At 73.0% G+C, this 57,671-nt stretch carries 43 protein-coding genes and 1 tRNA gene (1 of these 44 cut by a window edge); 28 read left to right on the forward strand and 16 right to left on the reverse strand.

The genetic code is table 11. The features are described from left to right. From ACWEEU_RS05660 to ACWEEU_RS05670, 3 genes are all read left to right on the forward strand, one after another. Positions 1 to 1,620: the 3' portion of an MFS transporter gene (locus ACWEEU_RS05660; protein WP_385746477.1), read on the forward strand. 807 nt of this gene lie to the left of the window's left edge; 1,620 of the gene's 2,427 nt are visible here — the last part of the coding sequence; its start codon lies beyond the left edge, outside the window; its stop codon occupies positions 1,618 to 1,620. A gap of 214 nt (positions 1,621 to 1,834) precedes the next feature. After that, entirely contained in the window at positions 1,835 to 4,351 is a 2,517-nt protein-coding gene (locus ACWEEU_RS05665) for a SpoIIE family protein phosphatase (protein ID WP_451728824.1), read from the forward strand. Positions 4,352 to 4,473: 122 nt separating this feature from the next. Beyond that, positions 4,474 to 5,193, forward strand: a complete 720-nt coding sequence (locus ACWEEU_RS05670) for a class I SAM-dependent methyltransferase (RefSeq protein ID WP_451728827.1) — start codon at positions 4,474 to 4,476, stop codon at positions 5,191 to 5,193. Between the two features lie 75 nt (positions 5,194 to 5,268). Here the strand turns inward: ACWEEU_RS05670 and ACWEEU_RS05675 are convergent, their stop codons facing one another. Further along, positions 5,269 to 6,267, reverse strand: a complete 999-nt coding sequence (locus ACWEEU_RS05675) for an NAD-dependent epimerase/dehydratase family protein (protein ID WP_451728830.1) — start codon at positions 6,265 to 6,267, stop codon at positions 5,269 to 5,271. Between the two features lie 294 nt (positions 6,268 to 6,561). Between ACWEEU_RS05675 and ACWEEU_RS05680 the strand changes: the two genes are divergently transcribed. Genes ACWEEU_RS05680 through ACWEEU_RS05700 form a run of 5 tightly spaced genes read left to right on the forward strand, consistent with a single transcriptional unit; the run spans position 6,562 to position 12,211 of the window. Then, positions 6,562 to 7,395, forward strand: coding sequence for a M55 family metallopeptidase (locus ACWEEU_RS05680; RefSeq protein ID WP_385746468.1), 834 nt, complete (start codon positions 6,562 to 6,564; stop codon positions 7,393 to 7,395). Beyond that, entirely contained in the window at positions 7,388 to 8,692 is a 1,305-nt protein-coding gene (locus ACWEEU_RS05685; RefSeq protein ID WP_451728834.1) for a M20/M25/M40 family metallo-hydrolase, read from the forward strand. The genes ACWEEU_RS05680 and ACWEEU_RS05685 overlap by 8 nt, the downstream gene beginning before the upstream one ends. A 4-nt stretch (positions 8,693 to 8,696) precedes the next feature. Continuing rightward, the gene (locus ACWEEU_RS05690) at positions 8,697 to 10,661 is read left to right on the forward strand and encodes an LpqB family beta-propeller domain-containing protein (protein WP_451728837.1); all 1,965 of its coding nucleotides are present in this window, start codon (positions 8,697 to 8,699) and stop codon (positions 10,659 to 10,661) included. 30 nt (positions 10,662 to 10,691) lie between these two features. Further along, the gene (locus tag ACWEEU_RS05695; RefSeq protein ID WP_451728840.1) at positions 10,692 to 11,615 is read left to right on the forward strand and encodes a S66 peptidase family protein; all 924 of its coding nucleotides are present in this window, start codon (positions 10,692 to 10,694) and stop codon (positions 11,613 to 11,615) included. Between the two features lie 44 nt (positions 11,616 to 11,659). Then, a complete protein-coding gene (locus ACWEEU_RS05700) occupies positions 11,660 to 12,211 on the forward strand; it encodes a GNAT family N-acetyltransferase (RefSeq protein WP_385746462.1) in 552 nt (183 codons plus the stop codon). Between the two features lie 78 nt (positions 12,212 to 12,289). Here ACWEEU_RS05700 and ACWEEU_RS05705 read toward each other — a convergent pair whose 3' ends face one another. Next, positions 12,290 to 12,637: a VOC family protein gene (locus tag ACWEEU_RS05705; protein WP_199584449.1), complete on the reverse strand. Its 348-nt coding sequence runs from the start codon at positions 12,635 to 12,637 to the stop codon at positions 12,290 to 12,292. Positions 12,638 to 12,799: 162 nt separating this feature from the next. On the opposite strand from ACWEEU_RS05705, the gene ACWEEU_RS05710 reads away from it, so the two are divergent. Then, on the forward strand, positions 12,800 to 14,713 hold the full coding sequence (locus ACWEEU_RS05710) for a transketolase (RefSeq protein WP_451728845.1): 1,914 nt from the start codon (positions 12,800 to 12,802) through the stop codon (positions 14,711 to 14,713). A gap of 99 nt (positions 14,714 to 14,812) precedes the next feature. Here the strand turns inward: ACWEEU_RS05710 and ACWEEU_RS05715 are convergent, their stop codons facing one another. Together ACWEEU_RS05715 and ACWEEU_RS05720 are read right to left on the reverse strand one after the other, a co-directional pair. Then, positions 14,813 to 15,640, reverse strand: coding sequence for a class I SAM-dependent methyltransferase (locus ACWEEU_RS05715; RefSeq protein WP_451728848.1), 828 nt, complete (start codon positions 15,638 to 15,640; stop codon positions 14,813 to 14,815). 133 nt (positions 15,641 to 15,773) lie between these two features. Further along, entirely contained in the window at positions 15,774 to 17,270 is a 1,497-nt protein-coding gene (locus ACWEEU_RS05720) for a phosphatase PAP2 family protein (protein WP_451728851.1), read from the reverse strand. A 124-nt stretch (positions 17,271 to 17,394) separates the two neighbouring features. On the opposite strand from ACWEEU_RS05720, the gene ACWEEU_RS05725 reads away from it, so the two are divergent. The 5 genes from ACWEEU_RS05725 (at position 17,395) to ACWEEU_RS05745 (ending at position 22,831) form a co-directional block, all read left to right on the forward strand. Next, positions 17,395 to 19,014, forward strand: a complete 1,620-nt coding sequence (locus ACWEEU_RS05725) for an ATP-binding cassette domain-containing protein (protein WP_451728854.1) — start codon at positions 17,395 to 17,397, stop codon at positions 19,012 to 19,014. A gap of 34 nt (positions 19,015 to 19,048) precedes the next feature. Further along, positions 19,049 to 19,357: a DUF6158 family protein gene (locus ACWEEU_RS05730; protein ID WP_385746453.1), complete on the forward strand. Its 309-nt coding sequence runs from the start codon at positions 19,049 to 19,051 to the stop codon at positions 19,355 to 19,357. Positions 19,358 to 19,563: 206 nt separating this feature from the next. Then, the gene (locus ACWEEU_RS05735) at positions 19,564 to 20,340 is read left to right on the forward strand and encodes a hypothetical protein (protein ID WP_451728858.1); all 777 of its coding nucleotides are present in this window, start codon (positions 19,564 to 19,566) and stop codon (positions 20,338 to 20,340) included. Between the two features lie 146 nt (positions 20,341 to 20,486). Continuing rightward, complete coding sequence (locus tag ACWEEU_RS05740) at positions 20,487 to 21,740, forward strand: aminotransferase class I/II-fold pyridoxal phosphate-dependent enzyme (RefSeq protein WP_451728861.1); 1,254 nt, start codon at positions 20,487 to 20,489, stop codon at positions 21,738 to 21,740. Further along, entirely contained in the window at positions 21,737 to 22,831 is a 1,095-nt protein-coding gene (locus ACWEEU_RS05745) for an MBL fold metallo-hydrolase (RefSeq protein WP_451728864.1), read from the forward strand. The genes ACWEEU_RS05740 and ACWEEU_RS05745 overlap by 4 nt, the downstream gene beginning before the upstream one ends. Positions 22,832 to 22,862: 31 nt before the next feature. Here the strand turns inward: ACWEEU_RS05745 and ACWEEU_RS05750 are convergent, their stop codons facing one another. Both ACWEEU_RS05750 and ACWEEU_RS05755 read right to left on the reverse strand, forming a co-directional pair. Next, complete coding sequence (locus tag ACWEEU_RS05750) at positions 22,863 to 23,495, reverse strand: DedA family protein (RefSeq protein WP_451728867.1); 633 nt, start codon at positions 23,493 to 23,495, stop codon at positions 22,863 to 22,865. 14 nt (positions 23,496 to 23,509) lie between these two features. Next, positions 23,510 to 24,283 (reverse strand): MBL fold metallo-hydrolase, encoded by a 774-nt coding sequence (locus ACWEEU_RS05755; protein WP_451728869.1) that lies wholly within the window; start codon positions 24,281 to 24,283, stop codon positions 23,510 to 23,512. 112 nt (positions 24,284 to 24,395) lie between these two features. On the opposite strand from ACWEEU_RS05755, the gene ACWEEU_RS05760 reads away from it, so the two are divergent. The 3 genes from ACWEEU_RS05760 to ACWEEU_RS05770 all read left to right on the forward strand — a co-directional run bounded on the left by ACWEEU_RS05760 (position 24,396) and on the right by ACWEEU_RS05770 (position 27,566). Next, positions 24,396 to 24,797 (forward strand): hypothetical protein, encoded by a 402-nt coding sequence (locus tag ACWEEU_RS05760; RefSeq protein WP_385746491.1) that lies wholly within the window; start codon positions 24,396 to 24,398, stop codon positions 24,795 to 24,797. 144 nt (positions 24,798 to 24,941) lie between these two features. Continuing rightward, positions 24,942 to 27,047: a phage holin family protein gene (locus ACWEEU_RS05765; protein ID WP_451728872.1), complete on the forward strand. Its 2,106-nt coding sequence runs from the start codon at positions 24,942 to 24,944 to the stop codon at positions 27,045 to 27,047. A gap of 93 nt (positions 27,048 to 27,140) precedes the next feature. After that, entirely contained in the window at positions 27,141 to 27,566 is a 426-nt protein-coding gene (locus ACWEEU_RS05770; RefSeq protein WP_385746442.1) for an OsmC family protein, read from the forward strand. A 65-nt stretch (positions 27,567 to 27,631) separates the two neighbouring features. Here the strand turns inward: ACWEEU_RS05770 and ACWEEU_RS05775 are convergent, their stop codons facing one another. Continuing rightward, a complete protein-coding gene (locus tag ACWEEU_RS05775; protein WP_385746440.1) occupies positions 27,632 to 28,495 on the reverse strand; it encodes a helix-turn-helix domain-containing protein in 864 nt (287 codons plus the stop codon). Positions 28,496 to 28,661: 166 nt separating this feature from the next. On the opposite strand from ACWEEU_RS05775, the gene ACWEEU_RS05780 reads away from it, so the two are divergent. Next, positions 28,662 to 29,405, forward strand: coding sequence for a class I SAM-dependent methyltransferase (locus ACWEEU_RS05780; RefSeq protein ID WP_451728877.1), 744 nt, complete (start codon positions 28,662 to 28,664; stop codon positions 29,403 to 29,405). On the opposite strand, the gene ACWEEU_RS05785 is transcribed toward ACWEEU_RS05780, so the two are convergent. Next, entirely contained in the window at positions 29,374 to 30,174 is an 801-nt protein-coding gene (locus ACWEEU_RS05785) for a ferritin-like domain-containing protein (protein ID WP_451728880.1), read from the reverse strand. The genes ACWEEU_RS05780 and ACWEEU_RS05785 overlap by 32 nt on opposite strands. A 221-nt stretch (positions 30,175 to 30,395) precedes the next feature. On the opposite strand from ACWEEU_RS05785, the gene ACWEEU_RS05790 reads away from it, so the two are divergent. Beyond that, complete coding sequence (locus tag ACWEEU_RS05790; protein WP_451728883.1) at positions 30,396 to 31,286, forward strand: class I SAM-dependent methyltransferase; 891 nt, start codon at positions 30,396 to 30,398, stop codon at positions 31,284 to 31,286. A gap of 34 nt (positions 31,287 to 31,320) precedes the next feature. On the opposite strand, the gene ACWEEU_RS05795 is transcribed toward ACWEEU_RS05790, so the two are convergent. Continuing rightward, a complete protein-coding gene (locus ACWEEU_RS05795) occupies positions 31,321 to 31,929 on the reverse strand; it encodes a TetR/AcrR family transcriptional regulator (RefSeq protein ID WP_451728886.1) in 609 nt (202 codons plus the stop codon). A gap of 68 nt (positions 31,930 to 31,997) precedes the next feature. On the opposite strand from ACWEEU_RS05795, the gene ACWEEU_RS05800 reads away from it, so the two are divergent. Further along, positions 31,998 to 33,350 carry an alpha/beta hydrolase gene (locus tag ACWEEU_RS05800; RefSeq protein ID WP_451728889.1) on the forward strand — a complete coding sequence of 451 codons (1,353 nt, stop codon included), beginning with the start codon at positions 31,998 to 32,000 and terminating at the stop codon, positions 33,348 to 33,350. A gap of 18 nt (positions 33,351 to 33,368) precedes the next feature. Here ACWEEU_RS05800 and ACWEEU_RS05805 read toward each other — a convergent pair whose 3' ends face one another. From ACWEEU_RS05805 to ACWEEU_RS05820, 4 genes are all read right to left on the reverse strand, one after another. Further along, the gene (locus ACWEEU_RS05805) at positions 33,369 to 34,064 is read right to left on the reverse strand and encodes a glycoside hydrolase family 75 protein (protein ID WP_385746428.1); all 696 of its coding nucleotides are present in this window, start codon (positions 34,062 to 34,064) and stop codon (positions 33,369 to 33,371) included. A gap of 135 nt (positions 34,065 to 34,199) precedes the next feature. Continuing rightward, the gene (locus ACWEEU_RS05810) at positions 34,200 to 35,036 is read right to left on the reverse strand and encodes an aldo/keto reductase (protein WP_385742081.1); all 837 of its coding nucleotides are present in this window, start codon (positions 35,034 to 35,036) and stop codon (positions 34,200 to 34,202) included. Between the two features lie 115 nt (positions 35,037 to 35,151). Continuing rightward, complete coding sequence (locus ACWEEU_RS05815) at positions 35,152 to 36,987, reverse strand: AMP-dependent synthetase/ligase (RefSeq protein WP_385742079.1); 1,836 nt, start codon at positions 36,985 to 36,987, stop codon at positions 35,152 to 35,154. Positions 36,988 to 37,430: 443 nt separating this feature from the next. Continuing rightward, a complete protein-coding gene (locus tag ACWEEU_RS05820) occupies positions 37,431 to 38,936 on the reverse strand; it encodes an MFS transporter (protein WP_385742077.1) in 1,506 nt (501 codons plus the stop codon). Between the two features lie 126 nt (positions 38,937 to 39,062). Between ACWEEU_RS05820 and ACWEEU_RS05825 the strand changes: the two genes are divergently transcribed. Beyond that, positions 39,063 to 40,046: an Lrp/AsnC family transcriptional regulator gene (locus ACWEEU_RS05825; protein WP_385742075.1), complete on the forward strand. Its 984-nt coding sequence runs from the start codon at positions 39,063 to 39,065 to the stop codon at positions 40,044 to 40,046. Here ACWEEU_RS05825 and ACWEEU_RS05830 read toward each other — a convergent pair. Then, on the reverse strand, positions 40,015 to 41,835 hold the full coding sequence (locus tag ACWEEU_RS05830) for a stealth family protein (RefSeq protein ID WP_451728895.1): 1,821 nt from the start codon (positions 41,833 to 41,835) through the stop codon (positions 40,015 to 40,017). The genes ACWEEU_RS05825 and ACWEEU_RS05830 overlap by 32 nt on opposite strands. 284 nt (positions 41,836 to 42,119) lie before the next feature. On the opposite strand from ACWEEU_RS05830, the gene ACWEEU_RS05835 reads away from it, so the two are divergent. From ACWEEU_RS05835 to ACWEEU_RS05865, 7 genes are all read left to right on the forward strand, one after another. Further along, complete coding sequence (locus ACWEEU_RS05835) at positions 42,120 to 43,160, forward strand: bile acid:sodium symporter family protein (RefSeq protein ID WP_451728898.1); 1,041 nt, start codon at positions 42,120 to 42,122, stop codon at positions 43,158 to 43,160. A 129-nt stretch (positions 43,161 to 43,289) separates the two neighbouring features. Beyond that, complete coding sequence (locus tag ACWEEU_RS05840) at positions 43,290 to 43,820, forward strand: isochorismatase family protein (RefSeq protein ID WP_385742069.1); 531 nt, start codon at positions 43,290 to 43,292, stop codon at positions 43,818 to 43,820. 180 nt (positions 43,821 to 44,000) lie between these two features. Further along, positions 44,001 to 45,338, forward strand: coding sequence for an OFA family MFS transporter (locus ACWEEU_RS05845; RefSeq protein ID WP_385742067.1), 1,338 nt, complete (start codon positions 44,001 to 44,003; stop codon positions 45,336 to 45,338). After that, on the forward strand, positions 45,313 to 45,441 hold the full coding sequence (locus tag ACWEEU_RS05850) for an MFS transporter small subunit (RefSeq protein WP_385742065.1): 129 nt from the start codon (positions 45,313 to 45,315) through the stop codon (positions 45,439 to 45,441). The genes ACWEEU_RS05845 and ACWEEU_RS05850 overlap by 26 nt, the downstream gene beginning before the upstream one ends. A gap of 190 nt (positions 45,442 to 45,631) precedes the next feature. Continuing rightward, complete coding sequence (locus ACWEEU_RS05855; RefSeq protein WP_451728903.1) at positions 45,632 to 46,579, forward strand: beta-ketoacyl-ACP synthase III; 948 nt, start codon at positions 45,632 to 45,634, stop codon at positions 46,577 to 46,579. Positions 46,580 to 46,750: 171 nt separating this feature from the next. Next, positions 46,751 to 46,838: transfer RNA gene (locus ACWEEU_RS05860), tRNA-Leu, on the forward strand. Between the two features lie 71 nt (positions 46,839 to 46,909). Further along, on the forward strand, positions 46,910 to 47,854 hold the full coding sequence (locus ACWEEU_RS05865; protein ID WP_451728906.1) for a serine/threonine-protein kinase: 945 nt from the start codon (positions 46,910 to 46,912) through the stop codon (positions 47,852 to 47,854). Positions 47,855 to 47,888: 34 nt separating this feature from the next. Here the strand turns inward: ACWEEU_RS05865 and ACWEEU_RS05870 are convergent, their stop codons facing one another. Then, positions 47,889 to 50,138, reverse strand: coding sequence for a UvrD-helicase domain-containing protein (locus tag ACWEEU_RS05870; RefSeq protein ID WP_385742059.1), 2,250 nt, complete (start codon positions 50,136 to 50,138; stop codon positions 47,889 to 47,891). Next, positions 50,135 to 57,055 (reverse strand): DEAD/DEAH box helicase, encoded by a 6,921-nt coding sequence (locus ACWEEU_RS05875; protein ID WP_451728910.1) that lies wholly within the window; start codon positions 57,053 to 57,055, stop codon positions 50,135 to 50,137. Before ACWEEU_RS05875 ends, ACWEEU_RS05870 begins: the two co-directional genes overlap by 4 nt. Positions 57,056 to 57,671 lie beyond the last annotated feature (616 nt).

A 57,671-nucleotide genomic window follows, 5' to 3' on the forward strand; every position in this document is an offset into this window, starting at 1 on the left:
GGCGCGGGCGCCCTCGTCTCGATCGCGCTCTTCCTCGTCGCCGAGCGCTTCGCCGCCGAACCCCTCATCCCGCTCAGGCTGTTCAGGGACTCCGTCTTCAACGTCTCCGGACTCGTCGGTCTGGTGATCGGCGTCGCCCTCTTCGGCGCGGCCAGCTATCTGCCGACCTTCCTGCAGATGGTCGACGGCGCCAGCGCCACCGAGTCCGGGCTGCTGATGCTGCCCATGATGGCCGGGATCGTCGGCGCCTCCATCATCGGCGGCCAGCTCATCAGCCGCACCGGCCGCTACCGGCTCTACCCGCTGCTCGGCAGCGCGCTGGCCGCGCTCGGCATGTGGCTGCTCTCGCTGCTCGAAGTGGACACCTCCCGGCTGGCGTACAGCATCTGGATGGCCGTCCTCGGCACCGGCATCGGCCTGGTCATGCCCGTCCTCGTCCTCGCCGTGCAGAACTCCGTGCGCCCGGCCGACCTGGGCACCGCCACCAGCGCCAACAACTACTTCCGGCAGATCGGCGGCAGCGTCGGCGCCGCGATCTTCGGCACGCTCTTCGCGGGACGGCTCACCGACGCGCTGCGCGAGGACCTCCCGCCGGGCGCCGGGGCCAGGCTGCCGGACGCGCAGTCCATCACCCCACAGCTCGTCCACGCGCTGCCCCCGGGCCTGCGCGACGCCTACATCCGTGCCTACGCCGACGCGATGCCCCGGATCTTCCTCTATCTGGTCCCGGTGCTCGTCCTCGGTCTCGTCATCGCCTTCTTTCTCAAGGAGAAACCACTGGTGTCCCACAACGCCCCCACCGCCGAGCCGGAGACCTCCCCCATCAACTCCGGCGTGCCGCACGCCCGTTCGCCGTACGCGGCCGGAATTCCCGTGTGCGGCACGGTGCAGCACCCCGACGGCACCGTGGTGCCGCGCGCGGCGCTCACCCTGATCGACGTCGCCGGACAGCAGATCGGCCGGGGCGCGAGCGGCGACGACGGTCGCTACGCGCTCGCCACCCCGGGCGCGGGTTCGTACGTCCTCATCGCCGCCGCCGGAGGCCATCAGCCCCAGGCCGTGTCCGTCACCGTCGGCGAACGGCCCGTCGAACTCGACGTCGTGCTCGGCGGCGCCGGGCGCCTCGCCGGAAGCGTGGTCACCGCCGACGGCAGCCCCGTGCGTGACGCCATCGTCACCCTCACCAACGTCCACGGCGAGGTCGTCGCCACGACCCGCAGCGGGCGCGAGGGCGGCTACGTCATCACCGAACTCGTCGCGGGGGAGTACACCCTCGCCGCGAGCGCCCCCGCCTTCCGCCCCGCCGCGCTGCCGGTCTCCGTCCAGGCCGCGCGCGAGACCCGGCAGGACGTCGAACTCGCGGGCGGCGCCGTCCTCAAGGGCACCGTCCGGGCGACCGGCGGACGCGCCGTGGAGGACGCGCGGGTGACGCTGCTCGACGCCGCCGGGAACGTGGTCGACACGCTCACCACCGGCGCCGACGGAACCTTCCGGTTCGTGGACCTGTCCTCCGGGGAGTACACGGTGATCGCGGCGGGGTATCCGCCGGTGGCCACCGTGCTTCAGGTGGCGGGTGGCGGACGTACCGAGCGGGATCTTCAGCTGGGGCACGAGGACTGAGGGCCGGGGGCTGCCGCCGGGGCGGGACGGCGTGCGCACCCGGCCAGGGCGGGAGCGCACGCCGGGAGCGCGCCGGGGGCGCGGTCGGCGGGCCGGTCCGGGGCGGGGCGACCAATTCCAGGAATCTCCCCACATCGCGACCGGCCGCCCCCGTACGGTAGTGGCGGGCGGCACAGATCGTTTGCGGACAGCCGTGGGAGAAAGGGCCTGGGTCATGGACCGTGGCAGCGAACGGGACACACCTCCCGGCCGCGGCGCCGATGACACCGCGCCCGGCCGTATCCCGCTGGCCGTGGTGGTCGTCGACCGCGCCGGACTCGTCTCCCACTGGAGCAGCGGGGCGCGCAGACTGTTCGGGCCGGCCCGCGAGGAGGCCGTCGGCCGTCCGGCGGCCGATCTGCTGCCGGTCGCGGGCGCGCTGCCGGACGACCTGCCGGGCGCGGCACCGGCCGGAGACGGCACCCACGACGCGCACGCCGACGAGGTCCACGCCGGGCTCGGACCCGATCTGGAGGTCCTGCTCGAAGACGGGACGGGATATCCGAAGTCGGGGTGGGCGCGGCTGACACCCGCTTCCGCGCAGGGGGCGGGCTCCTCGACGGGTGAGGTAGATCCCGCCGGGGGAGAGACGCCCGGCGCCGAGCGGATCGACGTGCTCTGGTGGGCCTACCCGCTGATCGGACCCGGTCCCTCCCGGCTGCTGGTGCTCGCCGCCGACGCCACCAGGCTGCGCGCCGAGCGCGGCCGGGAGGACGGGCCCACCGAGCGCGTCGCGCCCGGCTTCGCCCGCCACACCGAACTCCCCGACCCCGACGGGCTGGCCCGCCGGCTGCCCGAGATCCTGCCCGGCATGGGCCCGGGGCTCAGCGCCCGCATCGTCTCCCAGGTGCTCGAACTCGGCTACCCCGTCCTGGAGTTCAGCCAGTCCGACCGGGTGCCGGTCACCCCGTACTGGGGCGTGCCGCGCAGGGCGGGCCGGGTGCGCCTCGACAGCGTTGTCCCCCGGCGGCCCAGCGCCCCCGTGATCCCCGTCGGCGCCGAGCACGACCTGGAGTACGCGGCCGTCCGCGAGCGCCTGGAGTTCCTCAACGAGGTCAGCTCGGCCATCGGCACCTCCCTCGACCTCGGCGCCACCATCCGCGAGGTCACCAGCGCCGCCGTGCCCCGCTTCGCGGACTTCGCCGGCACGCATCTGCGCGCCGCCGTGCTCGCGGGCGAGGGCTTCCCGGACGGCCCGCCCGACGCCACCACCGACATGCACCGCGTCTGGGTCGAGCACAACGACGAACCCGGCCGCTGGGACGACACCGTGCCGGTCGGCGAGTCCTTCGCCTTCCCCGAACACACCCCGTTCTACCAGTGCATGGTGACCGGCGAGCCGGTGCTCGTCCCGAGGGTCACCGACGAGCTGTCCGAGCGCATCTCCGGCGAGTTCGAGAAGCGCGACCTCCGGCCGCTCATCGGCGGCCGCTCCCTGCTCATCGTCCCGCTCAAGGCGCGCAACGTCGTCCTCGGTTTCATGGTGCTGATGCGCCGCCCGGACCGGCCCGCCTTCGACGACATGGACCGCACCACCGGCGCCGAACTCGCCGCCCGCGCAGGGCTCGTGCTCGACAACGCGCGCATGTACACCTACCAGGAGAACGTCGCCGACACCCTCCAGGACAGCATGTTGCCGCAGGTCACCCCGCGCATGGCCGGGTGTGACGTGGCCACCCGCTATCTCCCGGGCACCCGGCTCGGGCGGATCGGCGGCGACTGGTTCGACACCATCAAGCTGCCCGGCTCCCGCACCGCCCTCGTCGTGGGTGACGTGATGGGACACGGCCTCAACTCGGCCGCGATGATGGGCCAGTTGCGCACCGCCGTCCAGACCATGGCGGCGATGGCCATCCCGCCCGCCCAACTGCTGCGCAACCTGGACGACTTGGCCCGGCGCCTCGGCGAGAACTACCTCGCCACCTGTCTCTACGCCGTCTACGACCCGATCCGCGGCGAACTCCAGCTGGCCAACGCCGGACACATCCCGCCCGTCCTGGTTCGCGCCGAGGACGGCGGCAGCACCCTGCTCGACCTGCCCACCGGCGCGCCCATCGGCGTGGGCGGGGTGCCCTTCGAGGCCGACGTGATCAAGGTGGCGCCCGGCGACCGGCTGGTGCTGTGCACCGACGGCCTGGTCGAGGTGCGCGGCACCGACATCGGGGAGGGTCTCGCCGCGCTCTGCGAGTCCGCCGCGCACCCCGCCGCCTCGATGGACGCCGCCTGCGACACCATCATCCGCGCCCTCAACACCCGGGGCGGCCGCAAGGACGACGTGGCCCTGCTGATGGCCCGGCTCAACGGCATCCCCGACGACCACGTGGCCGAGTGGCGGTTGGAGGCGAACCCGCGCGAGGTGGCCCGCGCCCGGCGGCTGGTCGCCGACCGGCTGGTGGAGTGGGGGCTGCCGGAGGCCGTCGAGACCGCCCGGCTGCTGGTCAGCGAGGTCGTCACCAACGCCGTACGGCACGGCGGGGACGGCTCGGTCGGGCTGCGGGTGGTGCGCACCGACGTGTTGCTCTTCGAAGTCACCGATGCGGAACCGGAGTTGCCGCGACTGCTCGCCGCCGGGCCTGAGGACGAGGAGGGCCGGGGACTGCGTGTGGTCAGCCGGCTGGCCCGGGAGTGGGGCGCGAGCGGCAGCGGGCACCGGAAGACGGTGTGGTTCGAGCAGGGGCTGAACAGGCTTTGAGGAGCGGGTGGTTGACGGGTGGAGAACCGGTAGCCCATCCCGTAAAGGTGCCCTCCGGCCCCTTGCCCGGTTGAGGGCGGACGCGATATCCCGGGCACGCCGACGAACTTGGGGAGATCGCGATGAACGTGTCCGAGAACTACCGTTCCAATTGGGAGAGTTACTGGGCAGAGACGCCCGGCGAAGGTGGTTCCGCGATCTGGGACGCCGACCCGTCCCTCTCCGCCGGACCGCACAGCGAACTCCTGCTGCCGCACGCCGACTCCGGCCGCGTCATCGTGGACCTCGGCTGCGGCAACGGCACCCAGACCCGCTATCTCGCCACCCGGTTCGCCCGAGCCGTGGGCGTCGACCTCTCGCACGCCGCCGTCGAACACGCCCGCCGTGCCGCCAAGGACGACGCGGTGGAGTTCGAGCAGCTCGATCTCACGGACGCCGAGGCGGTGCGGGATCTGCACGCCCGGCTCGGCGACAGCAACGTCTACATGCGGGCCGTCATCCACCAGAGCGAGCCGGAGGCGCGGCCCGCCGTCGCCGCCGCCGTGGCCGAGCTGATCGGCAGCGCGGGGCGGGCCTTCGTGGTCGAGCTGACGTCGGAGTCGCGTGACGTGCTCCAGCGGGCGGCCGGCGGTCCGGAGGGGGCGCCGCCCAAGCTGCGCCGCGTCTTCCACCACCGCCTCAAGCCCGCCGACGCGCCGGACGAGGAGATCCCGCGGCTGCTCGGGGAGGCGGGGCTGGACATCCTGGCCACGGGGGAGACGGTCCTGCCGCAGACGGAGCACTTCCCGGACGGGACGCGGATCGACCTGCCCGCCCGGTGGTTCGTGCTGGCGGGGCGGTAGGACCGGCGGGGCCGGTGCGGCCGTGCGGACGGCGGCCGCACCGGCCCGGCGCCCTCGTGGCCGGAGTGCGCGAGGTCAGGCGAGTCCTCCGCCCAGTTTCTCCAGCAGTTCGCTCTCGCGCTCCGCGCTGAGCCCCGCGCGCCTGGGGCGGTCCAGGCCCTGTTCGCGTTCCCAGGCCAGCGTGTCGAGCAACAGCTCCGCGCGGTCGCGGTGACGCAGACCGGTGGCGTGGGCCGCCTTGCCGCTGCGGGTGGACCAGCCGTCGTGGCCGGGACTGGCCAGCCAGAGGGCCAGGGAGTCGGGGCCCATGTACTCGGCGACGCCGTTCGCGAGGAGCCAGTCCGAGCCGGCGGGCACCAAGGGGCCGACGTGACCGGCGGCGGTGCGCGAGAGCCGCAGCCACTCGGTGAAGGGGACGACGGGACCGACGGCGTTGTACGTGCCGGTGACGCCCGACTCGGCGGAGTCGAGAAGCCAGGCGACGAGGTCCCGTACGTCGATCACCTGGGTCGCCATGGCCGGGGTGTCGGGGACGAGAATCGGACCCTGCGGATCGCGGGCGGCGCGGGCCGCCCAGTAGCCGGAGCGTCCGCTGTGGTCGCCGGGGCCGCCGATCAGACCGGCGCGGGCGATGAGGAGACGGTCGCCCACGACGGCCGTCGACGCCTGCTCGCAGGCGACCTTCGCCTCGCCGTACGACGCGCGGTCCGCCTCGGCTCCCTCGGCCGGCGGCAGGAGGGGCGCGGACTCGTCCGCGTCCGGTACGTCGTGGGAGGCGTAGGCGCTGACGGAGGAGACGTACGTCCAGTGCCTGGCCCTGCCGCCCAGCGCGGCGAGCGCCTCCCGGACGAAGCCCGGCTGCCAGGAGACCTCGACCACCTCGTCCCACTCGCGGTCCGACAGCGCTTCGTACGCAGCCGGTTCGCTCCGGTCGGCGACCACCAGCTCCGCGCCCTCCGCGACGTCGCCGCTCTCGCCGCGCGCGAGACAGGTCACCCGATGCCCCCGCTCGATCGCCTGCCGCGACAACTCCCGGCCCACCCACGCCGTCCCGCCCAGCACCAAGATGTCCATACCGACAGCCAACCAGCCTGGGCGGCGCACGCCCAGCCGGGTTCGCCGACAGCGGAGCGCTGGGCGCGCCCTCCATGTGCGGAGCGCACATGTACCCGCCGTACATGGCAGCCGCGGACGGAGCGGGGGTCCCAGCCCCGTCTCACCCCGTGATCGATTCCCCGCATACACTCGCGCTGCTCTCCGGCCTCACCCGCCACGCTCGTGTGTTGCCGTCGCTCGGCGTGGTCGTTGTCGACAATGGGGGCAGAAGGGTGTGGTGGGCGTGGTGAGCGGGAGAGGGTGGAGCTGCGGGTGAAGATCCTCATCAGTGCGGACATGGAGGGGGCGACGGGTGTCACCTGGCCGGGGGACGTGTTGCCGGGGACGCCGCAGTGGGAGCGGTGCAGAGGGTTGTTCACGTCGGACGTGAACGCGGCGGCGGTGGGCTTCTTCGAGGGGGGTGCCGACGAGGTCCTCGTGAACGAGGCCCACTGGTCCATGCGGAACCTCCTGCTGGAGGACCTGGACGAGCGGGTCGAGATGCTCACCGGGCGGCACAAGTCGCTGTCCATGGTGGAGGGCGTGCAGCACGGGGACGTGGACGGGATCGCGTTCGTCGGGTACCACGCGGGAGCGGGGATGGAAGGCGTCCTCGCCCACACCTACCTCGCCAACCAGATCACCGGCGTCTGGCTGAACGACGTCCGCGCGAGCGAGGGGCTGCTGAACGCGCACGTCGCGGCCGAGTACGGCGTGCCCGTCGTGCTCGTCACCGGCGACGACCTGGCCTGCGAGGACGCGCTCGGTTACGCGCCCGAGGCGCTGAAGGTCGCCGTCAAGGACCATGTGTCGCGGTATGCGGCCGTGTGCCGGACGCCGAGCCGTACCGCCGCCGACATCCGTGCCGCCGCCCACGAGGCCGCACGGCTCGCGGTCCGTCAGGAGCCGCGGAACACCGGCCCGTACACCGTCGCCGTCGAGTTCGACGCCGAGCACCTGGCGATGGCCGTCACCGTCGTCCCCGGGGTCACGCGGATCGGCGAGCGGAAGGTGGCGTACACCGCCGACACCATGTACGAGGGCATTCGCACGTTCAAGGCGGTCACCACGATCGCCTCGTCCGCCGTGGAGGAGCAGTATGGCTGACCAGCAAGCCCTGGACGAGGTCGTCGAGTTCACCTCGGACCTCATCCGGATCGACACCACCAACCGGGGTGGCGGTGACTGCCGGGAGCGGCCTGCCGCCGAGTACGCCGCCGAGCGGCTCGCCGGAGCCGGTCTGGAGCCGGTGCTGCTGGAGCGGACGCCCGGGCGGGCCAACGTGGTCGCCCGGATCGCGGGCACCGACCCGGACGCCGACGCGCTCCTGCTCCACGGCCACCTCGACGTGGTGCCGGCCCAGGCCGCCGACTGGAGCGTGGACCCGTTCTCGGGCGAGGTCCGCGACGGCGTGGTGTGGGGGCGCGGCGCCGTCGACATGAAGAACATGGACGCGATGATCCTGTCGGTCGTGCGCTCCTGGGCCCGCGAGGGCGTACGGCCGCGCCGCGACATCGTGATCGCGTTCACCGCCGACGAGGAGGACAGCGCCGTCGACGGCGCCGGGTTCCTCGCCGACAGGCACCCGGACCTGTTCGAGGGCTGTACGGAGGCCGTCGGGGAGTCGGGTGCCTACACCTTCCACGACGGCACCGGGCGCGAGATCTACCCCGTCGCGGCGGGGGAGCGCGGAACCGGCTGGCTGCGGCTCACCGCGCGCGGCCGGGCCGGGCACGGCTCCAAGGTGAACCGGGAGAACGCGGTCACCCGCGTCGCCGCCGCCGTCACCCGCATCGGCGAGTACGAGTGGCCGCTGAGGATCACCCCGACCGTCCGCGCCGCGCTCGCCGAACTCGCCGCGCTCTACGGCCTGGAGGACGACCCGGACGACGCCGACCTGCTGCTCTCCAAGCTGGGGCCGGCCGCCAAGCTGGTCGAGGCGACCGTCCGCAACAGCTCCAACCCGACCATGCTGGACGCCGGTTACAAGGTCAACGTCATCCCCGGCGAGGCGACCGCCCACGTCGACGGGCGCTTCCTCCCCGGCACCGAGGAGGAGTTCCGCGCCACCCTCAACCGGCTCACCGGTCCCGACGTGGACTGGGACTTCGTCCACCACGGCGTCGCCCTCCAGGCACCGGTGGACGCGCCGATCTTCGCCGGAATGCGGTCCGCCGTCGAGGAGTTCGCGCCCGGCGCGCACGTCGTGCCGTACTGCATGTCCGGCGGCACCGACGCCAAGCAGTTCTCCCGGCTCGGCATCAAGGGCTACGGCTTCGCCCCGCTGCGACTGCCCGAGGACTTCGACTACCAGGCGCTCTTCCACGGCGTGGACGAGCGGGTGCCCGTGGACGCGCTGCACTTCGGCGTCCGCGTACTGGACCGCTTCCTGCGGACCGCCTGAACGGATGGGGGAGGACATGAGCGAGCAGACGTACGGCAGTTGGCCCTCGCCCGTCGACGCGGCCCTGGCCGCCGCGCACGACGGGCACCCGGAGTGGGCCGGATTCGTCGGTGACGAGGTGTGGTGGACCGAACCCCGGCCCGCCGAGGGAGGCCGCCGCACGCTCGTCAGGCGCGGGGCGGACGGCATCGAGGAGACGGTGCTGCCCGCGCCCTGGAACGTGCGCAACCGCGTCATCGAGTACGGCGGCCGCCCGTGGGACGCCGTACCCCAGGCCGGCCAACCCCTGCTCGTCTTCACCCACTTCGCCGACCAGCGGCTCTACATCCGTGAACCCGGCGCCGAGCCCCGCCCGTTGACCCCGCACTCCCCGGTCGGCGGCGGACTGCGCTGGGCAGAGCCGCGCATCGACCTCGCCCGGGGCGAAGTCTGGTGCGTCCTGGAGGAGTTCACCGGCGAGGGGCCGGGTGACCTGCGCCGCGTCCTGGCCGCCGTGCCGCTGGACGGCTCCGCCGCCGAGGACCGTACGGCCGTGTGCGAACTCGTCCCGGAACGGCACCGGTTCGTCACCGGACCGCGACTGTCGCCGGACGGGCGGCGGGCAGCGTGGCTCGGCTGGGACCACCCCCGGATGCCGTGGGAGGGCACCGAACTGCTCGTCGCCGAGGTCGGGGACGGCGGCACCCTGGGCGAGCCCGTCGTCGTCGCGGGCGGACCCGAGGAGTCCGTGACCCAGGCGGAGTGGTCCGCCGACGGGCGGCTGCTGTACGTCAGCGACCGCGACGGCTGGTGGAACCTCTACCGGGACGGCACAGCGCTGTGCCCGCGCGCCGAGGAGTTCGGCGGCCCGCTGTGGAAGCTGGGCCTGCGCTGGTTCGCGCCGCTGGACAGCGGACTCATCGCGGTCCTGCACGGGCGCGGTGCCGCCCGGCTCGGGATACTCGACCCCGAGTCCGGCGAGGTGGCCGACGCCGCCGGACCCTGGACCGAGTACGCCCCGACCCTGGCCGCGCACGGCGCCCGCGTCGTCGCGGTCGGCGCCGGTCCGCACCGCGGGTACGAGGTCGTCGAGCTGGACACGGTCACCGGACGCGCCCGCGCCGTCGGCGCCCGCCACCGGGACCCCGTGGACCCCGCCTACTACCCCGACCCGCAGGTCCGCGTCTTCCCCGGACCCGGCGGCCGCGAGGTGCACGCCCACGTGTATCCGCCGCACCACCCCGAACTCACATCCCCGCAAGGCGAGTTGCCGCCGTACGTGATCTGGGCGCACGGGGGTCCCACCAGCCGGGTGCCGCTCGTGCTCGACCTCGCCATCGCCTACTTCACCTCGCGCGGCATCGGGGTCGCCGAGGTCAACTACGGCGGCTCCACGGGCTATGGCCGCGCCTACCGCGAGCGGCTGCGCGAGCAGTGGGGCGTGGTCGACGTCGAGGACTGCGCCGCCGTCGCCCTCGGCCTCGCCGACGAGGGCACCGCCGACCGGAACCGGCTCGCCATCCGGGGCGGCAGCGCGGGCGGCTGGACCGCCGCCGCCTCCCTGACCGGCACCGACGTCTACGCCTGCGGCACGATCAGCTACCCCATTCTCGACCTCACCACCTGGGGCCCCGGCGACACCCACGACTTCGAGTCGCGCTACCTGGAGTCGCTGGTCGGGCCGCTCCAGGAGGTGCCCGAGCGGTACGCCGAGCGCTCGCCCGTCACCCACGCCGACCGGCTCACCGTGCCGTTCCTGCTGCTCCAGGGCCTGGACGACGTGATCTGCCCGCCCGTCCAGTGCGAGCACCTCCTCGCCAGGCTCGCGGGCCGGGGTGTCCCGCACGCCTACCTCACCTTCGAGGGCGAGGGCCACGGCTTCCGGCGCGCCGACACCCTCGTCCGCGCCCTGGAGGCCGAACTCTCCCTGTACGCCCAGGTGTTCGGACTGGACGTGACGGACGTGCCGAAGCTGGAGCTGGACGCATGAGAGAGCTGGACGCATGAGAGAACTGGACGCATGAGAGAACTGCTACGCCCCGCCCGACTCGCCCCCGGAGCCCGCGTCGCCGTGGTCGCGCCCAGCGGACCGGTCCCCGGCGAACGCCTGAGCGCGGGCCTCGACGTGCTGCGCGAGTGGGGTCTGGAACCGGTCGTCGCACCCCATGTCCTGGACCGGCATGGCGAGTTCGCCTATCTCGCGGGCACCGACGCCGACCGCGCCGCCGACTTCCAGCGGGCCTGGTGCGACCCGACCGTGGACGCCGTGCTCTGCGCACGCGGCGGATACGGCGTCCAGCGCATGGTCGACCTGCTCGACTGGGAGGCGATGCGGGCGGCCGGACCGAAGGTGTTCGTCGGGTTCAGCGACATCACCGCGCTGCACGAGGCCATCGCCACCCGTCTCGGCCTGGTCACCCTGCACGGCCCGATGGCGGCCGGGATCGACTTCATCGGCAGCGAGCGCGCCCGCGAACACCTGCGGCTCACCCTGCTCGCCCCGGACAAGGTCCAGGTCGTCGCCTCGGGCGGCGGTGCCCTGTTCCCCGGCCGGGCCAGGGGCGTCACCCTGGGCGGCTGCCTCTCCCTCCTCGCCGCCGACCTCGGCACCCCCCACGCCCGCCCCTCGGCCCACGGCGGCCTGCTCTGCCTGGAGGACGTGGGCGAGGAGACCTACCGCCTCGACCGCTACCTCACCCAACTCCTGCGCTCCGGCTGGCTGGAGGGCGTCCACGGCATCCTCCTCGGCTCCTGGTCCACCTGCGAGCCCTACGACCGCCTGCGCCCCATGCTCATCGACCGACTCGGCCCCCTCGGCGTGCCCGTCGCCGAGGAGTTCGGCTTCGGCCACTGCGCGGACGCGCTGACGATCCCGTTCGGAGTCACGGCGGAACTCGACGCCGGAGAGGGGACGTTGACGCTGGAGGAGCCCGCCCTGAGCTGAGTGCGCACGGCAGCGGCGTGATCGTCGCGTCGTACGCTGGGCGGATGCCGCACACCACGCACCACTATCTGACCGAGGGGCCGCGCGTGGCCCTGCGCCGCTTCACCCCGGAGGACGGACCCGAGTTCACCGCCCGGGCCAGGGAGAGCAAGGACCTGCACCTGCCGTGGCTGGTCGTGGCGGACAGCGAGGAGGCGTACGCCCGCTATGCCCGCCCGCTGATCGAGGAGCAGGGCCGCGTCGGATTCCTGGTCTGCGAGAAGGACTCCGGGGACATCGCCGGGTTCATCAACATCAACAACATCGTGCGGGGCGGGTTCCAGTGCGGGGCCCTCGGATACGGGGCGTTCGCGCACGCCGCCGGGCGGGGGCTGATGCGGGAGGGTCTCGAGCTGGTGATCGGATACGCCTTCGGGCCGCTCGGGCTGCACCGGCTGGAGATCAACGTGCAGCCCGGGAACACCGCGTCGATCGCGCTCGCGCGGGGCGCCGGCTTCCGGCTGGAGGGCTTCTCGCCGAAGATGATCCAGGTCGACGGCGAGTGGCGGGACCACGAGCGCTGGGCGCTGACGACCGAGATGCGCGACGGGGGCTGACACCGGCCCCGCACCTCTGCTGGGGCACCGCCCAGCCCGGTTCCCGGGCACCGCCGAGACCGGGTTCCCGGGCGCCGCTCAGCCCGGCTGGTCCACGTACTCGAAGACCGAGCCGTCCGGGTGCACCGCGAGCAGGTTCCGGCCCGCCGGGGTGGACAGCGGGCCCGCGACCACGCGAGCGCCCAGCTCGGTGAGCTGCCGGTGTGCCTCGTCCACGTCCTTCACCGCGATGGTCGCCGTGACCTTGCGCAGCACCTCCAGCTCCGCCTCCGGCCCGCTCATCAGCAGGAAGGAGCCGATCGCCGCCGCCTGCACCCCGCCACGCCCGAACCGGTGTGCCCGGGCGCCGGTCAGCCGCTCGTAGAACGGGATCGTGGTCTCGAGGTCGTCGACGCAGATGCGCAGTGTGGCGCCCAGAATCTCCATGCGGGCGAGCCTAGTTGGGAGGACCCGGCACGCACAGTCCGTCGCCTCGGGCGGCGCCGGGAGAGCGGCCGCCACCCGGATGGCCCGCGGGGCGTTTGCCCGCCGCGCCTCCGGATACGCGGAGGAGGTCGGACGGGCCGCACCACCCTGCGCTCACGCACGGTGACCGTAGGCGGCGGCCCAGGCTCCGGACGCCGTCCGACCGTCTCGGACCCCCACGGAAGGAGACTCATGAACACCGCAGAACTCGCCGAACTCGGACAGCAGTTGCGGGTGGACAGCGTACGGGCCGCACAGGCCGCGAACTCCGGTCACCCGACCTCCTCCATGTCCGCCGCGGACCTGATGGCCGTGCTGCTCGCCAACCACCTCCGCTACGACTTCGAGCGCCCGGACAACCCCGCCGGCGACCACCTCATCCTCTCCAAGGGCCACGCCTCCCCGCTGCTGTACTCCGCGTACAAGGCCGCGGGCGCCATCGACGACGGCGAGCTGCTCACCTTCCGCAAGCTCGGCAGCCGCCTGGAGGGCCACCCGACCCCGCGCCGCCTGCCCTGGGTGGAGACCGCCACCGGCTCGCTCGGCCAGGGCCTGCCCGTCGGCGTCGGCGTCGCCCTCGCGGCCAAGCGCCTGGACCACTCCGACAGCCGCGTGTGGGTGCTGTGCGGGGACAGCGAGATGGCCGAGGGCTCCGTGTGGGAGGCCGCCGAGGCCGCCGCGTACGAGAACCTGGACAACCTGATCGTCATCGTGGACGTGAACCGGCTCGGCCAGCGCGGCCCCACCCGGCACGGCCACGACCTGGACGCCTACGCCCGCCGTTTCCAGGGCTTCGGCTGGCACACGGTCGAGGTCGACGGCCACGACGTGGACGCCGTCGACCGCGCCTACGGCGAGGCCCTGTCGACCACCGGACAGCCCACCGCGATTCTCGCCCGCACCCTCAAGGGCAAGGGCGTCGCCGCCGTGGAAGACCGCGAGGGCCAGCACGGCAAGCCGCTGCCCGACGCCGACGAGGCCATCGAGGAGCTGGGCGGCCGCCGCGACGCGCGCGTCCACGTCGCCGAGCCGCCCGCCGGGACCCCGCGCCGTACCGCCACCGAGCCGCTGAGCCTCCCGCGCTGGGACGTGGGCGACGAGGTCGCCACCCGGGACGCCTTCGGCGGGGCCCTCGCCGCCCTCGGCAACGCCCGCGGCGAGGTGGTCGTCCTGGACGGCGAGGTGGGCGACTCCACCCGCACCGAGCAGTTCGGCAAGGAGCACCCCGACCGCTTCTTCGAGACCTACATCGCGGAACAGCAGTTGGTCGCCTCAGCCGTCGGCATCGCCTCGCGCGGCTGGCTGCCCTACGCCTCCACCTTCGCGGCCTTCCTCACCCGCGCCTACGACTTCGTGCGCATGGCCGCGGTCAGCGGCGCCGGAATCAACCTGGTCGGCTCGCACGCGGGCGTCGCCATCGGCGAGGACGGGCCCTCCCAGATGGGCCTGGAGGACCTGGCGATGTTCCGGTCGGTCTACGGCTCCACGGTGCTCTACCCGTGCGACGCCAACCAGACCGCCAAGCTCACCGCCGCCATGGCCGACCTGAAGGACATCCGCTATCTGCGCACCTCGCGCGGCAAGACCCCGGTGATCTACGGCCCCGACGAGGAGTTCCCCATCGGCGGCAGCAAGGTCCTGCGCTCCAGCGACGAGGACCGGCTGACCATCGTCGCCGCCGGGGTCACCGTCCCCGAGGCGCTGGCCGCGGCCGACCGGCTCGCGCGGGACGGCATCCGGGTGCGCGTCATCGACCTGTACTCGGTCAAGCCGGTCGACGTGGAGACCCTGCGCCGGGCCGCCGAGGACACCGGCTGCCTGGTGACCGTGGAGGACCACCACGAGGAGGGCGGCATCGGGGACGCGGTCGTGGAAGCCTTCACCGACGGCCGCCCGGTGCCCCGCCTGGTACGGCTCGCGGTGCGCGTGATGCCGGGCTCCGCCACGCCCGAGGAGCAGCTCCACGAGGCCGGCATCGACGCCGCGAACATCACGGCCACCGCGAAGCTGCTGGTGGAGGAGGCGATGGTGAGCTGAGGGCGCCGGGAGCGGGGGACGGCCGGTTCGCGCCCGAGAGGGGGGGGCGGCCGGTTCGTCTCGGACGGGGGCGGCCGGTTCGCCTCGGGGGAGCCCGGCTCAGTCCCGGCGTTCCTTCCGGCACAGGATCTCCCCGTGCAGGACCGCGAACCAGCCGTCCTCCTGCCGCCCCCACTCCCGCCACGCCTGCGACACCGCCCGCAGCTCCTCGGCGCTCGCGTGCCCGCCCCCGACGGCGCGGTCCGCGTACGCCGAGGCCAGTGTGCGGTCCGCCCACAGCCCGCTCCACCAGGCCCGTTCCTCGGCGGTGGCGAACGTCCAGGTGCCGGAGGTGGCGGTGACGTCCCGCAGTCCGGCCTCCAGCGCCCAGCTCTTCAGCCGCCGCCCGGCGTCCGGCTCGCCGCCGTTGTCCCGGGCGACCCGCTCGTACAGGTCCAGCCAGTCGTCCAGGCCGTCCACCGCCGGGTACCAGGTCATGGCCGCGTAGTCCGCGTCGCGCACCGCGACGATCCCGCCGGGCCGGGTCACCCGCGCCATCTCGCGCAGCGCCCGCACCGGATCGCCCACGTGCTGGAGCACCTGGTGGGCGTGGACCACGCAGAAGGTGTTGTCCGGGAAGTCCAGCGCGTGCACGTCGCCCACGGCGAAGTCGGTGTTGTTCAGGCCGCGTTCGGCCGCCGTCGCGCGAGCTTGCGCCAGAATTCCGGGTGCGCGGTCCAGCCCGGTCACCCGGCCCTCCGGGACCAGCGCGGCCAGGTCGGCGGTGATGGTGCCCGGACCGCAGCCGATGTCGAGGATCTTCATGTGCGGCTTGAGCGAACCCAGCAGATACGCCGCTGAGTTGGCGGCCGTCCGCCAGGTGTGCGAACGCAGCACGGACTCGTGGTGCCCGTGCGTGTAGACGGCGGTCTCCCGCGCTTTCGGCATGGCCGGATCTCCCTCACCGCTCGACGGACCGGCCACGGAGCCGCCAACGGACACCGTGGCCGTGCTGCACCGAACGCTACGCCCGGGCGCCGTATCGTGAGACCCGAGTTTCGCCATGCGGACTGACGGTACGTCAACTCGCCTTGGCGCCGGGGCTGTAGACCGTCAGGGCCCCGGGCAGCACCTCCAGGGTCATGTGGCCGCCGACCGGGGTCACCTCGCCGTCGTAGGCCAGCGGGGTGCCGGGGGCGATGCCTGAGAGGCGCAGCCGGCCGAGCTGGACGGCCGCGTGCGAGGGGGAGCGGGTGAGCGGGCCCGCGATGGCCGCCATGAGCAGCCGCAGCGCCGGGTGGCCGTTGCCGTTCACCACGCGCACGTCGAGGCGGCCGTCCGACAGGTCCGTACGGCGGCCCGCCCCGAGGCCCCGGCGGTGGTAGACGCCGTTGCCGACGAACAGCATCCACAGCGCCCGGCGCCGCCCGGCCGCCTCCACCTCCAGCGGATGGCAGTCCGCGCGCAGCACCCGCAGCGCGGCCAGCACCCCGGCGGCCCAGCCGCCGATGCGGGGCGACCAGTGCTCCCGCTCGCGCACCAGCTCGGGGTAGACGCCGAGGCTGAGGGTGTTGAGGAAGACGCCCGAGCCGGTCTCGGTGGTGAAGCGGCCCACGTCGACCCGGACCGCCTCGCCCTCGCGCAGCGCGTCGGCCAGGTCCCGTTCGTCCTCCACACCGAGGTCGTAGGCGAAGTGGTTGAGAGTGCCGCCGGGCAGCACCGCGAGGGGCAGCCCGCGCCGCAGGGCGATGCCCGCCGCCGCGTTCACCGTGCCGTCGCCGCCGCACACCCCGAGCACCCGGGCCCGGGTCGCCGCCTTCTCCAGCTCGGCGACCACGTCCTCCGGCGCGCACTCCACGATCTCGGCAGCCGGAAGCGCCGTGCGCAGCACGTTCACCCGGTCGGCGGTACCCGACGCCTCGTTGGCCACCATCACCAGACCCTCGCCCTCCGGCAGCGCCGGGGCGTCGACGGCCGGCCGGGCGGCGGGCCGCGCCTGTGCGCGGGTCTGCACCAGGCCCCGGACGGCGAAGGCGGCGCCCACACCGAGCGCCGCACCGGTCAGGACGTCACTGGGGAAATGGACGCCCGTGTAGACCCGGGACATCGCCACCGAGAAGGCGATCGGCGCCACCGCCGCACCCCAGGCCGGCGACTCCAGCGCGACACCGGTCGCGAAGGCGGCGGCCGAGGCGGCGTGGCCCGAGGGGAACGACGTGGTGATCGGCTGCCGCTTCAGTCGCCGTGCCATCGGCACCGGCGCGATCACCGGGCGCGGCCTGCGCACCGAGCGCTTGCCGAGGGTGTTGATGGTCAGCGAGGCCAGCCCGAGCGAGGCCATGCCGCGCACCGCGGCCCGGCGGGCGCGCGGGGTACGGGTCGCGGCGATGGCGGCGGCGGTGGCGAACCACAGCACCCCGTGGTTCGCGCTGCGGCTCAGCTTGGGTAGGACGCGCTCGGCACCGGGCCAGTTCCGTTCGGCGGCCACCTCGAACAGCCGGGCGTCGGCGGCGAGCAGTCGCCGCAGCAGCGAGCGGCCGGCGACGGGGACGGCGGTCAGGTCGACATCAGGGCTCATGGCGTGCGCCTACCCCGAAGCGGGGGTTCCTTGTCCGGGTTGTGGGCCGTCGGGGGCCCGGCCCGCGGGCGACCGCGGGAAACGGGTTTGCCCGCGCCTGTCGTGCCAGCGGAGAATGCGCCGCATGGGACACCTGGAAGCCGCGCATCTCGAGTACCACCTCCCCGACGGGAGGACGCTGCTCGGCGACGTCTCCTTCCGGGTCGGCGAGGGCGCCGTCGTGGCCCTGGTCGGTCCCAACGGCGCGGGCAAGACCACCCTGCTGCGGCTGATCTCCGGTGAGCTGAAGCCGCACGGCGGCACGGTCACCGTCGGCGGCGGCCTCGGCGTGATGCGCCAGTTCGTCGGCTCGGTACGGGACGAGACGACCGTGCGCGACCTGCTGGTCTCCGTCGCCCCACCCGGCATCCGCACGGCGGCGCGGGCGGTGGACAAGGCCGAGCACGCGATCATGACCGTGGACGACGAGGCCGCCCAGCTCGCCTACGCGCAGGCGCTCGCCGACTGGGCCGAGGTGCGCGGGTACGAGTCCGAGACCGTGTGGGACATGTGCACCATGGCCGCGCTCGGAATGCCGTACGACAAGGCCCAGTGGCGCCTGGTGCGCACCCTCTCCGGCGGCGAGCAGAAGCGGCTCGTCCTGGAGGCGCTGCTGCGCGGCCCCGACGAGGTGCTGCTGCTGGACGAGCCGGACAACTACCTCGACGTGCCCGGCAAGCGCTGGCTGGAGCAGCAGCTCAAGGAGACCCGCAAGACGGTCCTGTTCGTCTCCCACGACCGCGAACTCCTTGCCCGCGCCGCCGAGAAGATCGTCTCCGTCGAGCCGGGACCCGCCGGGGCCGACGCCTGGGTGCACGGTGACGGCTTCGCCACCTATCACGAGGCCAGGCGGGAACGCTTCGCCCGCTTCGAGGAGTTGCGCCGCCGCTGGGACGAGAAGCACGCCCAGCTCAAGAAGCTGGTCCTGAACCTCCGCCAGGCCGCCGCCGTCAGCCACGAGATGGCCTCGCGGTACGCGGCCGCGCAGACCCGGCTGCGCAAGTTCGAGGAGGCGGGACCGCCGCCGGAGCCGCCCCGCGAGCAGAACATCACCATGCGGCTGCGCGGAGGCCGCACGGGTGTACGCGCCGTCACCTGCGAGGGGCTCGAACTCACCGGTCTGATGCGGCCGTTCGACCTGGAGGTGTTCTACGGCGAACGCGTCGCGGTGCTCGGCTCCAACGGCTCGGGCAAGTCCCACTTCCTGCGCCTGCTCGCGGGCGAGGACGTGGCCCACACGGGCGCCTTCAAGCTCGGTGCCCGCGTCGTGCCCGGACACTTCGCGCAGACCCACGCCCACCCCGAGCTGCAGGGCCGCCCGCTTCTCGACATCCTCTGGAAGGAGCACGCCCAGGACCGGGGCGCGGCGATGTCCCGGCTGCGGCGCTACGAGCTGACCGCGCAGGCCGAGCAGTCCTTCGACCGGCTCTCCGGCGGCCAGCAGGCCCGCTTCCAGATCCTCCTGCTCGAACTCGCCGGAGTCACCGCCCTGCTGCTCGACGAGCCCACCGACAACCTCGACCTGGAGTCCGCCGAGGCGCTCCAGGAGGGCCTGGAGGCGTTCGAGGGCACCGTCCTCGCGGTCACCCACGACCGCTGGTTCGCCCGCTCCTTCGACCGGTTCCTGGTCTTCGGCACGGACGGCCGGGTCAGGGAGACCCCGGAGCCGGTGTGGGACGAGCGGCGGGTGGAGCGCGCCCGCTGAGCCCCGCTCCGGGCGCGGAGGCCGCCGGGTCCGGATGTTCGTACAGTGGTCGCAGGAACGCGGACACGACGAGCGGGGTACCACCATGACCGGAGTCGACCCCAGCCGGCTGGACGATCAGCAGCTCATGAAGGAGCTGGAGACCATCCACCGCACACGCCACGACACGCTCCTGTACGGCTCGAACGACGCGCTGCGCGCCCACAACGAACGCATGGCCCAGCTGGAGGGCGAGTACCTGCGCCGCAACCCGCGCCGCCTGGTCAGCGCGGGGCGCACCCGCGAGGGCGCCCGGGAGCGGAGCTGTGGCGAGACCGCCGCGCCGGGGACGCCCGGGACCTGAGGCGCGCCTCCCGAACCGCCGAGGTCACCCGGACGGGCGGTCGCGTCCCGCGAATGGGTCCGGCCGCGCGCGGTGCGGCGCGCGGCGGGCTGTGATGGCAGACGAGGGCACGAGAGCCGTGTCCCGCAGACGGGCCGACGACCGGCGCGGTACCGGTTGCCGACAGGCGTCGGCCGTCGCCGCCGCCCTGCCGAGGAGCCCTCGCCATGCACCGCACCGTCCGCGCCCTGACGGCCGCCACCGCGCTCGTCGTAACCGGTCCGACCGCGGCTTTCGCCTCCGGGTGGCACACGGATGCGCGTGCCACCGCCGCTTGTGACACCCCTGCCGTGCCGCGCGCGGAGATCCCCGAGGACGTTCCGGGGAACCTCCCCGGCGCCGCCGTGGGCGGGGACTGCGGTGCGGTGTCCCCCGCGGGGGACCTGCCGGACACGGCGGGCGCTCCCGACCAGCAGGCCGCGCCCGCGGTGCCGGAGCCGGCCCGGGACACCCCGGGTGCGGACTCTCGGACGGGCAGCGGTGCCGGCGCGGACCGCTCTCTGGCCCCCGGAACCGGTGCGGGCCTGTCCCAGACCCCCGGCACCGGCGAGCCTCGCTCCCCGGTGCCCGGCGACGCGGCCCCGGGCACCGGTCGGATTCCGGGACGGGACGGCGGCGGCGACACCGGGGAGCGCACCGGCACCGGCACCGGTACGGGCAGCGGCGATGGCCTCGGCACCGGTACGGGCAGCGGCGATGGCCTCGGCACCGGCGATGGCACCGGCAGCGGAGACCGCCCCGGCAACGGCACGGGCTACGACCCCGGCGGCCTCCCGCCCACCGTCCAGCACGGCGTCGACGCCGGGACCGGCGGATCGTTCGACGGCTCGGTCCCCCTGCTGGCAGCAGGCGCCGCGCTGATCGCCGCCGCGTGCGCCGCCGCCCTGCACCGGATCGGCGCGCCGTATCCGCCCCGCAGACGGCGGCGCTCCCCCGACGCCTGACGCCCCGCTGTGACCAGGGCAACCCGGACCGGCAGCCATGCCGGGCCGATCGCCGGGTACACACCACACCGAGGGCACCACCGGCACACGGGTCACACGGCACCAGGCGAGTGAGCGGCAACGGCACACCCAGCGCGGAGGCGACGATGCGACCGACGGAGATCGAGGGCCACGGCCCCGTCCGCTACGGCCCGTCCCTGCCCGGCGACGGTCTGCCGGTGCTGCCCGAACTCGCCGCCCGCCTCGCCGCCGCCGACCGTGCACCGGCCCAGCCCGTGGGGGGCGCCCCCGGCCTCCTCGAGGCCGCCTGCGGCTACTGGACCCGCCGCGCGCTGCCCACCGTCCCCGACCAGGTGGCCGCAGCCCCCGGCGCGCCCCCGTTGCTGCTCGCGATCACCGCCGCCCTCGCGGCCGACGGTGGCGACGTGCTCGTCCCCCGCCCGCACGCCGCCTGGTGGGAGCCCTGCGCCCGGCTGCTCGGCAGACGCGTCTTCCACGTGCCGGTGCCGCCCGAGAGCGGGGGCGTACCGGACTCGTACGCCCTGCTGGAGACCGTCCGCCGGGTACGTGCCGAGGGCGGCGAGCCCCGGCTGCTCGTGCTGTCCGTCGCGGACGACCCGACGGGCACCGTCACCCCGCCCGAGCCGCTGTACGAGACGGTCGAGGCGGCCGCGGCCGAGGGACTGCACCTGATCAGCGACGAGACCTGGCGCGACACTCTGCACGCCCCGCACGAGACCGTGCTGGTCAGCCCCGCCGAGATGCTGCCCGACCGGGTGACCGTCGTCAGTGACCTGGCCGGTGCCCTGCTCCCGACCGGCTGGCCGGCCGCCGTCGCCCGCTTCCCGGCCGGAGCGGCGGGGGAGTGGCTGCACGCGCGGGTGCTCGACGCGCTCACCGCGCTCGGCGCCCATGTGGCCGCACCCGTGGCGGAGGCCGCGCGCTACGCGCTTGACGAGCCCGAACCCGTCACCGCCCGCCGCGACGCCGCCGTACGCCTGCACGCCCACCTGGCTGCAGCCGTGCGGCACACGGTCGTCGCGGGCGGGGCGCTCGCCCGGCCGCCGCAGGCCGGGCGACAGTTGTACGCCGACCTCGGCCCGCTGCGCGAGGCGCTCGCCGCGCGGGGCGTCGGCGACTCCCAGGAACTGGAGGACTGCCTCACCGCCCGGCTCCCCATGCCCGCCCCGGGCGGCCACCGCTTCGGCGACGACCTCGGCGCGCTGCGGGTGCGGCTCGCCACCGGCCCCCTGACGGGCGCGACCGACGCGGAACGCACCGAAAGCCTCACCTCACCCACACCGACGGAACTGCCGCATGTGCAACGCGCGTTGATGTCCTTGGGGTCGGTTTTCGACGATCTCCGTGACGACGCTCAGCGATGGGAGCATCCTCGATGACGCAACAGACGCACGAGCCCGGGTCCACCGCCACGACCTCCGAAGCGACCAGCGCGACCGCCGCCACGACCACCGCCCTCCCCGTGACCGGGGTGCCCAAGTCGTCACCCCCCGCCGGGTTTCCCCCGCTCGCCGAGCCCCGCCCGCTCGGCGAGCGCCGGGTGTGGCCGCGCACGTTCCACGACCGGCTCACCGCGCCGCTGCCCGGCCTGAAGGCCATGGCCCGCTTCGCCCGCGAGGGCGCCATACGCCCCGACCCCGAGGGTCTGGTCGACATTCCCCGACTCCCTTACGAACCGGGCCCGGTGCCCCGCGTCGGTGCCGGTGCCGTCGCCGCTTCCTGGGCCGGGCACGCCAGTTGGGTCGTCCAGGTGGGAGGGCTGACCGTGCTCACCGACCCGGTGTGGTCGCGCCGCATCCTCGGCACGCCCGCCCGCGTCACCCCGGTGGGCGTCCCCTGGGAGGCGCTGCCCCCCGTGGACGCGGTGGTCGTCAGCCACAACCACTACGACCACCTCGACGCCCCCACCCTGCGGCGACTCCCGCGCGACACGCCGATGTTCGTGCCCGCCGCGCTCGGAAGCTGGTTCCGCAGAAGGCGGTTCACCCGCGTGACCGAGCTGGACTGGTGGGAGGGCGCCGAACTCGACGGCGTCCGCTTCGACTTCGTGCCCGCACACCACTGGTCCAAGCGCACCCTCACCGACACCTGCCACAGCCTGTGGGGCGGCTGGGTGCTCACCGCGCCCGACGGACAGCGCGTCTACTTCGCCGGCGACACCGGCTACGGTCACTGGTTCAGCCGTATCGGCCGCCGCTACCCCGGTATCGACCTGGCCCTGATGCCGATCGGCGCCTACGACCCGCGCTGGTGGCTCAGCGACGTGCACTGCGACCCCGAGGAGGCCGTCCGGGCCGTGGAGGATCTCGGTGCCCGGCGGATGGCGCCGATGCACTGGGGCACCTTCGTCCTCTCGGCGGAACCGGTCCTGGAACCGCTCACCCGGGTGCGTGCCGCCTGGGAGAAGGCCGGATTCGACCGCGAGGACCTGTGGGACCTGCCGATCGGGGCCTCACGGGTACTGGGGTGACCGCGCGCTCCGCCCCCCGGCTGGAGCCTCCTCAGCTCCCCCTGACCCGCCCCCGCAACCGCCGTACCACCCCGGGCACCGCGCTGATCAGCACCGTCAGCACGACCGCCGCCACCACGCCCTCCCAGGGCTCGGGGAACAGCGATCCCCCGAGGATGCCGATCAACTGGTACGTCACCGCCCACGCCAGACAGGCCGGCAGATTCCCCCGGGCGAAGCGTCTGAGCGGCCACTTCGCCAGCAGACAGGCGAGCATCACGGGTATCCGGCCCGCCGGGACCAATCGGGAGAGCACCAGCACCGCGACCCCGTGGTCCGCCAACTTCTCCTGCGCGCCGGTGAGTTTGTCCTCCGGCGCCCGGTCGCGTATCGCCTCCAGCCAGCGCGAGCCGCTGTGCGAGCGCAGGCCGCGCAGCCCCAGCCAGTAGAGCGCCGCGTCCCCGAGGAACGCCGCGAGGGAGGCCGTCACGAAGACCAACGCCAGCGAGTAGGGCGCCGTCTGATGAAAGGCGACCACCGCCGCCGAACTGACCAGCGCCCCCGTGGGCACCACCGGCACCAGTGCCCCGATGAGCACGAGCAGGAACAACGACGGGTAGCCCAGGGCCTGTTGGGTGGACTCGGGCGGTACGAGCTGAGGGGCGGCCGCCGCCAGCAGCGTCACGCCCGGCGGGCATCTCACCGGGCGACCTCCAGCCGTACGCTCTCCCCGTGCCCGAGCCGGTGCACCGCGATCCCCGGCGCGGTCTTGGCCGCCAGGCGCGCGAACTCGTCGCCGGGCGCGTGGAATTCGTGCGGGCGGACCGCGTTCATGCCGATCGGCCAGTACGTGCCGTAGTGCACCGGCACCGCGCAGCGCGGCCCGAGTCCGGTCAGCGCCCGCGCCGCCCGCCCCGCGTCCAGGTGCCCTTCGCCGAGGAACGGCCCCCAGCCGCCCACCGGCAGCAGCGCCATGTCCACCGGGCCGACCTCCTCGGCCATGGAGTCGAACAGGCCGGTGTCCCCGGCGAAGTAGGTCCGCGCCTCGCCCTCGACCACGTATCCGAGCGCGGGGGAGCGGTGCGGGCCGAACGGCAGCCGCCGTCCGTCGTGCCGGGCGGAGACCACCCGTACCCGCAGGGGGCCGACGTGGACCTCGTCCCCGGGGGCGACCTCGGTGACGTCCAGACCGCGCAGCCGTCGCAGCCCCGGCACCGCGCGCGGCGCGCCCCGGGGCACCAGCAGCCGAGTGCCGGGTTCCAGCTCGGCCAGCGACGGCAGGTGCAGGTGATCGGAGTGCAGATGGGAAACCAGCGCCAGATCCGCGCGCCGGGCGCGCGCCGGAGGCAACGCGCCCCGGCGGCGGCGCAGATGCGCGAGGCGCACGGCGAACAAGGGATCGGTGAGCACTCGCGTGTCCGAATCCCGGATCGCACAGGTCGCATGTCCCCACCAGGTGACCTCCACCGGCACCCCCGCACCTCCTTCGCGCGACTCCCCTGAAGCCTACGGGCAGCGGTAGGGTCTGCGGCGAACCCGGAGGTGAGGGGACGCCATGAGACCGTTACGGGGTGCCGCCGACGGGATCGCGCCGGTGCGGGTCACCGCCATCGCCAGCCTGACTCCGCTGGAGCAGCTGGAGGAGGACCCGTTCCTGGTCGACTCCCGCAGCCAGCACGCCATGTGCGCCCGCTGGGCGGCCGAACAGGGCTTCGTCGTCACACGTGAACTCCTCGTCGGCGGCCTGCGCTTCGACCACGGCGCCCTCTGGGACGGCGTGCGCTCCGGCGTGGACGTCTTCGTCGCCCCCAGCAGACGCGTTCTCGAACGCGCCCTGTCCTCGGTGGAGGAGTTCACCGCCGAGTGCGCCCGGCGCGGGGTGCGCGTGGAGACCGTCGGCAGCGCGGAACCGGCGTACGACGCCGCGATGAAGGCACGCGTGCACCGCAGGCTCTCGATGCCGACGGCCGGGTACGACGGCGCCTGAACGGGGAGCTTGGCGCCCGGTCGAACGGAAGCCCGGCGTCCGATATCGCCCCGGTGATCCGGATCACCCGGGCTCCGCGCCCCGGTGTGGCAAGGTGGAGCGGGGTCCGGTGCCGTACGGGCCGGGAGGCGAGGTGCGCGGGGCGTGCGGGGCGTACGGTGGCGGCGGACCGCCGGTCAGTTGGGGCGGAGCGTGACGGTGTGGGCGGTCTCCACGCTCACCATGCTCGCGCTCGCCGCGCTGCTGCCCGACTTCCGGCTGCAGTCAGCCGACGGCGACAGCGCCACCCGGATCGCCATCACCGCGGCCTGCGGCGCGGGCGCCTTCGGTCTGCTCTCCGCCCTCGTCTGGCCGCTCCTGGTACGGCTGCTGCTGCTCGTGCCCGCCCTCTTCCTCGGCCTCCTCGTCTTCGCCCTCAACGGCTCCCTGCTGCTGCTCGCGCTGCGGCTGAGCCCCACCGGGCAGGGCGAGGCCGCGCCGGAGACCGCCGTCATCGTGGCCGCCGTGATGTCCGCCGTCGCCTCCGCGACCGGCGGCGCCCTCGCCGTGCGCGACGACGACGCCTACCGGCGCCGGCTGCTGCGCCTGGCAGACCGCCGCCGCCGGGGCGGCCCGCCCTGCGCGTCCGGGCCCGGACTGGTCTGCGTCCAGCTCGACGGCGTGGGCCACGACGTCCTCACCGCCGCCCTCCGCGCCGGACATCTGCCCACCCTGGCCCGCCTCCTGACCGGCGCCGACGGCACGGCAGCCACGCACCGGCTCACCCCCTGGCGCACCGACTGGTCCAGCCAGACCGGCGCCAGCCAGCTCGGCATCCTGCACGGCAGCACCTTCGACGTGCCCGCCTTCCGCTGGTACGAGAAGGAGCGTGGCGAGGTCATGGTCTGCAACCGGCCCACCTCCGCCGCCGAACTGCAGCGCCGGGCCATGATCCGCACCGGCACGCGCGGGCTGCTCGCCGTGGACGGCGCCAGCCGGGGCAACCTGTTCAGCGGCGGGGCCGGGGAACAGGCGCTCGTGCTGTCCATCGCGACCCGCCGCCGCGGCAGGGAGAACCGTTCCCGCGCCGGGTACTTCGCCTACTTCAGCGACCCCGCCAACGCCGTGCGCACCGCCCTGTCCTTCGCCGCCGAGATCGGCCGCGAGATCGGCCAGTCCGTGCGCGCCCGGCTGCGCCGGGAACGCCCCCGGGTCGGCCGTGGCGGCCTCTACCCCTTCATCCGTGCCTTCGCCACCGTCGTCGAACGGGACGTCGTGGTCGCCGCCGTCATGGGCGACCTGCTCGCCGGGCGCGGCGTCGTCTACGCCGACCTCGTGGCGTACGACGAGGTCGCCCACCACTCCGGACCGCACAGCCGGGACGTGGAGCAGGTGCTGCGCCGCCTCGACCGCTCCGTCGCGCTCATCGAGACGGCCGCCGAACACGCGCCTCGCCCCTACCACCTGGTCATCCTCTCCGACCACGGCCAGAGCCCCGGCGAGACCTTCCGCGCCCGCTACGGCCTCACCCTCGCCGACCTCGTCCGCGCGGGCTGCGGACTGCCCGTGCCGCGCCGCGCCATGGGGGTCCCCCCAGGCGTTGAGCACTGGGGGAGCACCCACAGCGGCGCCGAGGCGCGTGCCGCCGTGCGCGCCGCCCTCGGCCGCCCCGACGAGCCCGACGAGGCGCCCCCACGCCCCGCCCGCCGCCTCGAACCGGTCGTCCTCGCCTCCGGCAACCTCGGTCTGATCTCCTTCCCGGACATGCCGCACCGGCTGACCAAGGAGGAGATCGACCTCCGTCACCCCGCCCTGCTCGCCACCCTCGCCAACCACCCCGGCGTCGGCTTCCTGCTGGTGCGCAGCGAGGAGCACGGCGGGGTGGTGCTCGGCCCCGCGGGCACCGAGATCCCGCTCGCCGACCTCGACGAACGCCCGGGCCCGCTCGCCCCCTTCGGCCCGGGAGCCGCGGAGGCCGTTCGCCGTACGCATGTCTTTCCGCACACCGCCGACGTCATGGTCAACTCCTGCTACGACCCCGAGACCGGCGAAGTCCTCGCCTTCGAGGAGCAGATCGGCTCCCACGGCGGCCTCGGCGGCGCCCAGTCCCGCCCCTTCCTGCTCTCCCCGCTGGCCCTGTCCGCACCCGCCGAGGACGGCGGGGAACCGGTGGGCGCCGAGGACGTGCACGCCGTACTGCGACGCTGGCTGGGGGAGTTGAACGGCCCCGAGGTGCCGCTCGACACCGACGGTGACCGGCGCGCCGCCTGAACCCGGACGGGTCCTCACCCCACCGCGCCGCCGAATGTGATCGGATGGGTGACACAGAGCCCGGAAACGGGATCACATGCGAAAGGAACCACCGTGGCCACCACGCGCACCGCACACACCGTCTGGGAGGGCGAACTCCTGACGGGCAACGGCACCGTCACCTTCGACTCCTCCGGCATCGGCTCCCAGCCGGTCTCGTGGCCGTCGCGCGCCGAGCAGCCGAACGGCCGCACCAGCCCCGAGGAGCTGATCGCGGCCGCCCACTCCAGCTGCTTCTCCATGGCGCTCTCCCACGGCCTGACCGGCGCCGGCAACCCGCCCACCCGCCTGGAGACCAAGGCCGACGTCACCTTCCAGCCCGGCGAGGGCATCACCGGCATCCACCTCACCGTCCGCGGCGAGGTCCCCGGCCTGGACGAGCAGGACTTCGTCCAGGCTGCCGAGGACGCCAAGAAGAACTGCCCGGTCAGCCAGGCCCTGACCGGCGCCCCGATCACGCTGACGGCCGAACTGGCCTGAGCCGCTTCGACGGCGGTGCTCCGGGCTCCGGCCCAGGGCACCGTCCTCGTGCTGCTCCGGGACTTCTACAGGCTCTCGCGGAACGCGCGCAGCAGCTTCTGCGTGCGCTGGGCGGATGCCGCCCGGGCCGTCATGTGGTCCAGCACCTCCAGGTGCGTGGCCACTTCCTCACGGGAGTCCAGGTACAGCGCCCCGGTGAGGTACTCGGTGAAGACCATGTCGGGCAACTCCCGCTGGGGGAAGCGGAAGAGGGTGAACGGCGCGTACGTCCCCGGGTGCGGGCCCGCGGCGAACTCGGCGAGCTGGAGGGTGATCCGGTCCCGCTCGGCGTACTCCAGGAGCTTGTCCAGCTGGTCGCGCATGACCTCGGAGCGGGTGCTCACCGGGCGGCGCAGGACCGTCTCGTCCATGACGATCCACAGGTGCGGCGGGTCCTCGCGCTCCAGCAGGTGCTGCCGTTCCATGCGCAGGGCGACGTGCCGCTCGACCGAGCCGGGTTCGTGCTGGCCGATGGTCCCGGCCTCCAGCACGGCCCGGGCGTACGCCTCGGTCTGCAACAGGCCCGGGACGAAGTGGGGTTCGTACGAGCGGATGAGCCGGGCGGCGCCCTCCAGACTGACGTAGAGGCTGAACCACTCCGGCAGCACGTCGTGGAACCGCTGCCACCAGTCCGGACGGTTGGCCTCCTCGGCCAGCCGCACGAACGCGGCGGCCTCGTCGCCGCTCACGCCGTACGCGGTCAACAGCGACTGCACGTAGGGGATCTTCAGGGCGACCTCGGCCGTCTCCATGCGCCGTACGGTCGCGGCGTTCACATGGAGGACCCGCGCGGCCGCGTCCCGGCCGAGACCGGCCGCCTCGCGCAGCTCCTGCAACCGCTTGCCCAGGACCACCTGGCCCACGGTGGGCGCGGCCCGCCGCTCACTCACGCCACGCCCTCCCCTATGCGCCGACGTCGTGCCGCCAGTCTGTCACGAGCCGGGCTCCCGCACACCTTTCCGAGGGTAAGAAAGATCGGGAACGCAAAGCTGACGATCTGTCAACTTCTTTACGGATAGCGGGACATGGCCGTCCCGTCGACTTCACACTGGCCGCGTGCTCGACTATGAGAAGGAAGCCGCCAGTTACGACGCCTCCCGGGGCGGCGAGGCCCGCGCGGACGCCGCCGCCGAGGCCGTCCTCACCCTGATCCCCGCCCGCACCGGACGCCTCCTGGACCTCGGCTGCGGCACCGGCACTGTCACCCGGCGCCTGGCCACAGCGCGCCCGGACCTGAGGGTGACCGGCATGGACCGCGCCCGCGCGATGGCCCACCGCTCGGCCGCTGTGGTCCCCGGCGCGATCCTGCGCGCCGACTGCCGCCGACTCCCTTTCTCGGACGCCGCCTTCGAGGCGGTCACCAGCATCTGGCTGATCCATCTGCTGGCCGACCCGGCCGACCGGCGCGCGGTGTTCGCGGAGGTCGCGCGCGTGCTGCGCCCCGGCGGGACCTACGTCACCACCGTCGACAAGGCCCGCTCCCACGACGTGGGCAGCGACATCGACGCCGTCCTCGCCCCGCGCACCCGACCGCCCGCCGCCGACGCCCCCGACATTGTCGCGGACCACGCCGTCGAGGCCGGCCTGATCCCGGCGGGCGAAGGCCGGTTCGTGGGCGTCGGCCAGGGGCGCAGCCCCCGCACCACCATCACCGACCTCGGCCGGGGCTGGTTCAGCACGCTTCCTCCGGGCGCCCCGGAGACGACGCGCTTCGCGGAGCTCGTGTCCCACCTCCCGGATCAGGACCGGCGCCGGGCGGACCCGGTGTTCAGGCTGCGGGCTTATCGGAAGCGGGGGTGAGGCGGCTGTCGGCGCCGCCGGCGTCGCCCTGAGCCGGGCCGTGCGGCCCGTGCGGCCCGTTCGCCTCGGGCGACAGGATCACCGCGATCACGTCACCGCTCGTCCCCAGCACGTCCGCCGCGAAGCGTGCCCGGCCGACACCGAGGTGGCGCAGGGCGGGGCCGTGGTCGAGGGAGACGAAGAGGGTGGCGGCCAGGAGGAGCAGGCGCCAGAGGGACAGGAGGGGGCGCCGCAGGAGCCGGGGGAGCCGGGCGAACGAGGCGTGCAGGCGGGCACAGTGGAAGGGGATGTGGCGTTCCTCGTCGGCGAGGATGCGGGCCGCGACCTGGGAGGTGAGGGGGTCGGCGGTGCCGTCGCGGAGGGCGCGGTAGTAGCGGAGGGCGACCAGCTCCGCGACCATGAGGACGAGCAACTCCAGGCGGAGACCGAGCAGTCGGCGCAGGCGGACGAAGACCGCGTCGCTCCAGTGCCCTGCGAGGGTGGGGATGCCGGCCGAGGCGAGGAGCCGGGCGAGGAGACGGGCGTGGTTCTGTTCCTCCGCGACGAAGAGGCGGGCCGCCCGTGCGTAGTCGGGGTCGCCCGCGCGGTCGGCCTTGGCGAGGAGACTGGTGCCGTCGCCGTCCTCCCCGACCTGGAAGCGCTGGACGCTCGCCCACACCGCCGGGTGCTCCGTGGCGTTCCTCCGCCAGTCCGGGTCCCCGAGGGCGGCTCGCCGTCCGCGCTCCTCCTCGAACCGCCGCGTCCACTCCGCGAAACCGCTCCCGCGCACGCCGTTCCCCTCCCCGGGCGCGTCCCTCGCACCCCGTTGAGGGACGACGCGCCCGGCCACCGAACCGTTCCGCCACCCCGGCCGCCGCTCACCCGGCATCCGCAGTTGCCGTAACGGCAACAGAACTGGCCCGCCCCCGTCGCCCCGTCGCAGGCTGGCCGCATCCGGCAGCCGGCATCCGGGGCATCCGGGCATCCGGCAGACACGAGAGGCGGCCCACCATGGCGCACGACCACCACCAGCACCACGAGGCGCACGGACACACCCACACCGACCTCGACTGGGCCGAGCAGGGGCCCATGCTGGAGGCGCAGGCGGAGCTGTACACCCCCGCCTACGAGCAGGCCATCGCCTGGCTCGCCGAGGCGGTGCCCGCCCCGGAGCTGATCGTGGACGCGGGCAGCGGCCCCGGCGTCGTGGCGTGCCTGTTCGCGGAGGCGTTCCCGCAGGCGCACGTGGTCGCGGTCGACGGCGCCGCCCCGCTGCTGGAGCGGGCACAGGCGCGGGCCGAACAGCGGGGCCTCGGCGACCGGTTCAGCACCCTGTCCGGCGAGCTCCCCGACGTGCTGAAGAAGTTGGACCGCCCCGTCGACCTGCTCTGGGCCAGCCGCAGCCTGCACCACCTCGGCGACCAGCAGGCCGCGCTCACCGCGTTCGGCGAACACCTCGCCCCCGGCGGCACGTTGGCCCTCCTGGAAGGCGGACTGCCCGCCCGCTTCCTGCCCCGCGACATCGGCATCGGCCGTCCCGGACTCCAGTCCCGGCTGACCGCGCTGGAGGAGGAGTGGTTCGGCCGGATGCGCGCCGGGCTCTCCGGCGCCGTCTCCGAGACCGAGGACTGGCGCGCCCTGCTGACCGCCGCCGGACTGCGCCCCACCCGCACCCGCAGCTTCCTCCTCGACCTCCCCGCTCCGGCGACCGACGAGAGCCGCGCCCACGTGGCCACCACCCTCACCCGCCTGCGCGACGCCGCCCCCGACGACCTCACCCCCGAGGACCGCACCACCCTCGACCGCCTCCTGGACCCCACCGACCCGGCAGGCGTCCACCACCGCCCGGACGTCTTCGTCCTGGACGCCTACACGATCCACACGGCGGTACGTCCCGTGTAACCGCCGGACCCCCTGACGGAGGCTCGCCCCCCCGTCAGGGGGCACGCCGCAGGCCGGGCAACGCCTCGGCCGTCGCCCACCCCCGCAACGTCGCCCCCACCGCGGCCCCGAACGCCGCGTCGGCCGCCGGCAGATCGAGCGCCCCAGCCAGTTCGAGCGTCACGAGCCCGTGGAGTGCCACCCAGAGCGAGAGAGCGATCGCGGTGGCGTCACCGTCGAGGACGCCCCGCGCCAGCGCCCGCTCGATCGCCGCGACGAGCGGCCCCACCGGGTCGGCCGATCCGACCTGCCCCGACGGCTCGAAGGACTGCACCCCGCCGAACAGCACCGTGTACAGATGCCGGTGGCCGTGCCCCCAGCGCCGGTACGCGACGGCAAGGGCGTGCAGATCGGTGAGGGGATCGTCGGTGGCCGGCACCGCCGACAGATCGGCGAAGAGCCCGGCGACCGCCCGGTCCCGCACCGCCGCGATCAGGCCGTCCTTGCCGCCGAACAGGGAGTACACCGCCGCCGTCGAGGTCCCGGCGTCCGCCGCCACGACGCGCACCGAGACCGACTCCCGGGGGCGCGTGGCCAGCATCTCCGTCGCGGACGCCACCAACCGCTCCGCGACGCCCTCGTCGTTCGTTCTCGGCCTGCCCATGCCGGACAGCCTAGCCTCTCTGATAACGTCGTTTTGAAACAGCGTTCGGAAACTCTGGGGGGTCCGTCATGTCCGCGTTCGTCTTACGTCTCGTGCGCTCAACCGCACGCGTGGCCACAGCGGTTGGCGCCGTCGTCGTGCTGACCGCCGTCTTCCTCCTGCTGATCGTCCTCACCGACGGAGCGGGCTCCGGGCTTCCCGCCTGGTGCGTCACCGCGGTGACCGGCGCCGCCGTCGCGATCCGGCGAGGCAGGCGCCGCCCGCGTGCGGCTCGCCTCGCGCTGCTTTTGCCCGTGCTCCTCGCAGCGGCGCTCACCGCGTCGGTGTGTGTGCCCACCGCGCCCACCGCCCGCCGGTATCCGCCCGCGCTGCCCTCCGTGGAGACGCGGCACTGGGATCTGTCCACCGGCAGCCGGGTCGCGGTGTACCACTATCCGCCGACGGGCTCCGCACCCCGCTCGGCCGTTCCGCTCGTCTATCTCAACGGCGGTCCCGTACGCGGGATCTCGCTGCTCGACCACCGCTTTCTGCGGCTGCTGGCGCGTCAGGGGCACGACGTGTACGCCTACGAACCGGCGGGCGCGGGGCGCAGCGGTCTGCTTCCCATGGACCAGTACTCGATATCCCGCTCGGTCCGAGATCTCGCCGCCGTCCTCGACCACGTGGGCGCCACGCGACCCCGGGGCAGGGGGGACGCGGACGTCCTCGGCTTCTCCTCCGGCGCCGTCGTCCTCACCCGCGCCCTCGCCACCCCCGCGGTCGCCGCCCGCATACACCGGGCGATCATCGCGGAGCCCGGCCCCATGGACGGCCCCACCGCACGCATCGACGGACAGCGCGGCCGCCCCTCCGCACGCGGTCTCGCCCCCGCGATGAACGGCCCCCGCTCGACACACGTCCCCCGGTACGCGGTGGCGTTCGGTCTCATGCGCCTCGGGCTTCTCACTCCCGGCACCGGGCTGATCGGACAGGCCGAGGGGGACAACGCGTTCACCGCCGCCGACCTCGGCGGCGACACCGCGTCCGCCTACTGCGCCCGCGACGCGCACCGCATCCCCGTCGAGGACACCGCGGGGAACTTCTCCTTCAGCGCCGCCGCCAGTCTTCGCGTGCAGCAGACGGTGAAGGACTCGCCGTCCCTCGTCCCGCGACTGAGGCGCTCCCACGTCCCGGCCATGCTGATGATCGCCGAGTGTTCCGCCCAGGTGCGACGGTGGGCGACCGCCGTCCTGGCCGCCGACCCCGGCATCCGGCGCACCCAGTACCTGCCGGGCGTCGGCCATCACCTGTGGAACGGCCTGGACGACAACAACCGCCGCGCCGCCGCCGTGATCACCGCGTTCCTCCGCGACGAACCGGCCCCGCTGCCCGACTACCCGACCCGCGCGGACGTCCCCGCCTTCCTCCGCGCCCACAAGTGAAGCCGCACAGCGGCCCGCTCACCCCCGCCCCACGAACTCCCGCGCCAGTCGTTCCCCCAGCCTCACCGCCGCCTCGTGGCTCTCGATGGGAGCGACCTTGGAGGCGGCGCCCGTGAACAGGATGTACGTCACGCCCGATTCCGCGCCGCCCGTGGCCGGGTCGGGGTCGATGCCGAGGGACTCGGCGGTGGCGTAGGAGGCTTCGCCGATGATGCGGGAGGGGCCGGTGTCGCCCACGACGGCGTACTGGACCTTGGCGTCGTGGATGACGGCGACCACGCCGCCGCCCCGCACTCCGGACTTGGTGTAGTCCCACAGGGCGCTGGAGCCGGGGACCACGATGTAGGGGAGGGCGTCGGCGCGCAGCGGCTTGCCGTCGGACTGGTGGAAGGCGGTGTCGTCCTGGTACCAGGGGTCGCGGTCCTTGTTGCACTTGTCGGTGCGCAGGCCGTCGCAGTCGACGTCCATGTCGGCCTTCCAGAACACCGCGCCCTTGGTGCCGCAGACGGGGACGGTGGCCGGCTTCTCCTCGTCGGTGCGGTAGAGCCCGGCGGAGATCCGCTCGCAGGACGTGACCTTGGCCAGCAGCTCGGACGCGGACACCGCGCCCTCGCGGGCCGAGCCGGTGGAGCGGTCCATGACGACGCAGAGCGTCGCCGAGGCGAGCAGGACGACGCCGGCGGCGGTGGCCAGGCCCAGGGGGCGGGGGCGCATGGGGGATCCTTGGAGTCGAAGAAGAACGGGCGGAGTCGCGCTCGCCGTGCGCACAAAACCGTCCGCCCCGGTGATGACGGGGCGGACGGCCTTGTGGTGTACGGGAGTTCAGGCCAATACCTCGGGCCGGAGGTCTCAGACCACTTCGAACTCGGCCGGGTTCGGACCCAGCCGCTTGTCCTCGTTCAGCGCGCTGATCGCCGCGAGGTCCTCGTCGTCCAGGCTGAAGTCGAACACCTCGATGTTCTCCTTGATCCGCGACGGCGTCACGGACTTGGGGATCACGATGTTGCCGAGCTGGACGTGCCAGCGCAGCACGACCTGCGCGGGCGTACGGCCGTGCTTCCGCGCGATCGCGACGATGGCCGGCACCTCGAGGAGGCCCTTGCCCTGGCCGAGCGGCGACCACGCCTCGGTCGCGATGCCCTGCTCGGCGTTGAACTCCCGCGCCGCACGCTGCTGGAGGTGCGGGTGCAGCTCGATCTGGTCGACCGCGGGGACGACGGAGGTCTCCGAGATCAGCCGCTCGAGGTGCTCGGGAAGGAAGTTGGACACCCCGATGGCGCGGATGCGGCCGTCGGAGTACAGCTTCTCGAACGCCTTGTAGGAGTCGACGTAGTTGTCCCTGGCCGGCACCGGCCAGTGGATCAGATACAGGTCGAGGTAGTCGAGGCCCAGCTTCTCCAGGGACGCGTCGAACGCGCGCAGCGTCGCGTCGTACCCGTGGTCGCTGTTCCAGAGCTTGGTGGTGACGAAGATGTCCTCGCGGGGCAGGCCGGAGGCCGCGATGGCCTTGCCGGTGCCGGTTTCGTTGCCGTAGATCGCCGCTGTGTCGATGCTGCGGTACCCGGCCTCCAGCGCCGTGGCGACCGCGTGCTCGGCCTCGCCGTCCGGCACCTGCCAGACCCCGAACCCGAGCTGGGGCATCTCGACACCGTTGTTGAGGACGATCGGGGGGACCTTGCTGCTCACGAGCTCTTGATCCTTCGGTTGTGGACAGGGTCGTACACCATGGTCAACGATCACGGGCCCGAATGCATTCCTGACCGGCGATCCGTCCGGTTCCGACCGGGCATCTCCTCCGGCGTCAGCCCTGGTACAGCGCGTCGATCTCCTGCTCGTACGCCTTCTCGATCGCCTTCCGCTTCAGCTTCAGCGACGGCGTCAGCAGCCCGTGCTCCTCGGTGAACGGCTGCGCCAGGACACGGAACGTACGGATCGACTCCGCCTGCGACACCAGCGTGTTGGCGGCCACCACCGCCCGCCGCACCTCCGTCTCGAGCGCCGGGTCGCGCACCAGCCGGGAGATGTCCGGGCGCGGCTTGCCCTGCATCTGGAGCCAGTGCTCGACCGCCTCCTGGTCGAGGGTGATCAGCGCGGCGATGTACGGCCGGTCGTTGCCGACGACGATGCACTGGTGGACCAGCGGATGGTCGCGCACCCGCTCCTCGAGGACGCCGGGGGAGACGCTCTTGCCGCCGGAGGTCACCAGGATCTCCTTCTTGCGGCCGGTGATGGTCAGATAACCGTCCTCGTCCAGCACACCCAGGTCGCCGGTGGCCAGCCAGCCGTCGTGCAGGGACTCGTCGGTCGCCTTGGGGTTGTTGAGGTAGCCCTGGAAGACGTTGCCGCCGCGCAGCCAGACCTCGCCGTCCTCGGCGACGTGCACCGCCACCCCGGGGACGGCCTGGCCGACCGTGCCGTAGCGGGTGCGGTCGGGCGGGTTCGCGGTCGCGGCGGCCGTCGACTCGGTCAGGCCGTAGCCCTCGTAGATCTGCACGCCCGCGCCCGCGAAGAACAGGCCGAGGCGGCGGTCCATCGCCGAGCCGCCGGACATCGCGTTGCGGATCCGGCCGCCCATCGCCGCGCGCACCTTGGAGTAGACGAGCTTGTCGAACAACTGGTGCTGCATGCGCAGCGCCGCCGAGGGACCCGGGCCGGTGCCCCACGCCTTCGCCTCCAGCGCGGCGGCGTAGCGCACCGCCACGTCGACCGCCTTCATGAACGGCCCCTCCTTGCCGTCCTTCTCCGCCTTGCGGCGGGCCGCCGCGTACATCTTCTCGAAGATGTACGGCACCGCGGTGACGAACGTCGGCCGGAACGCGGCCAGGTCCGGCAGCAGCGCGGAGGCGTGCAGCTCCGGCTGGTGCCCGAAGCGCACCCGGCCGCGGAACGCGGCGACCTCCACCATCCGCCCGAAGACGTGCGCCAGCGGCAGGAACAGCAGCGTGGACGCCTCGTCACCCTTCTTGGAGTGGAACACCCGCTCCCAGCGGTCGATGATCGCGTCCGCCTCGAACATGAAGTTCCCGTGGGTCAGCACACAGCCCTTGGGTCTTCCCGTGGTGCCCGAGGTGTAGATGATCGTGGCGACCGCCTCGGGGGTGACCGCGCGGCGGTGCCGGTGCACCAGCTCGTCGTCCAGGTGCGCGCCCGCGTCGTACAGCTCCCGTACACAGCCCTCGTCGAGCTGCCAGAGGCGGCCGAGCCGGGGGAGGCGGTCGATGACGGTGGCGATCGTCATCGCGTGGTCCTCGTGCTCCACGACGGCCGCGGTCACCTCGGCGTCGTACAGCATCCAGAAGCACTGCTCCGCCGAGGAGGTCGGATAGACCGGCACCACCTGGGCGCCGATCGTCCACAGAGCGAAGTCGAACAGCGTCCACTCGTAGCGGGTACGGGACATGATCGCGACGCGGTCGCCGAACCGGATCCCGTTCGCGAGCAGCCCCTTGGCCAGCGCCAGCACCTCGTCACGGAACTCGGCGGCGGTCACGTCCCGCCACTGGCCCGACCCGTCCTTGCGGCCGAGAGCGATGTGCTGCGGGTCTACCCGGGCGTACTCGAAGACGGTGTCGGCCAGTCCGCCGGCCGGCGCCGATGCCGACGTCGTTGTCGTCGGAGGATTGGTGAAGCCCTGCAAATTTCCGCCCTCCGTTCCTCACAGCGCCGTGACGCTACCCCACCCGTTGGCCGGATGGGAGCCGTCCCGAATCCGGGCAACCCACCCAAACGTGCCCGCCGTTGCCCGGAAAATGCCCGCACAAGGGGAAGGTACGGACACGGCGGGGGCGACCGCTCAGCCGAACCCACCCCAATCTCCACCGAATCTCAACGGCCTGGTCACGGGTTGCCGTCCGGCGGTCCGGCGAAGTGAGCCGCTGCTGGGGCGGGATTCGGGTGGTGGTGGGTGGGGGGAGGAGGTGGCCGGACGGCGGGCCGGGGTGTGTCGGCGGGGCGCCGGGCACCGGACGGTTCCGTCCTGGCACGCACACGGGGCGCCCCGGCCGACCGGCACGCGCACGGGGGCGGCCCGGCCGACAGGCCCGAGCCGCCCCTCGCCCGCCCGGGCGCCCCGGCGAGCGTCTAGCCCCGTCCGGGCACCGGCGTCTCCACCGGCGCCGCGTCCGCCTTCGGCTGCCCCGCCGCCGGACGCGGTGTGCGGACCACCGCCAGGACCAGTGCCCCCGCCGCGAGACCGGCGACGCCCGCCGTCAGGAGGGCGCGGTCGAGGCCGGAGGCGAACGCCGCGTGCAGGACCTCGTCGGGGAAGCTCGCCCGCAGGGCGCCCGCCGCGCCGCCCGCCAGGGCGTGGGCCGCCCCGTGGGGGAGGGTGGACTCCATGCGCGAGGTGAGGATCGTGCCGAAGACGGCGACGCCGAGGGCGTAGCCCAACTGGCGCACGGTGTTGACCGCGCCGCCCGCCATACCCGCCCGGTGCGGCTGCACCGAGGCGAGCGCGGCCCCGGCGACGGTCGGAGACACCAGGCCCGTCCCCGCGCCCACCAGCACGAACCCGGGAATCAGCGCCGTCCAGTCCGAGCCCGCGGACAGCACCGCCTGGCACAGGCAGCCCGCGCCGATCAGCAGCAGCCCGCCGCCGATGGTCAGCCGCGACGGCGCCCCGTGCAGCAGCCGCCCCACCAGCACCGCGACGATCATCGCCGCGACCGTCATCGGCAGCAGCGTCAGCCCGCTGCGCACCGGGCTCATGCCCAGCAGCGTCTGCATCCACAGCGACAGGTACGGCGTCACGCCGAACGCCACCGCGTTGAAGGCGAAGGCCCCCGCCATCACGCCCACGAACGTCCGGTTGCGCAGCAGCGAGAGGTCCAGCAGCGGATGCGCGACCCGCCGCTCCACCAGCACGAACACCACCAGCGCCAGCAGCGCGCCACCGAACGCCGTGAGCGTCGCGGGCGCGCCCCAGCCGTCCTCGCCGGCCCGTACGACGGCGTACGTCAGCCCGCCCGCGAACGCGGCGAAGGCGGCCGTACCCGCCCAGTCCACCCGCTGCCAGGCGCTGCCCGCACCGCCGCCGCGCGACTCCGGCACCACCCGCAGCGTCAGCCACACCGCCGCCACGCTCACCGGCAGGTTCACGAAGAAGATCCACCGCCAGCCAGGACCCTCGGCCAGCAGCCCGCCCAGCACCGGCCCGACCGCCGCCGCGCCGCCGCTCACCGCGCCCCACACGCCGAGCGCCACCGACCGCTGCTTCCCCTGGTACACCGAGCCGAGCAGCGGCAGCGTCGTCGCGAACATCGCCGCCGCGCCCACGCCCTGTATCACCCGCGCCGCCACCAGCATCCCGGGCCCGGCCGCCAGCCCGCACAGCAGCGAGGCCGCCGCGAACAGCACCACGCCCGCGACGTACGTCCGCCGCCGCCCCAGCACGTCCGCCGCCGCGCCCGCCCCGAGCAGCAGCGCGGCGAGCGCGAGCGCGTAGCCGTCCACCACCCACTGGAGGTCGCCCAGCGACGCCCCCAGCGCGTGGCTCATGTCCGGCAGCGCCACCACCACGATCGTCACATCCAGCAGCAGCATGAACGTGCCCAGGCACACCGCCGTGAGCGTCCCCCAGGTCCGCATGTCCCCGCCTCCCGCCTTTCCCGTACACCGCGACGCGTGACCGCGTCCTCGCCCGTACGATGCGCGGGACCGGGCCGAACACCCCGGCTACGGCCCGCGGGCCGGTGAAAACCGACGGGGAAGCCGATGCAGACGCCGAAATCCGACACGTTCGACGAGCTGGACGTCCTGATCCTCTCCGCCCTGGAGGTGGACGCCCGCGCCTCCTTCGCGCGGATCGGGCAGGTCCTCGGCGTCTCCGACCAGACCGTCGCCCGCCGCTACCGCCGCCTGACCGCCGAGGCCGGTCTCCGGGTCGTCGCCCGCCGCGACGCGTTCGTCCTCGGCCAGGACCAGTGGATGCTCCGGCTGCGCTGCGCCCCGGACAGCACGCCCGTCATCGCGGAGGCCCTCGCCAAGCGCCCCGACACCTCGTGGATCGGACTGGCCTCCGGCGGCACCGAGATCGTCTGTATGACCCACCCGCGCAGCCCCGGCGACCACGACGACCTCCTGCTCGGCAAACTCCCGCGCACGCCCAGCGTGATGGAGGTCCACGCCCAGCAGTTGCTGCACCGCTTCGACGGCGGCCCGAGCGGCTGGATCGTCAAGTCCGGTGCGCTGGACGCGGAACAGGTCGCCGCGCTACGGCCCGGTCACCCCGTCCGCCCGACGGCGCGGGCCCACGTCGAGCCCGAGGACGAGCCGCTCCTCGCCGTCCTGCGCCGGGACGGCCGCGCCGGGCACCAGGAGCTCGGGCGGGCCACCGGACGCTCCGAGTCGGCCGTCAAACGCCGCCTCGCCGCCCTGCTCGCCTCGGGGGCGATCTACATCGACATCGAGTACGACTACGAACGCTCCGGGCGGGCCCGCACGGCCGCCCTGTGGATCACCACCGAACCCGCCGCCCTGCACTCCGTCGGCGAGGCCCTGTCCGGGCACGGCGAGGTCGCCTTCGCCGCGGCCACCACCGGACCCTCGCACCTCGTCGCCACCGTCGTCGTCCGCGACACCGCGAGCCTGTACGCCTACCTCAGCGGCCCGCTCGGCCGCCTGGACGGGGTGCGCCACGTGGAGACCACCCCGTTCCTGCGCCGCGTCAAGCAGTTGACGTATCGCGGGGGCCGCTGACCGGGGTCTGAGCGGTCGGCGCCGGGGCATTCTTCTCCCAGCGGCTGGGGAAGGGGAAGTACGCCTCCAGGAAGCCGGACACCAGCCGCCCGACCTCCTCCTGCCGTTCGGCGGGGGTGTTCACGTCGTTGACGCAGAAGAAGTCGTAGGCCCGTCCCTGGAGGAGCTGCGCCATCCGCTCGGGCGCCTCGGGCAGCGCCACGTCGATGTAGCGCAGCTTGAACTTGCCCGGCACCGCGCGGCCGGTGAGGAGCGCGTGGTGATGGTGGAGGGAGGCGCCCGGCGCGATGTCGGTCACCGAGCGGAACCTCGACCGGCTCGTCTGCTCCAGCGCCTCGGCGTAGCACCGCTCCATGTCCCGCATCACTTCACGGATCTGCGGATGCGGGGTGTGCATGAACTTGTTGACGGTGAAGCGCCCGTGCCGCTCCTCGATCAGGGAACGCACGTTCTTGCCCGCCGAGTTGGGGGCGGGCTCGTCGGGGTGCGGGGCGCCGAGGCCCAACTGGTAGGCGGAGAAGGGGATTTTGGCGATGCCGTTGCCGTGGAAGAAGTGCTCGGGGGTGACCGGTCGGCCCAGCAGCACGTCGTCGTTGAGGTAGAGGTAGCGCTCGGACAGGCCCTCGATGTGGTGCAACTGGGTGGTGATCGCGTGCGAGTTGAACACCGGCAGCACGGTCGGGTCGGTGAAGACGTCCTTGTGGTCGATGATGTGCACGCCCGGCACGCTGGTGTCGAGCCAGTCCGGCGTCTGGCCGTCGGTCACGATGTAGATCTCGCGGACGAACGGCGCGTACATCTCCAACGAGCGCAGCGAGTACTTGAGTTCGTCCCGGCTGGTGTACCGGGAGCTGCCGGTCTCGCGGGCGTGGATGCGGCGCGGACCGCCGGGGCGGTACGCCTCGCGGGCGGCGGCCAGGTGGGGGTCGTCGCCGTCGACCCAGGTGTAGACGACGTCGAGCGGGAAATCGACGGATTCCACGCGGGGCCGCCGGAAGGCTTCCCAGGTGGGGTAGGCGCGGCCGGCCACGGTGCGGGTCGCGGGGGTGCGGGCGTCGGCGGGCAGCACGTCGGAGACCGGGTTGCCGCGCGGGGCGACCAGCGCCTCGGCCAGCACGGGCTCGGGCGCCTGGACGCGCAGGGAGCGCAGCCGCTCGGCGGTGCGCGGCTCCTCGGCCTTCTCCAGGAGCGCGGCGCCGTCGCGCCAGTACTCCACGTCGCAGCCGTGGACGAGACCGGCGAGCACCTGGTCGTCGGGGCCGAGCAGGATCTCGCCGACGCGCATGACGTCCTGGCGCTTGAGCGCGGTGGGCAGCGCGCCGTCCGCGTACAGCGCGGCCTCGGCGGGCCACGGCTCCTTGCCGGGCTTGAGGGCGTACAGGGCGGTACCGGCGTACAGCTCGCGCAGCGCGCCGAGGAACGCCTTGCGGTCCTCGGCACGGATGCCGACGGCGTGCCGCAACGGGGAGTTCGCGGGCAGCAGGAAGTACTCGACCCCGGCGTGCTCCAGCGCGTCCGCGACGAGCGCGAGGTTGCGGGTGCGGGCGTCGGCGGCGGCCAGGGAGTGCACCCGGCGGCCTATGTAGACCCGGTCCTGCCGGGATATCTCGCGCAGATCGGCGTCCCCCGCGAGCAGCTCGGCGCGGCGGGCGGCGACTGCCTCGGCGTGCGCCCGCTCCGCCTCCTCGCGCTCGGCCTCCCGCCGTGCGGCACGGCGTTGCTCGGCACGTTCGTGCCGGACGCGGGCGGGCAGGAGACGTTCGCCGATCGCGGCGAGACGGGACGGCATGACAGAACCGGTCCTTCCCGGAGGGGGCGCGACGCGGCGGCCGCGGACGACGCCAGGCGTTCGAGGAATCCGGAACGACCTGCGGTTTTGATGTGAGCAAACGATGTACCTCGGTCAACGCTGCGTCAAGCCTTGGTCAAGGTTATGGGTGTATAGCCCATGCTTTGCAGGGGTTGATTCCGCGCCGGACGGGACAGGCGGCCCACGGGGCATGATGGAAACCGGGCCGCGGCGCTCGCCGGCCTGCCTTCGTCCACGCCCCTGCCGTCCACACCCGGAGCACCGTGAAACGCCCGCACCTGCCCCGTCGGCTGCCCGTCGACCCGTACATCCTGCTGCTGCTCGCGACGGTGGGCGTCGCCGCGCTGCTCCCGGCGCGCGGGACGGGCGCGGCCGTGGCCTCCGGCGCCTCCACGGCGGCCATCGCCTTCCTCTTCTTCCTCTACGGCGCCCGCCTCTCCACCCGCGAGGCGCTCGACGGACTGCGCCACTGGCGGCTCCACCTCACCGTGCTGGCCTGCACCTTCCTCGTCTTCCCACTGCTCGGGCTGGCCGCGCGTGGCCTGGTGCCCCACGTCCTGACCCAGCCGCTCTACCAGGGCCTGCTCTTCCTCACCCTGGTCCCCTCCACCATCCAGTCGTCCATCGCCTTCACCTCGATCGCGCGCGGCAACGTGCCCGCCGCCATCTGCGCGGGCTCCTTCTCCTCGCTGGTCGGCATCGTCCTCACCCCGCTGCTCGCCGCCGCGCTCCTCGGCGGCAGCGGGGGCTTCTCCGCCGACTCGCTCCTGAAGATCGTGCTCCAGCTGCTGGTGCCGTTCCTCGCCGGACAGCTCCTGCGACGCTGGATCGGCGGCTTCGTCGCGCGCCACAGGAAGGTGCTCGGCCTCGTCGACCGCGGCTCGATCCTGCTGGTCGTCTACACCGCCTTCAGCGAGGGCATGACCCAGGGCATCTGGCACCAGGTGAGCCCGGCGCGGCTCGGCGCGCTGCTCGGCGTCGAGGCGGCGCTGCTCGCCGTGATGCTCGGCGTGAGCTGGTACGGCGCACGGGCGCTCGGCTTCGGCCGCGCGGACCGGATCGCCATCCAGTTCGCGGGCTCGAAGAAGTCCCTCGCCTCGGGGCTGCCCATGGCGAGCGTGCTGTTCGGCGCGCACGCCTCGCTCGGGGTGCTGCCGCTGATGCTGTTCCACCAGATGCAGCTCATGGTGTGCGCGGTGATCGCCAAGCGGCGGGCGGCGGATGCGCCGGAGGGCGAGCGGGGCAACGGGTCCGACGAGGAGCGGGTACGGGACCGTCCGGGCGTACGGCCGTCCGCACGGTGACATATGGCCGTCCGCTCGGTGACGCACGGTGGTCCCCTTGCGCCGCCCCCACCGCCGAACGCGTTGAGTTCACCGCCCCGTTGACCCGGATTGGCGCCACGGACCGCGGGCGAAGGCTAACGTTCCGTCATGACCGCAGCTCCCGTACTCGACCCGCAGCGCACGGCCCTCGTCCTCGTCGACCTCATGGAACGTATCGTCGCGCTGCCCCTGGAACCCCGTAAGGGCATCGAAGTCCATTCCACCGCCGAGGAGTTGGCGTCCGCCTTCCGGTCCGTCGGCGCCCCGGTCGTCCTTGTCCGGGTCGAGCGCCCGGCCGTCGCCGAGCAGCCGCCGGGCAGCGGACTCGTCCGGGGGCTGCGCCACGAGGGCGACCTGGAGGTGGTCAAGCGGACCATCGGCGCCTTCCAGGGCACCGACCTCGACGCGCGACTGCGCGAGCGCGGCATCACCACCCTCGTCTTCGGCGGCATCACCACCAACCTCGGCGTCGAATCCACCGCCCGCGCCGCCGCCGACCTGGGCTACGGGCTGGTCTTCGCCGAGGACGCGATGGCGGCGTTCACGGCGGCGGAGCACGAGGCGTCGGTGCGGCTGGACTTTCCGCGGCTGGGGACGGTGGTGCGGGCGGGGGAGGTGCGGTTCGGGATGGGGGAGTGAGGGGGCCGTCGCAGGGGTCGCGCGGCACCGACGTGGAGGCTGAGCGGCGCCGGGGCTGAGGCCGAGCGCGCCGACGCCGGCGTCCGTACCGACCGCTGGACGCACGACGCCTACCGCTCACCGCATCCCGTCGCCCCGCCACCTTCTCAACCGCCGTGCCCCGTCCTACCGTCCGGCCCCATGAGCAGCCCCCCTGTCGCATCCGCGGGCTGGAGCCGGTGGCTGGTCCCGCCCGCCGCCCTCTCCGTCCATCTGTCCATCGGCCAGGCCTACGCCTGGAGCGTGTTCAAGCCGCCCCTGGAATCCGCGCTGCACCTGGACGGCACCCAGAGCGCGCTGCCGTTCCAGCTGGCGATCGTGATGCTCGGCCTGTCCGCCGCGTTCGGCGGCACGCTCGTCGAGCGCAACGGCCCGCGCTGGGCGATGACCGTGGCCCTGGTCTGCTTCTCCTCCGGATTCCTGATCTCCGCGCTCGGCGCGCAGACCGAGCAGTACTGGCTGATCGTCCTCGGCTACGGCTTCGTCGGCGGCATCGGCCTCGGCATCGGCTACATCTCGCCCGTCTCCACCCTGATGAAGTGGTTCCCGGACCGGCCCGGCATGGCCACCGGCATCGCCATCATGGGCTTCGGCGGCGGCGCGCTGATCGCCTCGCCGTGGTCCGCGCAGATGCTGGAGTCCTTCGGCACCGGCCCGCACGGGATCGCCCTCGCGTTCCTCGTCCACGGACTGTCGTACGCGGTGTTCATGGCCCTCGGCGTGCTGCTGATCCGCGTCCCGCGCGCGCCCCAGCGGACGACGGCGGGCGAGGCCGTGGCCGCCGAACCCACCGGCGTCCGCGTCTCCGCCGGCAGCGCGGTGCGCACCCCGCAGTTCTGGTGCCTGTGGGTCGTCCTGTGCACCAACGTCACGGCGGGCATCGGCATCCTGGAGAAGGCCGCTCCGATGATCACGGACTTCTTCGCGGACAGCTCCGCGCCGGTCTCGGTGTCGGCGGCGGCGGGCTTCGTGGCACTCCTCTCGGCGGCGAACATGGCGGGCCGGATCGGCTGGTCCTCCGCGTCCGACCTGATCGGCCGGAAGAACATCTACCGCGTCTACCTCGGCGTCGGCGCCCTGATGTACCTCCTGATCGCCCTGTTCGGCGACTCCGCGAAGCTCCTCTTCGTGCTCTGCGCCCTGGTGATCCTCTCCTTCTACGGCGGCGGCTTCGCCACGATCCCCGCCTATCTGAAGGACCTGTTCGGCACGTACCAGGTCGGCGCCATCCACGGCCGCCTGCTCACTGCCTGGTCCACCGCCGGCGTCCTCGGCCCGCTGATCGTCAACTGGATCGCCGACCGGCAGGAGGATGCGGGCAAGCACGGCCCCGCCCTGTACGGGCTGTCCTTCGCCATCATGATCGGCCTGCTCGTGATCGGCTTCGCCGCCAACGAGTTCGTCCGCCCCGTCCACGCCCGCCACCACGTCCCCGACCCGAAGGAGGCCCCCGATGGCCGACGAGAGCAGCCCGCGTGATCTGAGGGCCCTGATCGTCTTCGCCTGGGTGTGGGTGTCGGCGCCGCTGGCCTACGGGGTGTACGAACTCGTACGGAAGGCGACGCAGCTCTTCACGGGGTGAGCCGCCGCCGTCGCGGAGCGTGGGCCTGAGCCCGGCGGGCTTGGAAACGCTGAGTATTCGGACGTCCGAGGGTCTGCGGGAAGCCGACAACTCGGATGCCCGTTTCCTGTGGCTTCACGTGTCCGCGTACCCGTGAGTCACTGATCAGACTGGACGGTCCCGTGACTTACGGCGACAAGGGGACCTCGACATGATCGGCTCGCGCATCACCGCGATCGGGCACTACCAGCCCGCCAGGGTGCTCACCAACGAGGACCTGGCGGGCATGGTCGACACCAGCGACGACTGGATCACGAGCCGGGTCGGCATCCGTACGCGGCACATCGCGGGCCCCGACGAGCCGGTGGACGAGCTGGCCGCGCACGCCGCCGCCAAGGCCCTCGCCGCGGCGGGCCTGGCCCCCGAGGACATCGACCTGGTCCTCGTCGCCACCTCCACGGCCATCGACCGCTCCCCGAACACGGCCGCCCGCGTCGCCGCCCGCCTCGGCATCCCGCAGCCGGCCGCCATGGACGTGAACGTGGTCTGCGCCGGGTTCACCCACGCCCTGGCGACCGCCGACCACACGGTGCGCGCGGGCGCGGCGACCCGGGCGCTGGTCATCGGCGCGGACAAGATGTCGGAGGTCACCGACTGGACCGACCGTACGACGTGCGTCCTGGTCGGCGACGGTGCGGGCGCGGCCGTGGTCGAGGCGTGCACGGAGGGTCAGGAGCCCGGCGTCGGTCCGGTGCTGTGGGGCTCGGTCCCGGAGATGGGCAACGCCGTCCGCATCGAGGGCACGCCCCCGAGGTTCGCCCAGGAGGGCCAGAGCGTGTACCGCTGGGCCACCACCCAGTTGCCGCCCATCGCCCGCCGCGCCTGCGAGAAGTCCGGCATCGAGCCCGCCGACCTCGCGGCCGTCGTCCTCCACCAGGCCAACCTGCGCATCATCGAGCCCCTGGCCCACAAGATCGGCGCCGTGAACGCCGTCGTCGCCCGCGACGTCACCGAATCCGGCAACACCTCCGCCGCCAGCATCCCCCTCGCCCTCTCCAAGCTCATCGAACAGGGCGCCGTCCGCACCGGCGACCCCGTCCTCCTCTTCGGCTTCGGCGGCAACCTGTCGTACGCGGGTCAGGTGATCCGCTGCCCGTGAGCGCCTCCCGCTCACGCGCGGCCGCGGAACGGTAACGCTCCGTACTCCCGGGCCCACCCCCCTCCCACGCCCCTCCCACGGCACGAATACGCAGGGGAAAGGCACTCCGAAACCTTGGTATTGTTGTCCATGTCGCCGCGGGGAACACACCCCGAAGGCGACAAACACCTAGTCCGGGTGGCGGAATGGCAGACGCGCTAGCTTGAGGTGCTAGTGCCCTTTATCGGGCGTGGGGGTTCAAGTCCCCCCTCGGACACCAGCGAAAACCCCAGTTGATCTGGGGTTTTTCTGTTTTCGGAGTGTCCCGGCCACTCATCGAGGGAAGTGAACGTGGAGCAGTTCGCCGCGGGGAAGGTTCTGCGCAGCAGGTACCGGCTTGACCGGGTTCTGGGCAGAGGGGCGATGGGACACGTCTGGCAGGGGATGGACGTGTATCTGGAGCGGCCGGTGGCGGTGAAGACCATTGCCGCGGACCTCCTGGCCCTGCCTGACTGGCGCCCCACCGCTCTGGCGCGCTTCGAAAGGGAAGCCAAAGCCGCCGCCCGTCTGGACCATGCCAACATCACTACCGTCTACGACGCCGCCGTCACGGAGGACGTCTGCTGCCTGGTGATGCAGCTTGTCGACGGGACGACCCTCGACAACGTCATCGACGGCGCCGACGGTGGGCGCCTGTCCGTGCCCGCGGCCGTCTCGGTGGCCGCCCAGACGTGCGCAGGACTGTCCGCCGCGCATGCCGCCGGCCTGGTGCATCGCGATCTCAAGCCGCAGAACGTGATGGTCAGCTCCAGCGGTCTGGTGAAGATTCTGGACTTCGGCCTTGTCAAGGTCCTCTCTGACACCGACCCGCGGCTCACCATGACGGGTGAAACTCTCGGCAATGTGTCCTACGCGTCGCCTGAACTCCTGGCCGGTGACGAACCGCTGGACGGTCGCAGCGATCTGTATGCGGTGGGATGCCTGCTGCATCTCATGCTCACCGGCCGGCCCCCCTTCCACGGCAGAGGCCCCGCCGAGCTGGTGACCCAGCACCTCACCGCACCTCCGCCCCGGTTGGCCGACTGCGGCGCCAAGGCTCCTGCCGCGCTTCAGGACCTGCTGCTGGCACTGCTCGCCAAACGTTCCGAGGACCGCCCCGGCGGTGCGGCAGAGGTGTACGCGGCTCTTGTCCCGTACCTGCCGGTTCCCGATCCGGCATTCGCGGTCCGCAGGATGCCGCCGGAAGATCCCCGGCGGCCTTTCCTTGTGCCTCACGGACCGATCGTGCCGCGTTAGCCCGGGCGAAGCTCGGCACGGTCCCCGTAGCCCGTCATGCCGTGACGGGCGGCCGTACCTTGATCAGTTGCTTGAGGAAGGGGCTCGGTTCCCCGTGCCAGAAGACGTCCAGGCTGTCCCGGGCGCGCGTGGCCGCCACGAAGAGCAGGGACCGGGCGCGCTGCATCTCCAGCCGGTAGCGCGCCGGGTCGGCGGTCCGCTGCTGCTGGACGCTCGCACGCGGCACCAGTCCGTCGGTGACCCCGGCGATGATCATGTGCTGGTACTCGAGCCCCTTGAACCGGAACATCGTGCCGATGTGGAGGCCGCTGTCGCCACGAGGCCCGTCCGGGCCGATCTCCAGCGCCCGGATGTCGTGCTGGGCCAACGTGTACGCGACCTCGGTCGCCATCTGGTTGGTCGGCACCGCGATCGCGATCTGCTCGTGCGGCACTTGACCCCAGGACTCGATCAGCGCAGCGATGGCCTCACGCTCGTCCTGCCAGTCGCTCAGCCGGTGGAGATCCGGAACGGCGCCGCTGAGCACGGACCGGTACCCGGCCAGCGTCTCGGAGCTGCCGTCGAGGTCGTCGTACGTCTCCTCACCGAGCACGTTCAGCGCGGAGCGCAGGATCTGCCGGGTGGTCCGGTAGCTCAGTGACAACTTCGACGACCGGCCGCGAATGTTGATGCCGAGGCTGCCGAGGGTCACCTGGTTCTTGTAGATGCGCTGGTGGGTGTCACCGACCAGGAAGAGGTCATTGCGGTCCGGAGCGGCCATCGCTCGGAGCATCTTCCAGTGAGCGGGCCGCAGGTCCTGGGCCTCGTCCACCACGATGTGGCGATACCGGTAGCGCAGCCAGCCACCCGAACCGTCGGCCACGTGAATGTTGTCGAGACCGCCCGCTTCCTCCCGCTGGCGGTCGATGGCCCGGATGCGACGCGCGCGTTCCGACTCCAGCTGGGCCGCACGCTCCGCGACCTGATCCCACGTCTGGATGCCGAGCCGGTCCAGGCGCTGTGTGAACCGCTCGGCGAGCTGCCAGATCTCGGCGCGTTCGGACCGGCTGACCGTACGTCCCCGTCCGGCGCGGCGGGCGCGGAAGTAGTCCGTGCGGGAGCTGACGGCCTGACCGAGGATCACCTGCGTCCACTCGTCGTTCAGGAACTCCGCGTCCCAGCCGTCCTCGCCGAGTTCGTCGAGGAGCGAGCGCCACTCCCGAACCGCCTGCGCCTCGTCGATGATCCGCTTGCGGTTGCCGGGCTCCGCCTCCCGCACGGTCCGCAGCGCGAGCTGGTCGACATGGCTGATCTCGACGCGCGACAGCAGCGGCTCGCCGCCCAGGGCGAGGAGCCGCGATCGCAGATCTGCCGCGAGGTTCTTGTTGTACGTGGTCAGCAGGACCGGCTTGTTCCGCCCGGCCGGGAGTTGCTCGACCAGGTGCTTCACCCGGTGCAGCGCCACGATCGTCTTGCCGGTGCCCGGTCCGCCTCCCACACGTGCCGGGCCGCTGTAGTCCCGGGTGACAAGCTTGGCCTGGGTGGGGTGCAGAAACACCTTCCAGCGCCCGAAGTCCTCGCCCTCCAGCGCCTCGCGCAGCGCGTCGTCGGTCGTGGTGACGATGGTGGCGGGACGTTCGGCGGCAGCCCGGAAGTCCTCGGTGTCCACCGGCTCCGGTGCGGCAACGGGGGCCGTGACCTGCTCGAGGACGTCGTTGTAGTCCTTGCCGTCGTACAGCGCCAGCAGCACCTCGCCCGTGAGCTGCGGGGCGTACTCGACAAGTCCGAGGAGCTGGTCCTCTGTGGTCAGCGCGGCGACGATGGGAATCAGGGAGGGGGCCACACCGAGGTCGGAGAGCTGCTGTTCCGACCAGTTCGCGAACAGCGGCCCGAGCACGGCCGTTTCGGTCGGCACGGTGGGCGGCGCCGTCCGCTCGGCACGAGGACTGAGCACTTCCTCCTGCACGACCTGGAGGTCCACGTACTCGATGCCGCCGGTGACGCGGTTGACCGAGTACGTGAGCCGGTCGAGATGCGCGTACACGTCCTTGCGGTGCTTGACCGAGACGATCAGCCAGTCGTCGTCGGCCAGACGCAGCAGCAGCGCTCGGTACTCGTCGTTGACGCGCGCCGAGTGAAGCTTGTCGTGCCCCTGCAGCTGCTTGAGACGCAGTCCCGCGGAGTCGGGGTTGGTCTTGAACTTGTGCTGGAAGTCGTAGATCGCGCCCTTGACCGGGCGGGGGAGCTTGAGGATCTCCCGGTCCGCCTTGTCAAGCAGGCGCAGCGTCACGTTCTTGCCGGTCACAGCTGTTCGTTCTCCCCGGTGTCCTTGGCGGTGCCGTCTGGCTGGTTACGACCTTTGCGGCCGTCGGATGGTTGCGCGCCCGCGCCGTTGAACCGGTCTGCGATGTCGTCGACGGACCAGTCGACGGCAGGGCGTACCTCCCAGCCGGCGGCCGTGAACGCACGGTCACGGTCGGCCGCCTCCGGGTCCTCTTCCTGGCCCTCGGGCGGACGCGGGGCGAGGACGACGCCGACGCGTGCGCCGGGCCACGCCAGCTCGGCCAGCCAGCCGTTCTCGTCGAGTTCGTAACCGTCCTCGGGGGCCGGAAGGCCGCGGGCGGCGAGGGCCTCGGCGAGCGGGAGCAGGCCGGGCTCGTCCGGGTCGAGGTATTCGATGATCCGGTCCCACGCGACATCACGCGCGGGCGCGGCTTGCCCGGTCGCGGTCTCCTCGGCGGCGGCCGGGGCCTGCGGCGAACGGGCAGCGGCCAAGGTCGGTGCGGGCCTGCCGTCACCGGCCGGTGAGACGCCGAGCGTCGCGCGCACACTCTCCAGGACGCCCGCGCCCCCCGTAACCGCCAAGGTCTCCATCGGGAACCCGTCGAGGCGCCCCGTCGTGAGCTGGACGGCGTCACCGCCGCCCGCGTCCAGGAACTGGAGCACGTTCGACCAGTACAGCCATGCCCGCCAGCGGCGCTTGTGTGCCTCCTCCTGGGCGTGGACAGCGGGCGCGTCGTCGAGCAGGACGATGCCGGTCCAGGCGGGTGGCTTCGGTCTGCCGTCCGCGGCGAAGACCAGCGGCAGTCCTGAGCGGTCGATGACCGCGAACAGCTGCACCGGGCCCCGGGGCCCAGCGGGTGTTCCGCCTCGTAGTGCCGCCGTGATTTGTTCGCCGAGCGCGTCGGGTGTCAGCGGGACCGGGCGGGCCCCGGACCCCATGAAGCCCGCGAGGGCCGCCTCAGCCCGCCCCTGCCAGAGTTCCGCGTCCGGCTGCCGCAGGTACTCCACGAGCTGCACGGCCGGATTGACCCACACTGTCTCAGCGAGTTCACCGGGCAGGGCGCGCCACACCTTGGCGTAGTAGTCGCGGGCCTTGGCACGCGCCCGGTCGCCGTACGGCTCCCAGACCGGGTCGGCAGGGCCGGCGCCCGCGTGCCCGGTGTCCTGGACGCGGCGCTGCCACTCCCTCACGTCGCCGTAGGTGAGCTGGAAGACCCGGAGCCCTTCCGCGCGCAGCTTCGTGCGCTTGGCGGAATCGTCGCCCACGCGGTTGTGTTCCCGGCCGGCATGGAACTCGTAGCCGTCCAGGTAGACGGCCACGCGGGGGCCGGGGGCGTCGACGCGTTCGAAGAGAACGTCGGGGCGGGTGCCGTCGAGGGCACGCTGCTGCGACACGCGCCAGCTCAGCGTGGTGCCGTCCGCAGCCGTCAACCGCAGGTCCAGCGCGTGGGTGCCGGCCGGGGTTATGTAGGCGTCGCCGCTCGCACGGCTTTCGGGCAGGCCGGACCATTCACGGAGGGTGTCGATGAACAGGACTTCGAGGTCACTCTCGGCCTGCTTGTGCATCGAGATGTGCTGGGTGGTAGCGACGGGTGAGGTGCGCCAAAGCTCACCCTCCGCGCCGAGCAGCTCGTCCAGCATCTGTCGGACCTCGTTGCGGCTGACCTTGTCGTAGTCGGCCGGTGGTACGCGACGCAGCAGGCAGCGGTGACAGCCGTCGAGTCCCTTCTCCAGACACCCGCAGCTCTCGATCACCTCACGGGCCTTCAGCAGCACCTCGCGGAAACCCTCGGACGTCGCCAGGCGGTGCAGGTAGCCGGTGCCGCCGGGCAGCCGGTCGTACACCACCAGGAACCGGCGCGGCCAGTCACGGTCCTCGCCGTCCGGCATGGACGCGGCGGTGATGTCGATGTGGTCGGGGTCGCCGCCGTAACGCGCGGCTATGCCCGCGAACAGGGCGGCGGTGAAGGAGGCGAGCCGCTCCTTGGCCCGTGCAACAGACGCCGGCAGCAGGATGCGGACGGCCTCCGTCGTCAGCTCGTGCGCCAGAAGCAGGGGCACGTCCAGTCCGGCGCCCTGCTCCTCACCGCTGCCGTGCAGCCGGCGGCGCGGGCACCACAGCTGGTGGTGGGCGCTGGCACGCGTCGAGCGGGCCAGGGACGCGGTGAGCGCGTGTCGCGACTGGTCGACGACCGGCCGTCCGTCGGCCGTCGCGCCGCCGCAACTCGCGCACACGTAGAAGGGGTTCATGCGCACGTCGTCCCCAGCCAGTGGGACCGTGCTGCTGCCGTCCTGCCGGTCGGCACCGAGGTTCAGAGTGCGGACGACGGCCTTGCGCGTGAAGTCGGCGCCGAAGACCGCGGTGTCGTGCCGCCACGAACCGGCCGCCAAATGCGCCGGGTCGACGTCGACGGTGGTGAGGACCGCGTAGCGCTTCCGCTCCCGTTCGTCACGGTCGTCCCGCACTCGCGCGTCGTCCCGCTTGTCGCGTGACATCACGCGCCGGGGCTCCAGCACGTGGTGCACGCAGCCCGCATCGGCGATCTCCCGTGACCCGCACCGCGGGCACGGCGAGGTGTCGCTCTTCGGGTCGCCGTGCGTGCGTGCGTAACCGCAGGCCGGGCACATACGCCACACCGTCCAGGCACGCCGCTCCGGGCTGCCGATGTCGAGGGCGCGCACGACATGCTGATAGCCGTTGACGTAGAAGCTGTTCCCGGGCGCGAGTTCGGTCAGAGCCAGTTTGCGGGAGCGCTCATAGTCCCGGACCTCGTTGTGGTACACCCAGTCCCGACGTCCTTCGTCGCCTTCCGGATCCTCCGAGCCCTCGTCGTCGCCGGTGGCCTCCTGCCAGTAAAGCGTGGCCTCCAGGGAAGTGGTCGTGTCGGTGAGGCTGTAGTTGGGCAGCAACCCCAGTTCGACGAGGGCGCCGTGAGCACTCGTCTGACTGATCGCGCGCAGCAGTTCGCCGGTGGCGCGGCGTTCCGCGAGCAGTTCACGCCGCTCGGCGCCCTGTTCACGGTCCTCGGCGAGCAGGCCGTCCACCGCGGTGTCGATGGCCGCGATCCGGCGGCGCAACTCCTCACGGCGCGCGGTCCACTCCTCCTCGGCCTCTTGCAGGGCCCGCGCGATCCCGCCGGTGGCATACGCGCGCAGTTCGTCCGCGGCATGCTGGGACACCCCCCGGTCGTCGTCCCTCCCGCCGGGTGCCTGCGGGAACAGTGCCAGGAACTCCTCCACCAGCCGGGCGCCGTGGGTGAGCGCCGCGTCCGACAGGTCCTGGCACCAGCCGGTCGCACCGAACAGAGCCGACGACAGGCGCGGCACCGGCATGAGCGGCTCGCCGTCCGCGGTGGTCAGCTCGCCGCGCGCCGCCCGGTCCAGCAGGTGCGCCGTGTACTGGCGGCGCAGGATCTCGACGGCCGACAGATAGCAGCCCGGCGGCACGATGTCACCGGCGATCATCTCCGTCGGATCGTCCAGGTAGTACCGGTCGCGGGCCCGGCGCCCGCCGAAGGCGACCACCAGGGCGTTGCCGGTCCGGCGTCCGGCCCGCCCGGCACGCTGCACGTAGTTCGCCGGTCCTCCCGGCAGCGAGCCGAGCAGCACCGCCGACAGGTCTCCGATGTCGATGCCCAGTTCCAGAGTGGGCGTGCAGGAGAGCACGTTGGGGTCGGTGTAGTGCGTGCCCTGCCGGAACGTCCTCTCCACGCGCTCCCGTTCGGGCCGGGTCAGCATCCCGGTGTGCTCGGCCGTGACGACCCGGTAGGTGCCGCCCGTCAGGTACAGACGGCGGTAGTAGTCGGCTCGGTAGTCGCGCTCCAGCTTTCCGCCGAAGCCACCACTGCCAGCTCCGGTCGACGACATGCCGGACGGCGGCGGGGTGAGGGTGCCGGCGCAGCGCCAGCGTGGGCAGGGGTGGCCGTACCACCGGGTGCGCCGCTCGGGCGGCACCACTTGCTGCCAGCCGCACTCCTCACAGGAGACGAACGCCTTGTTGACCAGGTCGTCCGCCAACAGCCTGACGTGGATGTGGCCCGGCTGCAGCCCGTAGACGCGGGTCGTGCGGTCCTTGGCGGTGCGCGCCGACAGCACGCCCTCGTCCGCGAGGACCGGCAGCAGCCTGCGCAGGTACTCGGTCGCCTGCGCCGCGTCCAGACCGAGGCAGCGACGCGTCCAGTCCTGGTACCAATTGTTCTTGCCGGTGACCGTGTCGAACTTCGTCTTCTCCTTGGGCCCGTCGAGCAGGAACCTCGGCGGCGCCACGCGCCCCTCGGGGAAGGCGGGCATGCCTTGGGGGCGCCGGCCGGAGATCAGGTACTGGTTGACCCCCGCTTCCCTGATCCATGTCTCCAGCCACCGGTGCCGCACGCCGCCGCGCAGCCGCAGCCGCTCCAGCAGCCCGCGCACGAACGCCATGTACCGCTCGGGCGTGGGCAGGCCACCGTCCACTCCCAGCTGCCCCGGCAGCGTGAGGTGGAGGTCGCGGGCGAGCGCGACGATCCGGTCCGGGTCGTCGACCACGACCTCCGCGGCCGTGGTCCGCGTGAGCTCCAGGGTGCGTCCCAGCCGGGAACGCAGTCCGAACTCCATGACGGTCGCGAACGCCAGCCGTTCACCGATCAGTTTCCAGGTTCGCGCGTCCCCGGTGCCGCGCCCCGACAGGAGCCGGTCCACACCCGGTTCGTCGTGCAGGTCCGGCGGGACGACAGCGGCCAGTGTCTGCGGGTCGTCGACCGAGTCCAGGACGTTGCCGATGAGGTCGTTGAGCGGGAGCGGTGCGTCGGCCTCGTCCAGTCGGTGCGCCAGCAGGGAGCGCAGCGAGAACTTGTACGAGGCGTTCGCGACGTACCCGGCTCGGTGCGCTGCGTCCTGCGTGGAGTCGTTGAACAGCAGCGTCTTGCGTTCCTCAGGCGCCAGCGCGATCTCGTGGCCGCCGGTGAACAGCTGGGTGACCGTGGCGGAGGCAAGCGCGGCGAGCGCGGTGCCGAGGAACCGGATGCCGTTGTCGGTGTTGCAGGCCGGGCAGGTGTCGTCCTTGGCGGCCTGGTCGGCGGTCTTCTTGTCGAGGATGGCCCGCGCGAACCAGGCGTCCTGCAACCCCTCCCCGTCCTCGGCTACAGGCAGGCGGTAGGTGCCCTGCGCCCCGTCCAGCACCACCACGGTCTGCGGGTCGACGCCCCCCGCCTGCTTGGGGCCGGTGCCGGTCAGCGCCGCCAGGGCGTCCCGCGCCTCGGCCGGCGTCGCCGAGATGAAATACCGCAGCCGCCGCTTGTCCCGTCCGACGGATGCCGACCAGATCTTCGTCGGGCTGGTCTCCAGCTTCTGCGGATCGGCCTCCGGGGACAGCGCCGCCCAGCCAGACCGGCCGCACACACGGCAGTAGACGGCGGGCAGATGGGCCTGCGCCGGCCGCTGCACGGTGTCCGAACCAGGCAGCGCCTCCGGCCGCCGGGAGTCCGTGGTCGGCCACTCGTCGCTGTCGGACAGCTCCTCGGACGCCGAGGCCGTGGTGAGCGCCGAACGCCGTGCGACGGCACGCTCGTCCTCGTACCAGCGGAACTCCGGCCTCCCGCTCACCCCGCTGAGTACCCGGCTCACCGGCCGCACCCACAGGTGGGCCTCGATGTGCAGCAGCGGACGCGGCCGGCGCTCGTCGGACTCCGGATCCCGCGCGGACGACAGCAGGGCCACGAACCGCGACAGCGACTCCAGCGCGAGCCGCGGGTTCTCCCGGGCGGTGCGCGCCCAGGCGTACCCGAAGCGGGCCATACGGTCCCGCAGTCCCCACTCGTCGAGCGGCTCGCCGTTCAGCAGCGCGAGCACACCGTGGGTGAAGTCGTGCTTCTTCAGCAACCGCCCGATCTGGAAGGCGTCCAGACCGCGCCGCCCCAGCAGTCGCTCCGCGAGCCCGTCCAGGTCGAGGCGGTCCGGGTCGGACTCCACGCCCGGCCCGCCCGAGACCTCGATGACCTCTTTGGGCCCGGGAGGCTCGGGCAGCTCGTAGTCGATGTCGCCGACGAAGTCGTCGGCGCTCAGCCGCTCCTCACCGATCACCGAATCCGGACCGAACGGCACGCCGAACACCTGCTCGGCGACGTTGAGGATGCCGCCGGAGTCGCCCCCGCCCTCACCGAGGGTCGCCGAGGTCGCCACCGGGCAGATCGAACCGAGCGGCCGCTCCGGCTTCGAGGCGCCCACGGCCGCCGCCAGCCGCCGCAGCAGCATCGCCACGTCCGTGCCCTGCGCGCCGTCGTACGTGTGGAACTCGTCCAGCACCACGTACGCCGGGTCCGCGCCCTCCCACAGCGACCGGTCCTCGGCCCGCTGCAACAGCAGGTCCAACATCTTGTAGTTGGTGATCAGCACGTCCGGCGGTGACTGGCGCATCTCCTCGCGCCGCGTCATCACCCGCCGGAAGTCGGTATCCGGCTTGTCCCCGATGTAGAGACCGGCCGTCACCTGCGCCAGCTCGGGCTGCGCCAAGTAGTCGCCGATACGGCTCGCCTGATCGGTGGCGAGGGCGTTCATCGGGTACAAGAGCACGGCCTTCACTCCGCGCCGCCCCAACGCCTTCTGCCGTCGGCAGTGGTCGAGCACGGGGATCAGGAACGACTCGGTCTTGCCGGACCCGGTGCCGGTCGTCACGAGCGTCGGCTCGGCTGTGCCCTTGAACGTGCTGAGCCGCTCCCACGCCTTTGCCTGGTGCCGCCACGGCGTGAACGACGGCTGCCACTCCAGCGCCGACTGCCACCCGTCGTCGGCGGGGTGGAACGGCGTCCTGATCCGCAGGTACGGCCCCCGGAAGATCCCCGTCTCCGGATCCCCGAGGAACCGCTCCAGCGCGCGCCGCGTGTCCTCGTCGGCCAGCGCGTACGTCGTCGTGAGGTACTGCGTCAGACTGCCACGGAGCTGCGCGGCGGCCAGGGTGGGCTTCACGAGGACCTTTCGGGCAGGACGGCTTCCGAGACCGACGGGCACACACCGTCGTGACAGTCGGCGAGAGCGGCGTGACGATCAGCATCAAAAATACCGCTCACCTTTGGCAACGGGAGCCGCCCCGGCATATTCAGGGCCCGGCCGTGCGCTGCACGCGAGCCCGGTATGGGTCAAATCACCGTCAAGCCCGACTTGTGAGGTCGCTGACGGAGTCGTCGCACGAGCGATTGCCGCCCCGCAGGGAAGGGATCAGGCGATGTTCAGCGCCTTGCGGGCGACAGAGGGGTCCTCGCTCTCCCGTAGGAGCAGCCGGCCTGCGTTCTCCCACGTGGCGAGCGCGACAGCCGTCCGGAACTCCTGGCATTGCGCACGAACTCGACCCTCAGCGTCTTGCGAATCCGGTCGCACTGGCCGTCGGTATAGCCGTCCAGGTCCTCGTGGACGACGAATCCGAGCGGTTCGGCGCGCTGTCGGCGCGCTTGGGCGCGTGCCTTGCCGGCAAGTGCCTTCACGGCGGCGGCGAGGTCCGGACCGGACTTCCTGCGCAGCCGTGAGAAGTCGAACACCGTCAGCGCGTTGGACTTGCCCGCCCCGGAAGCACTGCGCCCGAAGCTCC

This window comes from Streptomyces sp. NPDC005004, assembly GCF_053600675.1.

Coding starts and splice junctions, on each gene's coding strand:
- ACWEEU_RS05830 (WP_451728895.1), bottom strand. CDS start 41,835: ATGCCGTCCCGTCTCGCCGCGATCGGCGAACGTCTCCTGCCCGCCCGC.
- ACWEEU_RS05855 (WP_451728903.1), top strand. CDS start 45,632: ATGATCGGCTCGCGCATCACCGCGATCGGGCACTACCAGCCCGCCAGG.
- ACWEEU_RS05795 (WP_451728886.1), bottom strand. CDS start 31,929: ATGGGCAGGCCGAGAACGAACGACGAGGGCGTCGCGGAGCGGTTGGTG.
- ACWEEU_RS05720 (WP_451728851.1), bottom strand. CDS start 17,270: ATGAGCCCTGATGTCGACCTGACCGCCGTCCCCGTCGCCGGCCGCTCG.
- ACWEEU_RS05845 (WP_385742067.1), top strand. CDS start 44,001: ATGAGCAGCCCCCCTGTCGCATCCGCGGGCTGGAGCCGGTGGCTGGTC.
- ACWEEU_RS05825 (WP_385742075.1), top strand. CDS start 39,063: ATGCAGACGCCGAAATCCGACACGTTCGACGAGCTGGACGTCCTGATC.
- ACWEEU_RS05800 (WP_451728889.1), top strand. CDS start 31,998: ATGTCCGCGTTCGTCTTACGTCTCGTGCGCTCAACCGCACGCGTGGCC.
- ACWEEU_RS05790 (WP_451728883.1), top strand. CDS start 30,396: ATGGCGCACGACCACCACCAGCACCACGAGGCGCACGGACACACCCAC.
- ACWEEU_RS05670 (WP_451728827.1), top strand. CDS start 4,474: ATGAACGTGTCCGAGAACTACCGTTCCAATTGGGAGAGTTACTGGGCA.
- ACWEEU_RS05740 (WP_451728861.1), top strand. CDS start 20,487: ATGCGACCGACGGAGATCGAGGGCCACGGCCCCGTCCGCTACGGCCCG.
- ACWEEU_RS05730 (WP_385746453.1), top strand. CDS start 19,049: ATGTTCGTACAGTGGTCGCAGGAACGCGGACACGACGAGCGGGGTACC.
- ACWEEU_RS05665 (WP_451728824.1), top strand. CDS start 1,835: ATGGACCGTGGCAGCGAACGGGACACACCTCCCGGCCGCGGCGCCGAT.
- ACWEEU_RS05820 (WP_385742077.1), bottom strand. CDS start 38,936: ATGCGGACCTGGGGGACGCTCACGGCGGTGTGCCTGGGCACGTTCATG.
- ACWEEU_RS05725 (WP_451728854.1), top strand. CDS start 17,395: ATGGGACACCTGGAAGCCGCGCATCTCGAGTACCACCTCCCCGACGGG.
- ACWEEU_RS05690 (WP_451728837.1), top strand. CDS start 8,697: ATGGGGGAGGACATGAGCGAGCAGACGTACGGCAGTTGGCCCTCGCCC.
- ACWEEU_RS05685 (WP_451728834.1), top strand. CDS start 7,388: ATGGCTGACCAGCAAGCCCTGGACGAGGTCGTCGAGTTCACCTCGGAC.
- ACWEEU_RS05840 (WP_385742069.1), top strand. CDS start 43,290: ATGACCGCAGCTCCCGTACTCGACCCGCAGCGCACGGCCCTCGTCCTC.
- ACWEEU_RS05850 (WP_385742065.1), top strand. CDS start 45,313: ATGGCCGACGAGAGCAGCCCGCGTGATCTGAGGGCCCTGATCGTCTTC.
- ACWEEU_RS05675 (WP_451728830.1), bottom strand. CDS start 6,267: ATGGACATCTTGGTGCTGGGCGGGACGGCGTGGGTGGGCCGGGAGTTG.
- ACWEEU_RS05805 (WP_385746428.1), bottom strand. CDS start 34,064: ATGCGCCCCCGCCCCCTGGGCCTGGCCACCGCCGCCGGCGTCGTCCTG.
- ACWEEU_RS05705 (WP_199584449.1), bottom strand. CDS start 12,637: ATGGAGATTCTGGGCGCCACACTGCGCATCTGCGTCGACGACCTCGAG.
- ACWEEU_RS05700 (WP_385746462.1), top strand. CDS start 11,660: ATGCCGCACACCACGCACCACTATCTGACCGAGGGGCCGCGCGTGGCC.
- ACWEEU_RS05745 (WP_451728864.1), top strand. CDS start 21,737: ATGACGCAACAGACGCACGAGCCCGGGTCCACCGCCACGACCTCCGAA.
- ACWEEU_RS05695 (WP_451728840.1), top strand. CDS start 10,692: ATGAGAGAACTGCTACGCCCCGCCCGACTCGCCCCCGGAGCCCGCGTC.
- ACWEEU_RS05715 (WP_451728848.1), bottom strand. CDS start 15,640: ATGCCGAAAGCGCGGGAGACCGCCGTCTACACGCACGGGCACCACGAG.
- ACWEEU_RS05735 (WP_451728858.1), top strand. CDS start 19,564: ATGCACCGCACCGTCCGCGCCCTGACGGCCGCCACCGCGCTCGTCGTA.